The organism is Larkinella arboricola (assembly GCF_003259745.1).
GTDB classification, from domain to species: Bacteria; Bacteroidota; Bacteroidia; order Cytophagales; family Spirosomataceae; genus Larkinella; species Larkinella arboricola.
Map to the genome: position 1 here is coordinate 863,697 of NZ_QLMC01000003.1, position 57,671 is coordinate 921,367.

Genomic DNA, 57,671 nt, shown 5'->3' on the forward strand with positions numbered 1-57,671 from the left:
GTCAGTTCCGCCGATTTTTCGTAAGCCAGTCCCACAATCTCGACGCCCCGGTTTTTGTTCTTTTTGTACCACGGACCCAGAAAATTGGTTTCGTCCATGCAGTTCGGGCACCAGGAACCCAGAATCTGAATCACCACCACTTTATTCTGAAACCGCGCATCCTTGAGCGAAACCGGTTTTCCATTTATGTCCGGAAACGAAAAATCAATGGTTTTGTACCCCGGTTTCAGATACGTCAGGCTGGCCGGGTCCGGCAGTTTAGCATTCGGATCAAACCGGGCCGTCCAGCTTTCGTAGCCGCTTTCGCCCGACCAGAAACCGCCCACCAGCGTATTATCCGGTTCACGTTTCGCCTTGAACAGATACAGGTGCGTCCCGTCAAAGGTGGAAAGCATCAGGCTATCGCCCACCACATTACCTTCCAGATACCGGTAATCGCCCGTCGTGGTCAGGAACGTTCCGGTCAGACTGGCCCCTTTTTGCTCGAAAACACCAACCGCAAACGTCGAATCAGTTTCGCTCCGGAAGGTGGTGGCCCATTTGCCAGTAACGTTAATGTTGGGGGTTTGGGATGTCGGTGTGAAACGGTATTGAACCCCGTGCTGCGCCTGAAAAGGCAGTGAGGTATAGTCCTGCCCGGTCCGGTGCCGACGCCAGAATCCGCGCAGGGTATTATCGTCTACTTTGGCCCGGATTTCGGCTTCAAAGATATCAATTGTCAGCCGAACCGAATCGCCCGTAACCGTCACTTTATCAAACGGTAACCGCTCGGCTCCGTTCAGGGCGTAGGCCGTGTAGGCAGACCCGTTGGCACTAATCTCCAGCCCGAACGGCAATTCGCCCCCTTTGCTCTGCACAACCGCCCGCCAGATGCCGGTTTTGAGTTTCGAACCTGATTCAGCACCACCGGTGCAGGAAATCCCGGACAGGGCTACTAACAGTACTGCAACAATTTTTTTCATACAATAAAAAATAGCAGATCCAGTTCTCTTCCCGGTAGAAATAGGGTCGGTTTTGTTAAGTTTGTAACGGACGAAGATTTTGTTTTAGTTCCGAAAAGGATTTTGAAACCGACGACAAATCGGAATTCTACCAGAAAAGCCCGAAAAAATTCTGTTACTGCTGCGGGTGTGCTGATTAAAAGGTGTTTATAGTTTCATGACAGGGAGCAACTACCACGAACCGGTTTTATTACAGGCTTGCATTGAAGGATTGAACCTCAAACCCGGCGGTACGTACGTCGATGTGACGTTCGGGGGCGGGGGCCATTCCCGCGAGATTTTGCGGCAATTGCAGCCGGGACCGGATTCGGAGGGCCGGCTTATCGTCTTTGATCAGGACCCCGACGCCCGGGCCAACGCCGACGCCATCGACGACCCGCGCCTGACGTTCGTTGCGGCTAACTTCCGGCATTTAAAGCGGTATTTACGGCTTTACAAAATTGATTATGTAGACGGTATTCTGGCCGACCTGGGCATTTCGTCGCACCAGATTGACACGCCCGAACGCGGCTTTTCGACGCGCTTTGATGCCGATCTGGACATGCGCATGAGCCAGTCGGGGGAATTGACGGCCCGCAAAGTCATCAATGACTACCCGGAGGACCAATTGCACAAAATTTTCGGGATGTACGGCGAAGTGATCAACGCCCGAACGCTGGCGAGTGTCATTGTGTCGAGCCGCGTCAACCGGTCCATCGAAACCGTCAATGACCTGAAGGCCGTCCTGCAACGGTATGCGCCCCGCGGCAAAGAATATAAATATTTTGCGCAGGTTTTTCAGGCCCTGCGCATCGAGGTCAACCAGGAACTGGCGACGTTGGAAGAATTTCTGACGCAGGTTCCGGAGGTACTGGCACCGGGCGGACGGCTGGTGGTGATGTCGTACCATTCGCTGGAAGACCGGCTGGTGAAGAACTTTATCCGGTCCGGGAATTTCCGGGGCGATGTTGAGAAAGACCTGTACGGCAACGAACTGAAACCGCTCCAGTCGATCACGCGCAAACCGATTGAAGCCTCGGCGGAGGAAGTTGACCGGAACCCCCGGGCCCGGAGCGCCAAATTGCGGATTGCAGAAAAATGGTAGCTAAACGATTCAACGATATGGCACAAAATACGTACAAAACACCGCTCAAAGCGCCCGTCGTGAAGAAAAAACGCGAAAACCGCCTTCTAAATTACCTGAACCAGACCATCGGTTTTGAACGGCTTTTTGGCGAAGACAATCCCTGGCCCATCAAGCATCTCGGACGCATCTTGTGGGTTTCGTTTCTGCTGATTCTATACATTGGCTTCAACCACAACGCCGAGCGCCTGATCCGGAACATCCAGCGGGTGAAGGCCATAGTGGATGAGAAGCGGGCGGAATACACGACGCTTCAGGCCGATTTTAAGAAAAGTGGAAAACAATCTGAAATCAGCAAGCACGTGATCGCTACGGGTCTGGAGGAACCCGTAACCCCGCCCTTGAAGATCGTTGTCAAATCCGAGGAAGCAACGCAGCCATGAACGTCAAAAAGGACATTTTGCGCCGGGCAACGCTGGCGTCTGTGGCTATTTTCCTGTTTGCGCTGGCAATCATCGCCCGGCTGACGTATGTTCAGTTCTTTCAGAAGCAGAACGGCCGTTTGTGGAAGGACCGGATTACGCAGTATCACATTAAACGAGACACCCTCCGAGCCACACGCGGTAATATTTTCTCGCGCAACGAAGACCCGCTGGCGACCTCCCTCCCCTATTATTACGTCGGTATCGACCCCTGCGTAGCCAAAACGGATTCATTCAACAAGAAAATCGACTCGCTCGGTATCCTGCTGGCGCAGAAATTCGGTGAACGTTCGCGGGATGAATACACCTATATGATCCGGAAAGCGCGCGACAGTGGCCGCAAGTACGTGCTGCTGAGCCGGAAAAAAATTTCGTTTCAGGAACGAATGGAGATGCAGAAATGGCCCTTTTTCCGGCGCGACCGGCGGCAGGGTCTGGGCGGTGGAAAATTCGATGCGGTTTACCAGCGCTATCATCCCTACGGACGCATGGCCCTGCGGACGGTTGGGTACCTGAACCCCGAAACGTCGCGCGGATTTGTCGGGCTGGAAGCCAGCTTTCAGAAGGAACTGGCCGGAAAAGACGGTGTCGGACTGGTTGAAGAACTGTCGGGCGGGGTGCGGATGCCACTGGAAGACGGCTCGGACATCAAGCCGGAGCCGGGGCTGGATATTTACACCACCATCGACGTTAATTTTCAGGACATGGCCGAAACGGCTTTGCTGCACGGGCTCGAAAAATACCAGGCCGAGCGGGGTTGCCTGATCGTGATGGAAGTTGAAACCGGCGAGATCCGGGCTATGGCGAATCTGACCCTGAAAAATGGCAAATACGTCGAAAACTTCAACCATGCGCTGGCGGGCGGCACCGACCCCGGTTCGACCTTCAAGCTGCCGACGCTGATTGCGTTGCTGGAAGAAAAAGCCATTCGGCCCGACCAGATGGTTCACACGGGCGGGGGCGCGGTGATGTACCGGGGGCGCCGGATTTCGGATACCAAACGGGGAGGTCACGGCAGCATTACCGCCCAGCAGGTTTTCGAAAAATCGTCGAACGTGGGCGTCCACATGCTGATGAGCAACTTTTATAACCGTCCGGAAACCTACTGCCGGTACATGCGCCAGTTCCGGCTCGACAAGCCGATCGGGTTACAGCTTCGGGGCGAAACCAAACCCGTGGTGCCCAATCCGCAGTCGCCGGGCTGGAGTCGCCTGTCCCTCAGCTCAATGGCTATTGGATACGAATTAAAACTGACGCCGTTGCAGATGCTGGCCTTCTATAATGCGGTTGCGAACGACGGTAAATGGGTACAACCCATGCTGGTGAAGCAGATACGCCGGGCGAACGAAGTCGTCAAGGAGTTTGAACCGTATGTGGCACCGGACCCGATTTGCAGCCAGTCTACCGTCCGGCTGGCGAAAAAAATGCTGGAGGGGGTGGTTGAGCGGGGTACGGCACGGAAAAGCCAAAGTCCTTATTACCGGTTTGCCGGAAAAACCGGTACGGCCCAAAGGCTTATTAACGGACGGTATCAGGTGGGCAAATATTATACGTCTTTCATCGGCTATTTTCCCGCCGAAAAACCTAAATACAGCATCGCTGTCGTTATTGATACGCCCCACGGTGCCAGTATTGATCTGCTGTACGGCGGTAGCGTGTCCGCCCCCGTATTCCGGGAAATTGCCGATCGGATTTACGCGTACGACGTTCCCATGCACCGGCCCTTTGCCAGTACCGCCAAACCGGTGCGTCCGTCGAGTCGGGGCATCAAAGCCGGTTTTGCCGACGACATTCGAACCATTAGTACGGAGTTGAACATCAACACACCGCCGAGTCCGGACGGCTGGGTGAAAGCGGAAGCGCAGGGTTCGAAAACGCAGTGGGTGAGCCAGCCTACGCAAAGCAAAGTGCCCGACCTGCGCGGCATGACGTTGCGTGATGCCCTGCACCTGCTCGAAAACCGGGGTTTCCGGGTGCGTTTTGAAGGCTACGGCAAAGTGGTTGACCAATCGGTTCCGCCGGGTGATCCGTTGCCACATCCGCGCAAAATTACCCTAACTTTGCGACAAACTGCCCGACCCGATACGCTGGCGGTTGTTCTGGACAAAAAAAATCAATCCGGGAAATAAGGACACCAGTACCTTATTTCCCCGTTTATTTATGCTGTTAACCCACATTTTGTATAAAGTACCGCTTCTGTCGACCTCCGGCAACATGAATGTCGAAGTCGAACAGTTGACGATGGATTCGCGAAAGGCGGGTCCGGGCCGTTTGTTTGCCGCCGTTCGCGGGACGCAAACCGACGGCCACCGGTTTATTGAGAAAGCCGTTGAACTGGGAACATCCGTTATTCTGTGTGAGGAACTGCCCGAAAACCGGGCCGACGATGTTACCTATGTTCAGGTTCAGGACAGCAGTTATGCCCTGGGGCTGATCGCGGCCAATTTCTACGACCATCCATCCAAAAAGCTGAAACTGGTTGGCGTAACGGGCACCAACGGCAAAACCTCAACGGCCACCCTGCTATTCCGGCTGTTCCGGCTACGGGGCTACCGGGTTGGTCTGCTCTCGACGGTGCAAAACCAGATTGACGAAACCGTCATTCCGGCCACGCATACCACACCCGATACCATTGCCCTGAATGAGTTGCTTTCGCGGATGGTCCAGCACGGGTGCAGCCACTGTTTTATGGAAGTAAGTTCGCACTCGGTGGTGCAACACCGGATTGTCGGGCTGCACTTCGCCGGGGGTATTTTCACGAATATTACCCACGACCACCTCGATTTTCACGAGACATTCGATAATTACATCAAAGCCAAAAAAGGCTTTTTCGACCAATTACCGGCATCGGCCTTTGCCCTGACGAACCTCGACGACAAGCGCGGGCTGGTGATGCTGCAAAATACCGTGGCCCAAAAAGAAAGCTATTCGCTGCAAACGCTCGGTTCGTTCAAAGGCCGGATTATGTCGGAGAGCCTCTACGGGATGCAGATGGAAGTCGATGGCCGGGAGGTGTGGTTCAAGCTGACGGGCCGGTTTAATGCCTACAATCTGCTGGCGGTTTACGGAGCGGCCATTTTATTGGGTGAAGACCGGGAAGAAGTCCTGACCCAGCTTTCGGTTCTGCCGAGTCCGCCGGGCCGGTTCGAGATGGTCATTGTCAGCAACAAACCCGTGGGAATTGTCGATTATGCGCACACGCCGGATGCCCTCCAGAACGTGCTGGAAACGATCGCGGGTCTGCGTCAGGGCAATGAACAAATCATTACGGTTGTGGGATGCGGAGGGAACCGGGATGCAGCCAAACGCCCCATTATGGCCGAGATTGCCTGCAAATACAGCGACCGGGTGATTCTGACCTCCGACAATCCGCGCCACGAAGACCCGATGGCTATTCTGGAACAGATGCAGGCCGGAGTACCGCCCGTTGCGTTCAAGAAAACCCAAACCCTGGCTGACCGGCGCGACGCCATATTCCGGGCCGTTGAGATTGCTCAGCCGAATGATGTAATTCTGATTGCCGGTAAAGGCCACGAAACGTATCAGGAAATCAAAGGGGTCAAACATGATTTTGACGACCGTAAGGTTCTGCGCGAGGCTTTTCAACAATCAATTGCCAAAAAATGACCAGATTGCTGGAGGCTGAAGATGGAAGCCTGAACGGTTTTCGTAAAAAACTTCCCTGCCCGACTGTCTGAACAGCGATATTCAACTAGTTAAACTTTATGCTCTATTACCTTTTCACCTACCTCGATCAGCAGTTCGACTTTCCCGGCGCCGGGGTTTTCCAGTATTTATCATTCCGGGCGGGCGCGGCCATTACGCTGTCGCTGCTGATTGCGGCTGTTTACGGGCGTCAGATTATCGACATGCTGCGCAACTTGCAGATTGGCGAAGACATTCGGGATCTGGGACTGGAAGGCCAAATGCAGAAACGCGGAACCCCTACGATGGGCGGGTTCATTATTCTGGCATCGCTGGTTTTCCCGACCCTGCTGTTTGCCAAGCTGACCAATGTGTACATTGTGCTGTTGCTGGTATCGACAATCTGGACCGGAATGATCGGGTTTCTGGATGATTACATTAAAGTATTCAAAAAGAATAAGGAAGGCTTACAGGGCAAGTTTAAGGTAGTTGGTCAGGTTGGTCTGGGTCTGATTGTGGGGTTGACGCTTTATTTTAACGATCATGTAAAAATTCGGGTATATAAACCGGGCGTAATTGATACATCCATCGGTCAGATTGAAAACGGAGCGTTTCAGGATATTAAGTCCATGTCGACCACGGTTCCATTTTTGAAAAACAACGACTTCAATTACAGCTCGTTACTGCCCGATTTCATCCCGGACGAATACACCTGGATTCTTTACGTAGCCATTGTTATTTTTATCATTACGGCGGTTTCCAACGGGGCCAATATTACCGATGGAATCGACGGTTTGGCGGCTGGCACCTCCGTCATCATCGGTCTGACGCTGGGCGTATTTGCGTACTTATCGAATAACAAACCACTGTCGCAGTATTTGAGCATCATGTACATCCCGAACTCGGGCGAAATGGTGATTTTCTGTGCGGCTTTTGTGGGGGCCTGCGTCGGTTTTCTGTGGTATAATTCCTACCCGGCCCAGGTGTTTATGGGCGATACCGGCAGTTTGATGCTGGGCAGCATTATTGCGGTGCTGGCACTGGCAACCCGGAAAGAATTACTGATACCGGTAATGTGCGGTATTTTTCTGGTTGAACTTGTATCCGTCATCATGCAGGTCAGTTACTTCCGATATACCAAGCAAAAGTTTGGGGAAGGCAGGCGGATTTTCCTGATGTCGCCGTTGCACCACCATTTTCAGAAAAAAGGGTACCACGAAGCCAAAATTGTCACCCGTTTCTGGATTGTCGGAATCATTCTGGCTGTTATTACGCTGGTAACCTTAAAGCTCCGCTAACCTCAACGTTTTTGCTGGCCGAAATTCCTCAGCCTCTATTGCAGGTCAGACCGAATTCGGTGACTGATTGGCTGACCAACGCTGATTAGTAACGGTGAAAACTTAATCTACGGCCCAATGAGCAGGTAGTAAGGAAAGGAGACGGAAGCGGCTCGAAGTGGGGTAAAACGAGCTTGAAGCACCCCGGTTAAACTGCCGCAAACGGAGGAACTCATCTGAAATGCTGCTGAAAGACCATTTCAAGTGATTGAAATTTTCAAACTCCCTTGTATTTCAGAAATATACGCTCTATATTTGCACTCCCGTTTTTGGACGGGAGTCTTTGTGTATAGCGCAAGTAATTGTCTATCAATATATAATCTCCCATAAACAAGTGGATACGTTAAGCTACAAGACCATTTCGGCCAATAAAGCGACGGCGCAGAAAGACTGGGTGGTCATTGACGCGGAAAATCAGGTGTTAGGTCGGTTGGCGAGCCAGGCGGCAAAAATCATCCGCGGCAAGAACAAGGCCAACTTTACGCCGAACGTTGACTGTGGTGACAATGTCATCATTATCAATGCCGATAAAATTAAACTTACCGGTAAGAAAATGACCGATAAGGTATACGTTCGTCACACCGGTTACCCGGGTGGTCAGCGTTTCCGGACACCCCGCGAAATGATGGCAAAAAATCCTGCTTTCATTCTGGAGCACGCCATCAAAGGTATGTTGCCGAAAAACCGTTTGGGCAGCCGGTTGTTTACCAACCTGTATGTTTACGCCGGTACTCAGCATCCGCACGCGTCGCAGCAACCGAAAGAAATTAAACTGGATTACTAATAAATAGAGGTCAGACGTAAGACAAGAGGCTAAGAATCGGATCGTCTCTTCTCTCTCGTCTTTCGTCTCATATCTTAAACAATGGAACGAATCAATGCATTAGGTCGCCGGAAAACAGCCGTGTCGCGCGTGTATCTGTCGATCGGTACCGGCAACATCGTTATTAACGGCCGAGATTACAAACAGTATTTTCCTACGGAAGTTCTGCAAATCGTTCTGAAGCAGCCGCTGGCTACGATCAATTCTACGGAAGGCTACGACGTGAAAGTAAACGTTCGCGGTGGTGGTATTTCCGGTCAGGCCGAGGCAACCCGGATGGGTATTGCCCGCGCGCTGTGTGAATTGAATCCCGAGTTTCGTCCGGCCCTGAAAAAAGAAGGGTTCCTGACCCGCGATTCCCGCATGGTTGAACGGAAGAAATACGGTCGTGCGAAAGCTCGTCGCCGGTTCCAGTTCTCGAAACGTTAATTTTTTATCGTTTCACGATTTGTCCAGGCCGCACTTGTCTGATGCCGATGTGCGGTGCTGCGTATTTTCAATATTCATTTTTCATTCTACATTCAAATGGCACAAGTAGAGTATAAAGACCTTCTGGATGCAGGTGTGCACTTTGGCCACCTTACCCGGAAATGGGATCCCCGTATGGCACCGTATATCTTCATGGAGAAAAACGGTATCCATATCATTGACCTGAACAAAACGCTGGCGTCAATCGACGAAGCAGCCGCAGCGATCAAAGGTATCGTTCGTTCAGGCCGTAAGGTGATGTTCGTCGCCACCAAAAAACAGGCACAGGAAATTGTTACGGAAGAAGCGCGTCGTCTGAAGATGCCCTACGTAACGGATCGCTGGCTGGGTGGTATGCTGACCAACTTTGCTACTATCCGGAAATCATTGAAAAAGATGCAGGGCATCGAAAAAATGATGAAGGATGAAACAACCTACAAAAGTCTGGCAAAACGGGAACGTTTGACGGTAACCCGCGAAAAAGATAAACTGGAGCGTGTATTGGGTGGAGTTGCTGACCTGACGCGTTTACCAGCGGCTCTGTTCATCGTTGATGTAAAACGTGAACACATTGCCGTTGCCGAAGCAAAACGGCTGGGTATTCCGGTATTCGCGATGTGTGATACCAACTCGAACCCGGATGAGGTAGATTTCCCGATTCCGGCCAACGACGATGCGTACAAATCAATCCGCCTGATTACGCTGGCGATTGGTAAGGCGATCGAAGAAGGTCTGCTGGAGCGCAAGCAGGATAAAGACGATCAGCGTTTGCAGGAAGAAGAGGAAGCGAAACGTGCTGAAGATGTGCGGGCAGCTCAGGTTGAAGGCCAATTGGTAGAAGCCGACGGTGAGGCAACTGGCCCCGTTGCTGCTGACCAAGCAGACGAGCAGGAGGATTAAGACTATCGAAGAGCAACCATGTTTGTTGCCAAGCCTATATGTTCGGATAGCCCGTAGCCTCGCTATGGGCTATTCCGTTTCAGGTAACCTGATTACCGAATAGTTTACACAATTAAGAACTTGCTAACAGAAAATTACTACACAAACAATGGCTATTACCGCACAAGACGTTAACAGACTCCGGCAGGAAACTGGCGCCGGTATGATGGATTGTAAAAAAGCTCTTACTGAAGCCGACGGCGATTTCGAAAAAGCAAAAGATATCCTGCGCAAGCAGGGCCAGAAAATTGCCAGCAAACGTGCCGAAAATACCACTTCTGAAGGAAAAGTTCTGACGCACGTTAGCCCGGATGGCAAAACAGGCCGCATCATTGGATTTGCCTGCGAAACAGAACCGGTATCAAACGTTGCCGATTTCCAGAATCTGGCGATGGCCTTGATGGACAACGCCGTTGCTGCCCAACCGGCTACGAAAGAAGAATTGCTGGCCTTACCGCAAGGTGATGGCCGGAGCCTCCAGGATCACATCACGGACCTGATGGGTAAAATCGGTGAAAAACTGGATGTAATTGCTTACGAAGTCGTAACGGCAGAGCAGGTAGTTGCTTATAATCACTCTAATGGTAAACTGGGAGTTCTGGTTGGTTTGAATAACACCAACGGAGCCGAAGTGGTCGAAGTTGGTAAGGATATCGCCATGCAGATTGCGGCAATGAAACCGGTGGCCATCGACAAAGACGGCGTTGATTCCAGCATCGTTGAGCGCGAAATTGAAATTGGTAAAGATCAGGCTCGTGCGGAAGGAAAGCCGGAAGCCATGCTCGAAAAAATTGCAATGGGCAAGCTGCAAAAATTCTATAAGGAAAACACGCTGCTGAACCAGGAATTCGTAAAAGACTCCTCGCTCACAATTGCCCAATTACTGGATAAAACCAGCAAAGGGTTGACGGTTTCGGCCTTCAAACGCATAGCTATCGGCTAAGCGACTCCCCATTTTATTTGTTGAAAAGGCCCGGTTTAAATAGACCGGGCCTTTTTTATGATATACAAGCTATTTTTATTTTATTTGCATATACAATAAAAACCAAGTCTCTTCCGTATCCGGGCTTTAACTTGACTAGGAAAGTTACTTTGTTGCCGTTTAAGCGTCTTATATAATGATTGCATCGCTAGAATTAAAACGGATGACGGATGAAGAGCTTGTTCGTCTGTACGTAGCCAGTCAAAGTAACCGATACTTTGAACACTTATACAGCCGATACAGTGACAAAGTATACCGTAAATGTCTGATGTTCACCAAAGACCCTGTAAAAGCGGAAGACTTTACGCACGATATATTTATGCGGCTGATTGTGCGGCTGAGCAGTTTTAAGGAACAATCTAAATTTTCGACCTGGCTATTTTCGATCACCTATAACTATTGCACGGATCAACTCCGGTCAAACCGAAAGAAAACCGAAGTCCCACTTAATGAAGAAATGGACTGGTTAGACGATGGCGATGATAAAGAAGTGATGGAAATGGAAGCTCAACGACTGCAAAAAGCACTTGGGCAATTGACACTGGAGGAGCAAAGTCTGCTTCTTATGAAGTACCAGGACGAAGTGAGTATCCGAGAAATTGCGGCTATCCATAACCTAAGTGAGAGCGCCGTAAAGATGCGTTTGAAACGGGCAAAAGAGAAACTGAAAAAACGCTATCTGGAAACGATGCTTTTCATTGGTTTGTTGCTCGCCAAGTTTTTCGCCTGGATAAAAATTGATCGCTGATCCTACTGAAGTTAATAAGCTGATAAAATGGATTCAAACTATAATGTCTTTAAAGAGATCGAGTTGCCCGACACCTGCCCTCCTAATCTAAAGGAGGAGCTGGTTTCGGAGATCGATCTGATTCGTAATTCGCTGACCCTGGTTGAAGTCTTCGTTGATGACCTGCTCAAGGTGGCATCGTCGCTGGTTTCAAGTACTCAACTACCTGGCAATTCTCAAAACCTTAATTAGGTCTCTTATGGATCGGGTTCCTGCTTTCGTCGATATTTTGATCAATACGTTTACGACCCTCATCAATCAGTTTATTGATTTTGTTCCCCGTATCATCGGTGCTGCCTTTATTATGGCTATCGGGTTTGGTGTGGCAAAAGCACTTGCCCTGCTCGTGTCGAAGCTGTTGGAGCGCGTTGGTATCAACCGAATTGGTGACCGGCTGACGGAAATTGACTTCATCAAACGACTTAAGACAGAGATCAGGTTAAGCGACCTCGTTTCCAAGGTACTGTATTACTTTGTGCTGCTCATTTTTTTAATGGCGGCAACAGAAACGCTTGGCGTTTCGGCCATTACGGAAATGGTTAAGTCGCTGGTCGATTTTATTCCCCGGCTGATTGCTGCTGCCATTATGCTACAGGTGGGAGTCCTTGTAGCTGATGCGCTGAAAGGAGCGGTTATAACGCTTTGTCAGTCGTTTAATATTGCTTCGGGGAGACTCTTGGGTATGATTGTCTTTTTCTTCTTTCTAATCATTACACTCATCAGTGCGCTGGGGCAGGCCGGTATCAATACGGAACTTTTAGAATCAAGCTTCAACTTGCTGATCGGGGGAATCATTTTCGCTTTTGCGGTCGGCTATGGGATGGCATCACGGGATGTCATGGCGAATATCCTGTCTTCTTTTTACAGCAAAAACCGTTTTTATGAAGGACAGGTGATCCGGGTTGGGGACACAAAAGGAACCATTATTCGAATGGATAACACCTCGCTGACCCTCCAGACAGGTGATACCACCACCATCATTCCCCTACAAAGCCTTCAGGCAAGTAATGTGGAAGTTTTCAACTAAATTTCTATTCTACCAGCGGTTTTTCAACGAAAATGAAAAAAGAACTCTGCACATTCTTTCTGTTCTGCCTGAGTACCTTGTCAATGGCCCAAACACCAACGCGGCTTGATTCGATCAAGATTATACCCATAGATACGGTTTACTGGAAACGGTCAGCCCAGGTTGGTATCAACCTGAATCAGGGCTCTTTCAGCAGCAACTGGAAGGGCGGTGGAGTTAACTCCGTTGCTTTGGGCGCTTTTTTCAACGCCAAATCAGACTATATGCAGCGACGCTTCAACTGGACCAGTGAAGTGCAATTGCAATACGGAATTGTAAAGAATGAAGGGCAGGGCTCGCGTAAAAACGTAGATCGAATTTTTCTGGATACAAAAGTCGGTTACCGATTGAGCCCGGTCTGGCTGGCTTTTGGTAACATTAACTTTCTATCGCAGTTTGCACCGGGATATCGATACGAAACATTGACGGGCGGTGGAGAACGTAGTCTATTAATCTCTAATTTTTTTGCACCGGCTTTCCTTACTGAATCCATGGGTCTGGAATACAAACCGGCGCCCTATTTCAACCTGCAATTCGGTCTGGGTACAATCCGGCAGACCTTTGTACTGGATGATTCAATCGAGTTTGGTGAACCAACCCGCTATGGAGTTCCTCCTGGCAAAACCGTACGCAATGAATTTGCCTTCCAGCTTATTGCTAATTATGACCGTAACATTGCTGAAAACTTAAATCTGAAAGCCCGTTACCTGCTTTTTGCCAACTATGCCACGTTAAATGCCATCGATCACCGGCTTGATGTTTCCTTGACAGCCAAGGTTAATCGCTTCGTGAACGTTAATTTAACCGGCATTTTCCTGTATGATAAAGACCAGGACGATGCGATTCAGTACAGCCAGGGATTAGCAATCGGTTTTTTGTATGCATTTTAGAACCGACAGACAACCCGTGTTTTTAGGCAGCCTTCCTACCAGATGGATAAGGACGAATACCGTTCGACAACAACATCGTTAATCGTTGTCTTCCTAATGGCTACCAAACCTGAAATTGTTGGATAAAAGCCTGCTTATATTGCCTTCCCAGTGGTACTGTATGTTTTCCAATGGTTATCTCACGATCCGAGAACCCTTCCACTTTTTTAATATGAACAGCAAAGGAACGATGGACACGAGTCAGATGCGGCTCATTCAAGCGTTCTAGCAATGTACTAATAGTTAATCGAATTGCGTATTTCCGGTCATTCGTAACGATTGTTGTATAAGCACCATCCGCTTCCAGCAGCATAATATCTTCCAGTAGAATTTTAACAAACTGGTAATTATGCTTAATGAAAATGAGGTTGTCGATCCGCAGAATCGTTTCGCGGGACGGAGCGTCTTTTTCTAAAATACCGTTTAATTCAACACCGTCATCCTGAGCAGAGACTTCCCGCTTGTTAATGAAGTTGAAGAGCGCTAACTCGATAGCAATGCGGAGGTTACTGATGAGGATCGGTTTTGTTAAGTAAGCGGAAGGAAAGGTATGTTTGGCCCGTTCCAGCGTATTTTTATCAGACAATGCCGTGGTATAGATAACCGGCACAGACCGCAAAGCCTGTATCCGGCTAATTGTATCAATACCGTCCCAGTCGCCTTTTAACTGAATATCGCAAATAACAAGATCAACCCGCTGGGTTTTAAATAATTCCAACGCTTTACGGCCGTTGTTTGCGATCCCAATTACATAATATCCTTCCTCTTCGAGCGTATCTGACAAGTCCATTGCAAGAATGGCTTCGTCTTCAATCACCAGAATTTGGATTTTCTCTTCCATGTGCTCCCTATCCTATACGATAGCTTACTAATTTCTTGTTAACATAAAGTTAACCAGCGTTCAGCATCCCATCTGTTCCATTTCAATGCCAAAAATTAACCGTTCAGCTACCAATATATGTCGTTAATTGCTTTTTGCCAGTCTAGTATTTAGTGAATGTATAATTTAAACAAATATTTGGTAACCTATTGTTGTTTAGATTCTTTAGCCAAAAAAATATAGTATGTTAATTCCTGTCTCTCCCTCCACCGTTTCTATCAATAATGACCCCCTACTGCAACTGTACTCACGGGGTTCACGGCAGCATTTTTTTCAAACGTCCGAACTTATGTATTTGCAGGGAGACGGTAATTATACCTGGTTACATTGGGTAAACCGTCCTTCAATCATTATGCCCAAGACGTTAAAGCAACTCGCTGGCTTGCTGCCCGCAGGAAAATTTATTCGAGTACACCGAAACAGCATTGTAAATTGCCAGTATGTCGAGCGTCTCGAACGTTTAAAAGCCGGTTTGGGCACTATTCACCTCGTTAACGGAAGTGCATTGCCCGTATCCCGGCGCCGATGGGAAGCCATTTCTGAACTACTGGATCATGCTGAAACGTCAACTAAATAAGCTTCCGGTTTCGTAGCTGTCCAGTTCTTTTCATAGCTCTGCTCTCCACTAAAACCGTCAATAATGTTATCTACTCTACCTACTAAAGACGCTACTCAGAAAAAGGACATTATCTTGTCGGATATACTCTTTATTTCTACCGAGGGAGAAAAGAGTTGGATCGTTTATCTGAACAATAGCAAACAACAATACGTATCAACTTCCGGCTCTCTTACGTACTGGGAGAAAAAGCTACCAGCTTTCTGGCGCATTAACGAGTCGTATTTGATTAATCCAGCTCTGATTTACCGCTTCCATCCTGTCGAAATGCCCCATTTTCCATTGCCTTTAGTTGAATTAATTACAGGACGGGTTTTGGCTATTAGCCGCCAGAAAAGGAACTTGATTCAGAAAAAATGGAATCAGTTGCGCCATTCGCTTATTTCATAAACAAGATAAAATAAACAAGGTTCTACCAAATGAAAATTTACTAAAAAAGCGCGGCATCGTTGGATACCGCGCTTTTTTAATAAGATACTGTCATCCGATTACTTGATCGCAAATGACCCTTCGCCAATTCGGAAACCTTCCGCGTAAAACTCAATGGTATATTTACCCGGCTTGTAAGGAACGGTACCCCGGTTGTAGGTCAGTTCCACATTCTGATTGTTATTAGTAAACGGCACTGTTTGTTTTACCGTATAAATCTGCTCTTCGCCGTTAACCTGGAATGTGCCAGAACCATTCGCCATGTCGGAAACAACCGCACCGGTTGGATCCAGTACCCGAACATATACTTCTTTATTTTCCTGTCTGGTCAGCGGATTTTCGGGCAGCGTATAAACCACTTTCAGTTTGTCAACCCGTTTTGCTTTCACTTCATCTTCCGTTGCATCCCGTTGCTTGCCTTTTGAGTTTAGTGCATAAACCCGGACATTCTGCGCTTTAAGAGCAGCAGCACGGGTTACTTTATCCGTCAGATCCCGATTAACAGCCGTATAACTGCTCACCGAATCCTGTAACGACTGCTTCTCGGTCTGAAGGGTGGTATTAGCGTCAGTCAGTGTTTGATTGTTAGTTAGTAGCAATTGATTCTCAGATCGCAGTTGTGCAATCAGCGTATCTTTTTCAACCAGGTAAGCTTCATACTGCTTAATCTTAGCTTCGTATTTAGAAATTGAAATACGTTGGCCTTTCCGAAGAGCTGCCTTATCACGTTCCAGGTTTTCTTTAACACGTTGCAGATCCGTAATATCACCACCTAACTTTTTAACTTCGGCGATTTTCGCATCCAAAGCCGTTGAAATAGAGTCTAATCTTGTCCGGGTCGTGGCTAATTCTTCTACACGGGTGGCAATGGTTGCCTCCTGATTTTTACCAACTTCTTTTTGTTCATAAAGCAGATAACTAGACACCCCTGCAAGAATGGTCATGATTACTAAGGCGGCTACCAGCGCGCCATTTGCTTTTGGCTTATTGTTCTCCATAACTACTTTGTGCGGTTTGATTTAATTAGACAGAAGTAAACAAAAAAACAGGTAAATAATTGTCATTCAATCGTGTTAGAGTTACAACAAATGGCGTATGCGCACAGTTTAAATTGGGCACATTGTATCCATAACGGGTACTTTTGTAAAGTTAGTGTATCCCATAAACAATTTTTATCCAAACACCCGTTTTCCCAAAAACCGCTTTTATTGCCGAAAGAGCTATCAGTTATAACCGGTTTTATTTCCAAAATGTTATATATAACCTAAAAATAGCTCTAAATAGTTCCTTCATTCCAATGTATGCCTGAATTACCCGAAGTCGAAATTTATCGTCTCTATCTTGAATCCTCATCGCTTCATCAGCCCATTGAAAACATTGAGGTTGACGACCCCAACTTACTGACGGTCCCGTTCACCACCCTATACGAAACACTCGTTGGGCGCTGGTTTACCGGCACCCGGCGGATTGGCAAAAACCTGTTTGTTCTGACCGATGGCCCCGACCCACTTGATCAGCCGGTAATTGTGCACATGCACTTCGGTATGACAGGCGATCTGGCCTATTATCACTCCTCACTCGACCGTCCCAAATACGCCCGGATCGTCTTTCACTTCCGGAATGGATTCAATTTAGGCTTTATCTGCCCGCGTAAATTCGAACGAATTGGCCTGATCGATGACATCCCGGCTTATCTGAAGCGAAAAAAGATCGGTAAAGACGGTCTGGCAATAAGCCTTTCCGAACTGACGGAACAAATTCGGCGAAAAAAGGCCCTGATCAAACCGGTTTTGATGGACCAATCCACGGTGGCCGGTTTGGGCAACTGGATTGTCGACGAAGTGCTGTTTCAGGCCCGGGTTCATCCCGAAAAACGCACCGAGAATCTGACCGACAACGAAATCCGGCAGCTGCACGACGCCATCCAGCTAGTACTGACAACCGCCATTCGACACGAAGCGCAATACCGTGATTTTACGATCAACTTCCTGATTCACGTCCGCGAATGGGATGATTCGCCGTACGACGATGTAGAAGCCCACAAATTCTGCCCGCGTTGCGGAACCCGGATCGCCAAATCGGAAGTCGGTGGCCGAACTACTTATTTCTGCCCCAACGATCAACAACTATAGAATCACGGACTATTCTGGCCCAAACAAGCTTTTAAATGATTTTTTCGGAATTATACCCGCTTTAGTCCGTAGGTGCGTTGGGAAAAATTGCCTTTCTTGCAAATTCCTAACCCGAATACCACTTTGGCTACTGTACTTCCTGAATTTCGCGCGGGTCGACTGATGTCGATGGACGCGTACCGCGGTTTCGTCATGTTTCTAATGACCGCCGAAATCCTCCGCTATGGGCGGATTTCTGAAGCCCTGCCCGATAGTTCCTTCTGGCGTTTTATGGCGCATCATCAGGACCACGTTGAGTGGTTTGGCTGCACCTTACACGACCTGATTCAACCGTCCTTTTCCTTTCTGGTGGGTGTAGCCCTTCCTTATTCCCTTGCCAGCCGTCAGGCCAAAGAAGCCTCGTTTGGCGCAATGTTTCTCCAAACGCTCCGCCGTTCGCTGATTCTGATTCTGCTCGGTATATTTCTGCGTTCGGTGGGGCGCGAACAAACCTATTTCACGTTCGAGGATACCTTAACCCAGATTGGTCTGGGCTATCCGTTTCTGTTTTTGCTCGGTTTTCGGCCCACGCGGACGGTTTGGATTGCTCTGGCGGTAATTTTGGTCGGCTATTGGCTGGCTTTTGTTCTTTACCCGCTCCCCGGCGCCGGTTTTTCGTACGAAGCCGTAGGTGTGCCCGCCGACTGGCCTTACCACCGAACCGGCATCGCGGCTCATTTCAACAAAAACAGCAACCTGGCCTGGGCCTTTGATACCTGGTTTCTGAATCTGTTTCCGCGCGCCAAACCGTTTCTGTACAACGGTGGAGGCTACGCAACCCTGAGTTTTATCCCCACGCTGGGCACAATGATACTGGGTTTGCTGGCCGGTCGCTGGCTACGAGCCGAATTACCGTCTTCCGAATTGCTCAAACGGTTTCTGATAGCCGGAGCAATTGGTTTAGCAACCGGCTGGCTCCTCACCGTGACGGGCATCGCTCCTTCCATCAAGCGCATCTGGACACCCGGCTGGGTGCTGTTCAGTGGTGGCTGGTGTTTTTTGCTGCTGGCGGTCTTCTACTATATAATTGATGTCCGGCAATGGCGGAGTTGGGCGTTTCCGCTGGTGGTCATCGGAATGAATTCCATCGCTATTTACTGCCTGGTCCACCTCATCGACCATTTTATCATCGGCACGTTCAAGACGCACCTGGGTCAGACGGTATTTGAGCAATTCGGACCGTATGAACCACTGGCGAGTGGCGGAGCGGCCCTGCTGGTGTTCTGGCTGCTTCTGTACTGGATGTATAAGAAGAAATTGTTTATTCGGGTTTAGCTTTTAGTAAAAGTTGTTTTTTGTTATCCATTATGGTCAAAAACTGTTTTCACCTTCTGCTTTTCGTCGCTGTTCCGGTACTTCTGGGAATGACGTTCAAGGAAACGCCCAAACCGATTGTGCTGGCCTACGTGGGCGGCTTTCGTGGGCTGGTCGATACGGATCAGATTATGGCCGAAAAACTGACGCACATCAATTACGCGTTTGTGGATGTGAAAAATAACCGGGCCTGGCTGCACAGCCTGGCAACCGACACCACCAACTTCCGGAGGCTGAACAGCTTGAAAAAGCGCAACCCGGACTTGAAAATCCTGATTTCAATCGGCGGCTGGGCGTGGAGCGAAAACTTTTCCGACGCCGTCCTGAGCGACACTTCGCGGCTGTCTTTCGCCCAATCGGCAGTTGATATAGTGCGGCAATACGACCTCGACGGTATTGATATTGACTGGGAATATCCCGGCATGAAAGGCGAAGACAACGTGTTCCGGCCCGAAGACAAGCAGAATTTTACGCTGATGTTCAAGGCGCTACGCGAACAACTCGATGCGCTTAAACAGCAAACCGGAAAACGGTATTTCGTTACAACGGCTTTGCCCGGTTTCAAAGAGATTTTTGTGCACACGGAAATGGGAAAACTGCACCCGTACCTCGATTTCCTCAATGTGATGTCATATGACTTCTACGTTAACGGCCCAAAGGTCGGCCATCATACGAATTTGTATCCGGGAGGTGGTGTCGAGAATGAGCAGTCGGGCGAGCGGGCGGTCCAGCTTTACCGGGAAGCGGGCGTGCCGATGGAAAAACTGGTGCTGGGGCTGGCTTTCTACGGACGCGGCTGGGAACTCGCCAACGACAACCACAAGGATGCGCCCCGTCAGGCGGTAAAAACCAATCGCGTCGGTGGCTATACCTTTATCAAAGACAGTTTGCTGACGAACCCGGCTTTTGTACGGTATTGGGACCGTAAAGCCAAGGCACCGTACCTGTACCAGCCGGAACAGAAGTTTTTTATCTCCTACGACGACGAGGAATCGGTCCGGTACAAATGCCGGTATGCGAAGAAAAAAGGGATGGCGGGCGTGATGTTCTGGGAGTATTTCAACGACCCCAAAGGCTATCTGCTCACCGAGATAAACCGCCAGTTTCAATAACCTTACAAAGGTTCGTAAAAGCTGCGACTGGCGGTCTCAACCAGTGAAGCGTAGGATGCATCGTGCAGTTTTTGCATCATAAAACCGTGTTCTTTGAGGTAATCCAGCTTGAACTTCCGGACGAGCCGGTGATGCGGTACGGTCGGGCTTTCAACGTGCTGGATTCGGTAATTCGGAAAATAACCGTTTACTTCTTCGGGGCTAATACTGAACGGGGCCGTGTTCATTTCCGGCGAATATTCCAGCGTAGTCAGGAAGTATTGGGTGCCCGGCGCGGTCAGTTCTTCCATCTTTTGCAGGTATCCCACCCGCAAGGGAAGCGGTAATGTCACCAACGAAGCCCGGTCGTAAACGAGGTCAATCTCTCCGACTTCATTGGGCGTCAGTGCGAACAAATCCTTGCAAAAGATGGTCAGATTGTTCGAAATATACCGCTCCCCGACTTTTTCATAGGCAAGCTGGTTTTCCGCAAAAAATTGCAGGATAAGGGTTTCGTTCTGCTCCACCCCCACGACGCGATCCGCAAACTGACTGAAATACACCAGGTCGAGCGATCGGCCGCACAAAGGCACGAAAATCGACTTTTCCATTAACGCAAACGGCGTCAGGTGTTTCAGTACATACGGATGAACGTCCTGGCGGTGAAAGTGCGTATTCGAACGATCCCACGAATCTGCCCAGACTTGCTTTTCCATTCGTACTTGTTGTTGTTCTTTGTTGTTCAGTAGTAGTGTTGTTGTATTGTCTTTCGACGCTACAAAGTTGGCTGATCAAACCGCGTTTTGGTAGAGTGAATGTACGGTTTCTGCAAAACACGTACTTCTACGTACTGGGTAAGTACCCTGTACGCCCTGGGTGGTATAAAGCAAAATGAGGAAAAAAGGGCTATTGTCCGGATGCGGATTTTTCCGTTTCAGGCACCACCAGCGGGGTAGCTCTTAACGTCCTCGCTACCAGAAAAACAGTAACCAGCGTCAGGATGGCGCTCGTCAGAAAGGGCGCTCCCGGAAAATACACCGGCGCTTCGGGCTTGGTGAAATACGCAAACAGGTGCGTCATCAGCAACGGCCCTACAATGGAGGTCATGCTCGCCAGACTGGTTAAAGCGCCCTGCAACTCGCCCTGTTCGTTGGCCGGAACCTGCGTCGAGATCAGGCTTTGCACGGCTGGCCCCGCCAACCCACCCAGCGAATACGGGATCATAAACGCGAACATCATCCAGCCCTGACTGGCGAAGGCAAATAGGACAAAACCAATAGTCGAACAAGCCAGACCGGTAAAAACCGCCTTTTTCTGCCCCAGCTTGGGAATCGCCACCCGGATGACGCCACCCTGCACAATCGCAACCGTCAAACCGATAAAACCGAGCGAATAGCCCACCCAGGCTTCGTTCCAGTGGAATTTTTCGATGGTGTAATACGTCCAGATAGACTGGGGCGCCTGAGCCGCGATGTACAGCAAAACCATCGACCCGACCAGACCGACAATAGCGGGGTAACGTTTCAGACGAGCCAGCGAGCCGATTGGATTCGCCCGCTTCCAGTCGAACGGTCGGCGGTGTTCCAGTGCAAGCGATTCCGGCAGAATGAAGTATCCGTAGATAAAGTTCAGTAAAGACAAACCGGCGGCAATCATAAACGGCACCCGGCTGCCATACTGACTAAAAATACCGCCAATGACGGGCCCCACGATGAAACCCAGACCAAAAGCCGCCCCTACCAGACCGAAATTCTGCGCTCGTTTTTCCGGGGGGCTGACGTCGGCAATGTAAGCCGATGCGGTAGTAAAGCTGGCTCCGCAAATACCGGCAATAAACCGTGCCACAAACAGCCAGGCAATGGTTGGAGCAAACGAACAGAAGATGTAATCCATGCCCAGACCAAACAGCGAAATCAGCAGGATGGGCCGACGGCCAAAGCGGTCGCTTAAACCACCCAGAATAGGCGAAAAAAGAAACTGCATGATGGCGTAGGAAAACGTAAGCCAGCCCCCGTACTGCGACGCTTCACTGATGTCTCCGCCGGTCAGTTCCTCGATGAGCCGGGGGACGATTGGGGCAATGACCCCGATTCCGGTACAGTCAATCAGAATAGTAATGAAAATGAACGTCAGTGCCTGATTGCGTTGCGGAGCCATGCGGTAAAATTTTGCCCAAAGTTACGGCTTTCTGCCCATTTTTGTCTTCATTACTCTAGATTCCACCAACAACACAACCTTATCCAGCCCGATGTTATCAGGGTATCTGAACTTGGGAATTAAACCATTATGACAACACTCGAAAATGACTTTTTGAAAGTAAGCGTCCGACCGAAAGGCGCTGAACTAACGTCCATTTATAACAAACAAACCGGCACGGAACACCTCTGGCAGGCCGATCCAGCGGTTTGGCCCTGGCACGCGCCAAACCTGTTTCCGGTAGTGGGCGGTACGCTCGACAACCAGATTACCGTCGATGGTAAAACGTATCCGATGGAACGGCACGGTTTTGCCCGGCAATCCGAATTCACCGTTGTGGAAGCAACCCCCGCCAAAGCCGTATTTTCGCTTCAGGCCAACGAAAAAACGCTGGCGGCTTACCCCTATCAATTTGAGTTCCAGATTGAATACCAGATCGACAACCAGGTTCTGACGGTTATTTACCGCGTGATTAACCAGGAATCAAAGCCGCTTTACTTTTCGGTCGGCGCACACCCGGCTTTTGCCGTACCGTTTTCGCCAGACGAAAAATACGAAGACTATTACCTGGAATTCCAGAAGGAAGAAATGCTGGAACGGCATTTATTATCACCGAAAGGGTATTTCACGGGCGAAACGGAGCCGGTTCTGACCGTTGAAAAACAGTTGCCGCTCACCAACGATTTATTCAATCGGGATGCGCTGGTGTTCAAAAATCTGGATTCGCGGAGCGTGACGATCCGGAGCCGCCACCACGACCGGGCCGTAACAGTCAGTTTTCCGGCGTTTCCGTACGTGGGTATCTGGGCAAAACCGGGCGCGAAATTCGTCTGCATTGAACCCTGGCTGGGATATGCCGACCACGAGGGAACGCCCGCACCCTTTGAGCAGAAAGAAGCCATCCAGCACGTGGAGCCAAACGGCCTTTTTGAAACGGGCTTTACAATTGGGGTCTAAAAAAAGTGGCCGGTGATGGAATCCATCACCGGCCACTTGCCTTGCATTAAAACCGTTTGACTTAGCGTTGCTCGGTCAACAGGTTGAAGAATTCGTCCAGTTTCGGCAGCAGAACGATTTCGGTCCGGCGGTTAGCCTGACGACCTACATCGCTCGTATTGTCTTCTTTCGGGATGTATTCACCACGACCGCCAGCCGTCAAACGCGCCGGAGCTACGCCGAATTCTGATTGCAGCACCCGAACCACCGAAGTAGCGCGCATTACGCTCAGGTCCCAGTTGTCTTTCAGGAATTGCGTTGAGATCGGGTAAATATCCGTGTGGCCTTCTACCAGAACATCCAGGTTGCGGTGGTCGTTGATCACTTGCGCCACTTTGCCCAATACCGTGCTGGCTTGTTTGTTCAGGTTGTAGCTAGCTGAAGGGAACAGCAGTTTGTCCGAAATAGAAACGTACACAACGCCTTTTTTCACTTCTACCTGCACATCGCTGTCGTTGATGTCAGACAGCGAACGTTTCAGGTTTTTCACCAGCAACAGGTTGATGGAATCTCTTCTCTGCGCCGACGAAGATACGTTAGACAGCGTTTCCAGCGATTTACGGATGCTTTCAGCCCCAGCCTTGCTCACAATCGACAGATCGGCCATCCGATCCAGCAGGTTCGTGTTGGTTTTTTTCATGTAATCCAATTGACCCTGCAGATCAGCAATCTGGCTCGATTTGCTTTGGAGCTCGGTGTCTTTCGAATTCAATGAAGTTTGTAGCTCTGCTGATTTTCTGCTACAGTCGGCCAAATCCAATTTTACTTTATCGTGAACGGTCTGCAATTCGGCTAAGCGCTTCTTGCTCGAACACGATGAGATCACAGTTACGAGGGCAATAGCAAACAGGATATTTTTCATGTGACTAGTTAGGAGTAATACAAATATTTTGGGTAAAAGCTTAAGCTCTGCAAGTTACGAAGCAATATGGTAAGGTAGCAAATATAATATTGTATTATTTTAATTTTTAAGTCTTTTCTAATTAATCTGTTGACATTCTAATACTTTTCTAATTTTTGAATTTTCAGAACCGGCTAAGGGCTTTTTCCGACACCGTCAAACCAATTGATAACGAAGAGGTTGCCGCCGGAGAGGGTGCATTACAAACATTGATCGCCCGCTCGGTTTCCAGAATGGCAAAGTCGTCGAGCAAACCGCCCGTACGGTCGCAGGCCTGAGCACGCACCCCCGAACCGCCTTCCACTAGATCATCCTCCTGAATGGCCGGAATCAACTCCTGCAAGGCTTTTGTGAACGCTGACTTGGAGAAGGAACGGTACATTTCGCCCAAACCCGTCTGCCAGTATTTAGCGGCTACCTTCTGGAAACCCGGCCAGCTCAGCGTTTCGTACATCTCCTTCAGATTAACATCCGATTTCCGGTACCCCTCGCGCCCGAACGCCAGCACGGCATTGGGTCCGGCTTCGATGCCCCCGCGCATCATGCGGGTAAAGTGGACCCCGAGGAACGGAAAATTCGGATCGGGAACCGGATAAATCAGGTTACGAACCAGGTACTGCTTTTCGGGCCGGAGTTTGTAATATTCTCCCCGAAACGGAATAATCCGCAAATCAAGCTCCTGACGCTGCGTGAGTTGCGCCATCTTATCAGAATGAAGCCCGGCGCAGTTAATAACCAGTTTGGTTTCGTAGGTGCTCCGGTCGGTTACCACCACCGACAGCGTATTGCCGGGCGTAATCTGGGTTACTTTCTCACCCAACCGGATCTCACCGCCCAACTCGCGGAATTTTTCGGCGTATTTCTCGCAGACCTGCACGTAATCGATAATCCCCGTCTGCGGTACCCACATGCCTTCTACGCCCCGCACGTGCGGTTCAATCTCGTTCATCTGGGGTTGGGTCAGCCTTTTCAGCCCTTCCAGCCCGTTTTGCTGCCCGCGTTCGTACAGGTTGTTCAGCAGCGGCACTTCTTCCGGCTTCGTAGCCACCACAATTTTGCCGCAAAGTTCGTACGGTACGTTTTCCTGCTCGCAGAACTCAATCAGCATCCAGTAGCCGCGAATACAGTTGGTGGCTTTCAAACTGCCGGGTTTGTAGTACAGCCCGGAGTGAATCACTCCGCTGTTATGACCGGTCTGGTGGGCCGCCACCCGATGTTCTTTTTCGAGTACGGTTACGGAAAGATGGGGTCGTTGCCGTTTGATTTGCAAAGCCGTTGCCAGCCCGACAATCCCACCCCCGATTATAACAATATCATTCATAACTTAGTAGGGTTAAACCTATTCGTATATAATAACGCTCAGAACGCTGGATTTAATCTGGAAAAGAAATTTTCCCCATCGTTACGGTTGGCACCCCCTGCCGATTACCGAAGGAGGTGTGGCCGCCCGCAACGGCTTCGTTTGCCAACACCGCAAACAGAACGGCTTCCTTGGCGTCACCCGAAATACCCAGCTCATCGGTATTGGCAAAGCGGAGTCCAGGCAGCAACTCCCGAATGGCGCCGATCAGCACGGGATTGTGCACCCCGCCCCCACTTCCGTAAACCGTGTAGGCTTCGCCCGGCCGGATTACGTTCTGAATGGCTTCGGCAATGGTTTCGGCGCTGAAACGGGTCAGGGTCGCAATCAAATCTTCGGGCAACAAATTTTCCGTTGTCGGGCTGCGCTGCCGGGCCTGCTCCACGTATGCGGTGCTGAACAACTCCGGCCCGGTGGTTTTCGGGAACGGTGCCCGGAAAAACGGGTCCTGTTTCAAGTGAAACAGCAGTTCCTGATTGACTATACCCCGGGTGGCAATGCGCCCATCGGCATCGTAAGGCTGGTCAAAAAATTGACGGGTAAAGGTGTCGATAAGGGTGTTGCCCGGCCCCGTATCGGTCGTAAAAACTTCTTCGGCATTCAGGTTGCCGGGTAGATACGTAAAATTGGCAATGCCGCCCATGTTGAGCATCAGCCGGTTTTCGCCGGGTTGCGAGAAAATAAAATAATCGCCGTATACGGCCAGCGGAGCGCCCTCGCCCCCTTTGGCAATGTGTTTCTGGCGGAAATCGCTCAACGTGGTGATGCCCGTCGTGACGGCTACATGGTCGCCATCGCCGATCTGAAGCGTTGCGTTCGGAAACGTATCGAGCCGATGCTGACTTTTAGGTGCGTGAAAAACCGTCTGTCCGTGGCTGGCAACAAGGTCAACATCGCTGGTTTTCAGGTTCCAGCGGTTCAGGCAATCTGTGATCATCTGGCCGTGAATTCGTCCAAGCCAGGCGTTGAGTAAACACAGATGTTGAAAATCAATTTCTTTTTTGGCAAAAACTTTCCTTATTTCCGCCTTCAGGCCGTCGGTGTAAGCGACGGTTTCAAAATGGGTTAGCGATACATGTGTTTGTGGCCCGCTACCCTGAATACGGCACAGGGCTACGTCCAGACCGTCCATTGAGGTGCCCGACATCAGTCCGATGATCCGGCGTTCCGGGCGTTGAGCGAGCTCATAAAGATGTTGTATTTGGGCGTTCATAGCGGATTGAGTTGGCAAAAGTACCAACTGTAAACTGTAATCGAAACAGGCAACCACGACAACAGAAAACCGTAAACAGCGATGTGGCTGGGAGAAGAACAGTTTGATTTTTTTGAAGGGCTATTTTTTCAGACGCTCGGCCGGTCGGTCGAGGTGCTGGAGGCTCGGTTTCTGGCGGGTGGCAATATCAATACGGCCGCGCAGGTCTTTTCGTCGGAGGGCCTGTATTTCGTCAAATGGAATCCGGAAGACCGTACGGATATGTTTGCCTGCGAAGCCCGGGGGCTGGACCTGCTGCGTGCGACCGACTCAACCTACATTCCGGAAGTAATCGGGTATGGTAAATACCGCGACAAGGCCTATCTGGTTCTGGAATACATCGACCCGGTTGTACCAAAAACCGACTACTGGGAATCATTCGGCCAGTCGCTGGCGTTGTTACATTCACACACCCAATCAAAATTCGGACTCAACTTTGATAATTACATCGGATCACTGCCGCAGCACAACCAATTAACAGACAACGGCATTGCTTTTTACATCGAGCAGCGTCTCCAGCCTCTGGCCGGAATGGCGCTTTATAAGGGACTTCTTTCGAAAGAATTATACGATAAGTTTCAAAAATTATATCATCGTCTGCCGGATTTGTTACCGTCGGAACGACCGGCTCTGCTGCACGGCGATTTGTGGTCCGGCAATGTAATGGTGAACGAAAACGGCGACGTAGCCCTGATCGATCCGGCGGTTTATTACGGTTTGCGCGAAGCCGAACTGGCTTTTACACGGCTTTTTGGCGGTTTCGACGAACGGTTTTATGATGCCTACAACGAAGCGTTTCCGCTGGAAGACGGCTTTCAGGAGCGCATTCCGATTTACAATCTGTATCCGTTGCTGGTTCATCTTAATTTGTTTGGAACAGGTTATCTTAGTGGTATTGAGCGGGTGTTAAACCGGTTCTGAATCCGGATTACACGGGTTCAAGACGATACGATACAGCATGGAAATTAAATCATTTGAAGACTTCAAGCTCAACCGGCAACTTCTGAATGCCATTGAAGAAGCTGGGTATGAGCAGCCTACACCCATCCAGCAGCAGGCCATTCCACTGGCGATGGCGGGACATGACGTGCTGGGAATTGCGCAGACCGGTACGGGCAAAACGGCGGCTTACCTCCTGCCGCTGCTCATGAAAACCAAGTATGCCCAGGGACAACATCCGCGGGTGCTGATTCTGGCCCCAACGCGCGAACTGGTCATGCAAATCGATAAAGCCATTACGGAACTGGGTAAATACACCGACATCCGGCACCTGGCCCTTTACGGCGGTATTGGCCCCAAAGCGCAGATTGAAGCCGTTCAGCAGGGTGTAGATATTCTGGTGGCAACACCCGGACGGTTTTCTGACATATACCACCGGGGTGAAATCGTCGTGAAGCACCTGAACACGATGGTGATGGACGAAGCCGACAAAATGATGGACATGGGCTTTATGCCGCAAATCCGGAAAATTCTGGAGGTGATTCCGGTCAAACGGCAGAATATGCTGTTTTCGGCTACATTTCCGCCAAAGGTAGAAGAACTGTCGTACGAGTTTCTGGAGTTTCCGATGCGGATTGAGGTAACGCCCCAGGCATCGACCGCTGATATGGTGGCGCAAAAACTCTACGCCGTTCCTAACTTCCGCACCAAGATCAACCTGCTGGCGCATCTGCTGAGCGACGAAGCCGTCAACCGGCTCATTGTGTTTACACGGTCTAAAGAAAACGCCGACAACATTTATAAATTTCTGGCCCGCAAGGTGGTTGCCGACAACCGTATTCGCGTTTTACACGCAAACAAAGGCCAGAACACCCGCATTAACGCGATGGAAGCCTTCAAGGAAGGCAATATCCGTGTGCTGGTTACAACCGACGTTACCGCACGGGGAATTGACGTAAACGAGGTCAGTCACGTCATTAACTTCGACGTTCCGCTTATTTATGAGGATTATGTCCACCGCATTGGCCGCACGGGCCGCGCCAACCGCAGCGGAGAAGCCATCACGTTCATGACAATTGCGGAAGAATATCACATCCAGAAAATTGAGAAGATTATTCGGATGGAGATTCCGCGCGAAACCATTCCAGCCGAGGTTCCGATTGCGGAAACACCGTTCGATGAGCAGCAGGGTTACTTGCGGGAAATTGATAATCAGCGGAAGAAAGAAGACCCCACGTTTAAAGGTGCCTTTCACGAGAAAAAAAATATTCCCACCAGAGGACGAAGTGGCCCCGGGGGTGGGCGCCCCACCAAAAGCCCGGCAGCCCGTAGCAGCAAACCCAAATCCGGGCCGGGTCGTCGTCGGAGAACGTAACCGTTTTTTGGTTTTTTGTACTAAATTGAATGCACCAGCGTTCTATAGGGGTTAGTACGTTGAAACGTCACATGAATAATCGGACAAAAGCAATACAGTTTTTCGGTCTTCTGCTTTGCCTCCCGCTGGGCGTTTTCGCTCAGCCCGGACAATTGGTTAGCTCGGCCCGAAAAGTTGAAGCGGACAAGAGTGATACGGTGGTGGAACTTTCCAAGGAAGTCAACTCTGCTAGTGTTAACCCAATGACGGCGCCTTTGTTTGGAGAACAAGGAAAAACAACTGAACATATCGCCTGGGAAGTTCGCTTTTTGAGCGAATGCGACCAGAACTTTACCAATCGGGCAGAAGCCAGCCAGTTCTTTTCAAGCCGTGCCTGGGAGTATCTGACCGAAGGCCAGCTCGATACGGCTGCTTACCGCTTCAATCTGGCCTGGCTCCTGAATACTAAAAATGCCGACCCGTACTGGGGGCTGGGCGTGATCTGTTACCAGCAGAACAAAACCGCCGAGTCGATCCGGCTGTTGAAAAAAGGACTGGAAGTGGCCGATACGAACGCCGTTCTGATGACCGATCTGGCAACGGTGGAGCTGAAGCATTACAAAGAAACCAAAGACAACGAACTGCTCGAAGACGCCATCGAGGTGTTGAACAAGGCACTCAAATACGATTTGACAAACGCCAACACCTTTATGCGGTTGTCGTGGGCCAACTTCGCCAAGGGTGATTATACCGCATCGTGGGAAAACCTGCACAAAGCCCGTTCGCTGGATTTGTCGGCGGTAGACCTGGTTTTTATTCAGGAACTCCGCGAAAAAATGCCCGATCCCAAAGGCTTTTTCAAATGACAGGTCCGCGGACTTTCATCCGCGGACCTGTTCAGGCCATGACCGTTTTCGGGGTTTCGGCCTTTCCACCAGCTTTCTCCTTATAATACCGGATGGTGCGGCCAATCAGCATGCCCCCGATGATGCCGGGCAGGGTCCAGGCGGCTATATCAATCAGATAATGATGGTTGGGCAGGAACCGGGTGTTTACCGTGGCAAAAGCCGTTGCCGTTGCAATGTATGACCCCGCCATTCGGGAGATATGCCCGTAAAACCACTCCATTTTGCCATCTCTGGCTTTTTCCGGATGCCGAATGAGCCGGACATCGTAACGGGCGTTGCTGAACAAAATACCGGCGAAGAAAAAATACAATAGCCCGAAAATGGATAGGTTCCCCGTAGTAAGCCAGCCAATCACGGCCTGCACACCCAGACCGGCCATCGCCACCGACGCTCCCAATGCCAGATAAGCCGCAATCCGATCGGTTACCGTAAACCGGTTCTGCGTTTTTTTCAGCCGTAGAATCCGCCGGCCCGTGAAGCAGAAATAAAAGCTCAGGATGGCAATGAACAGCAGAAACACGGTGCTCGGTTTGAAGAAAACCAGGTAAACAGCCGTCAGGCAGACCAGGGCCATGCACCAGTAGAATAGAAGGCCGGTTAATTTATGCAGTCGGGTTCCTTTTTTCGCGATCATCGGAACAAGCCCAGCCAGTAAAGCCAGAAAGCCGGCGGCAATGTGGACGATCAGCATGGTTTTTAACAGCAGAGTCATGACGGAAAAGCGTTTGGTTATGATCAATTCGTTAAGGCAAACCTACGCGGTGACCGAAAAGCCGTCAAATTAAAGGGATGTGTAACAGCGGTTTGGGACGTTTGGCAAACCGTGGGACCGTTGACAAAGCGGTTGGGATGTTTGGCAAAGAGTTACTGTAACGTTTTCAACTGGGCTACCAGTGTCTCATTGTATTTGCGGGCTACCGGAATCTGAAACATTCCGTCGTATACGTGGAGTTTGTACCCCTGCGCGTTGCCCGTTACCTTCTCCACCCGCTCCAGATTAACAATATACGACCGATGACACCGGACCATTGGGTTACGGCCTGTGGTCGGGTCTCTATCCAGATTAAGCTGGCTCTCCAGCCGGCTAAGGCTGCTGCGAAGCAGGACTTTTACCGGCTGCCCATCTTTCAGATACACCACGGTGGAGTAATTATCGCTGGATTCGATGTACAACAGGTCGGTGGCTGGCAGCGAAAGACGGTCTTTTTCATTTTCGGCGGTTATTGTAATCAAATGCCGTTGTTCAACCGCTGCGGAAATGCTCGGTTCCGGATGGTCACGAACCGGAATCTCGCGGGCCGATTCACGGTATTTTCGAAGCTGAACAATGTAATTAACCACTACCGAAGCCGCCGACGGAAAAATACCGATCAGGAACGTTACGATGAGGGTTCCGGCTAAATCCGGACCGTGAATGGCACTGCCAGTCAGCCACTGAAGGTAGAAGTAGTTGGCCAGCCCGATCAGGGTGATGAGGGTGGTAATCCAGAAAATCTCCCGCCCTACCGTCCAATTCTCGTTATTGAAGTGTTTCGGCAGCAGGCCCGGTATCACCAGGTAGATGAAAGCCGTTATCAGAAAGGTAATACCTCCAAAACCCAGTATTTTGACGATTTTGTAAGGTGTCTGCCAGTTATTTAAGCCAAATGGTTGAAAAATCAGCAGAAATACACCCACAAAAAGGCCAATCCAGAACGCCTTAGCCCACCGCCGACGCGCCGGGTCTTCGCACGGATAAGGCTGATGGAGGAGTTGCCACATAGAATCAGATAAAGGATATAAGACAAGAGAGTAAATGCGTTCTGTCTCCTGCCTCTTCTCTTTATGCTACCCTTAAAACAATTTCCAGCCTGAAATCTGCTGCACAAAGCTCGGAAAGACGGGTGGGTAGAGCAGCACAACGACCAGCACACCGAAAATAGCACCGAATAAGTGGGCATCGTGGTTGATGTTACCCCGTCCGCGCCGGGATTCGTAGAACGAGTAACCCATGTAAAGGGCTCCGAAAATAAAACCGGGGATGGGAATGATGCCCATGATCAGGATTTTTTCGGTTGGGAAAAACATAATGGCTCCAAACAGCAGTGCCGACACGCCCCCCGACGCTCCCAGGGAATTATAATTCGAGCGGCTGCGATGCCGAATCAACGTTGGGACGTCCGAGACAATGATCGAAACCAGATAGAACACCAGCAGATAAATCGCCCCGCTTGGGCCAAACAGAACCCCGAAAACCTGTTCGATTAACGTTCCGAAAAAATAGAGCGTGAACATGTTAAAAATCAGGTGCCCCAGATCGGCATGCACAAAGCCGGAGGTCAGCAACCGGTACCATTGCCCCTTCCGGATTACTTTTTGCGGATTCAGCACCAGGCTGTCCAGAAAGGTTTCATTTTGCCAGCCATAAATGGTAACAAGCGCAGTAATGACGATAATGGCAAGCGTAATAGTCATAGATAGTTTGAATGAGAGTAGGTGGGAATTGAAAAATAGCCTTTTACAGAAAGCCTTAACTTTCCCGACCAATGAGCTGTTCCGTAAAATCCGTCAGCACCGCTTTGCGGTCCGGATTAACCGATACCTGCCCGAAATTAGTAAATCCCTGCGTAAAGTAACTGTTAATTCGTTCTTCGGTCAGTTGGCGGATACCCAATTGGTCGTAGATCGCCGTTACGGCCCGGACTTTCTCCTGTTTGTCAAACTCCGTCGCCCGCAGCCAGCCGGTCAGTTCGGTTTTTAACTCACCTTGAGCCAGTTGCAGGGCTTTGATCAGCAGGAACGTTTTTTTGTTGGCAATGATATCGCCCCCAACCTGCTTTCCGAATTTAACCGGATCACCGTAAACATCCAGCAGATCGTCTTTCAACTGAAAACCCAGGCCGATATTTATTCCGCCTTCGCGCAGCAGCGTACTGGCTTCGTCGTCGGCACCGGCAATAATTGCCCCCAATTCAAGCGCAAAACCCAGCAGAACCGATGTTTTCAGCTTGATCATCTCCATATACTCGTCTTCCGAAACGTCCCAGCGGGTTTCAAAATTCATATCGAGTTGCTGACCTTCACAGACCTCGGCGGCCGTCCGGCTGAAGTGATTCAGGACTTTTTTCAGATACGGCGTTTCGACATCCAGCAGCAGTTGATACGCATTTACCAGCATGACATCGCCCGACAGAATCGCAATGTTGTGGTTCCATTTTTCATGCACCGTCGGCTGGCCCCGGCGCAGCGGAGCCTGATCCATAATATCGTCGTGCATGAGCGTAAAATTGTGGAACACTTCAACGGCCACGGCGGGTTTGAGCGCCTTCCGCCAGTCGTCACCGAACAGGTAAGCGGCCATGACGGTCAGCAGCGGTCGCATACGCTTGCCGCCCAGGTTCATGATGTAGCCAATCGGGTCGTATAATTCGGCGGGTTGCTGGCCGTATTCCGTTTGCTGGATTTCCTGATGAATTGCTTCTAAAAAAACAAGCGGGCTGGTTGTTGAGGTCATGGTTCAAAAATAAAGAAAACTGGCGGGATTAGGAGGGATGAGTGACGAGTTATGAATTAGGAGTGGCAAATTACGGACATAACTCCTTCAGGATAAACCCTGTAAGAACTTCAACGGGTTGCTGGCCGTCGAGCCAGCGGATGGCAATACCGTCGCGTTCCATTTTCCGAAAAAAGGTCATCTGACGTTTGGCAAACTGGTGGATGGCCGTTTCCAGCCGGGTTACCATCGTCGGATAATCCAGCTCACCGCGCAGGTACTGCGTAATGAATTTATATTCCAAACCATAAAAAATCAGTTTTTCCGCTGGAATACCGCGTTCCAGCAAGCGTTCCACCTCCTCGACCATCCCGTTTTGCAGGCGTTCCCGCAAGCGGTTCGAAATCCGTTGCCGACGTACTTCAACCGGCAAGTCGATCCCGAACACCGCGGCATCGGGCAGCGAAACCGTTCCCGAAAAGTCCGGATTCGGATGGCTAGTCAGGTACGTTGCCACTTCAATGGCCCGAATCCGGCGCTTGCGGGTGGACGTATCGGCCCAGGCCGTGTACTCCGGAGGGAACTTTTGAAAGGCTTCAAGCAGTTCCTCGTCGGTCTGGGTTTGCAACATCCGGCGCAGTTCGTCATTTACCGGAACGGCGGTGTAGCGGTGGCCTTTCAGCACGGCTTCGAGGTACAAACCCGTTCCTCCGCAAAGCACCGGCATCCGGCCGCGTTCCAGAATCTGGGAAATCACCCGGCTGCAATCCTGCTGATACTGGTAGAGATTATAGTCACTGCCCGCATCGATGATGTCAATCAGATGATACGGTATTAACTGATTATCAATTTGATACTCTCCTAAATCCTTCCCCGTACCAATGTCCATCCCGCGGTATACCTGCCGGGAATCCACGCTGACAACCTCCCCGTTCAGCCGCTGGGCCACCTGTACCGCCAGCCACGTTTTGCCGCTGGCCGTCGGGCCGAGAATGACACTGATTTTCTGCATAGTCGAACATGGAAATATGGATAGAACGGATTCGCCTAGCCCTTTATTCGTGGGTGTCGGGCGGATCGGCTTTGTCCGTGTTTCGATAAATCTTCACAAACTTACGGCTCCCCGCGTTATAAACCGGAATGTAGCCCTTCGCTGTCATGTCATTTTCTGTCAAACCGTCGGGCAGCCGGTTCGGATAATGGCGAACCCACTCGCCCGGACGAAGCCAGAACGATTTCGGCTCCGTCAGCTCCAGCCGTTGAAACTCCAGTTTTTCGTAGCTCCGGCCATCCGACCAGTCGCGGTCGGCGTACGTCATGATGTCGTCGGGCCGAAAGTCGGTCACGAACGCTTTCAGCAGTTTATCCAGCCCGCCCACCACCGTGCAATCGCGCAAATTGGCAAACCGTACCAGTTCCACCGAGCGGTGCGGAATACCGTCGCGGATGATCTGACGCGGATGGCTGAAGGTAGCAACGGCCACCAGCAGCTCGGCCCCATCGCCCAGTTGCGCCCGAAACTCCGCCGACAAGACCCGAAAATATCGCGCGGGCAGGAATAAGCCGTATTTATATTTGACGTTGGTTACTACCTGCAAGTGATTGGACTCCAGAAACCGGTCGGTGGTTGGCCGGTCAATGCGCCGAACCTGCGTCAGCCGGGCCGGAATTCGCTCGGAGTAGCCCGCCAGCGCCCGAAGCCGGGATACAACAATCGCCGTTTTCTGCCGCCAGACATCCTCCCAGAGATGGATCAGCCGCCAGTTGTCCGCAGAAAACCGTTCGGAAAGTTGCTGAAAAAAATACCGCGAATCCGCTTGCTGATGCCCGTGGGCGTACGTCTTCAGGTCGATGCAGTGAAGAATAACGGACGTATCTGCAACACGAAATAGCCGAAACGGCGTCTCCAGGATTGTAGCGAACGGCTGTAGCGGAACCTGAGCGGAAATGAGATTCTGAACATCATCCGGAAATATTGAGTGGGTGGTTTCCAACGGATTGGCGTAAAAAATTGTCTATAAGGCAGAAGCGACCAGAAAATAAACGAAAAATCAGAAAATACCCTAAATTGCCAGGCTTTGCCTATTTTTAGAAATCCCTAAACGCCCAGACTGGTTCCCTTGCCGATGAAGTATAAAACGCTGCGGATTATTCTGTTCCTTCTGTTGCCGGCATCCACCGTTTTCGGACAACATGCTTCACGGGATAGTCTGTTCCGGGAACAGGCCGTTCGCTACGCCCACAACCGGTATGTCGGCTCCACAATGGATCAGGCCCGGATTTACAACGGAGCCGAGTATGTTGGCCACTCCCCGCGCATCAAAGGTCACCCGTATCTGGATTCGCTCTGGCAGGTTGGGTCAATTACCTACGATGGGGTTGTGTATGACAGCATTCGCATTCTCCATGACCTGGTGAATGATGTGGTTGTAGTGCCGCACCTCGACAGCGTATACCGTGTTCAGTTGCAAAGCATTAAAGTAAGCCGGTTTTCCATTCCCAACCATACCGTCGTTCGAATCGTGCGCGATACGGCCGTAAACAACGGACTTCGGACGGGTTTTTACGACCAGCTCTACAACGGCCGTCTGAAAGTGCTGGCCAGACGGACCAAAACCATCCAGACCAATTTTGTTCAGAATACGGCGAAGGAAGAATACCTGAGCCAAAACAATTATTACATCGGCAAAAACGGTGTTTATTACCCCGTCAAAAGCAAGCGGTCGGTCTTCAACGTGCTGGCCGATCAGAAGAGATCACTCCGCAAATACCTCCGCGAGAATCGCATCAAATTTTCGAAAAACCGCGAAACCGCCATCGTAAAACTAACGCAACAGTACGACGCATCTTCCCGCTAGTTATGACGAAACTCTACCGCACCATTTTTCTGATAACCTGTTTTACGCTTTCATTCGCCGTTGCTTTGGGGCAACAGACCGGCGACAAACCCGTTCGCGGGCCGTTTTCAGGATCGTTCGTGCAATTTGTGCAGGAAGTAGAAAACCAGACCCCTTACCGGTTTTATTACGATCTCAAAAACGTGGACAGCGTGCGGGTTAGTTACCCGGACAACAGCGCGAAGCCGTTAGAGACGGTATTAAAACAGGTCCTCAAAGGAACCAGTCTGTTTTATGCCATCGACGCCCAGAAACGGGTTTTCATCACACCCGAACGCGCTATCCGAACCGAACTGCCCATCGGCTTTTTTGAACGCGGAACGTCTACCGAAGGCGATACCGGCGTGGTAGACTATCTGGCGGAAAAAGAAAAACGGCGGCTGACGCTCGAAACCAGCCTGTTCAACATTGGTCGGCGCCCCCTCCGCCCCGGCAACGCCAACCTGGCGGGCCACATTCGGAATGCCGCTTCCGGCGAACCCGTGATCGGGGCGGCTGTTTACATCGACAAACCCCGGATTGGCGTCATTACCGATCAGTTCGGCTACTACTCGATTACGCTGCCGCGCGGGCGGCACGAACTCCTGCTGCGCAGCATCGGCATGAAGGATACGAAGCGCCAAATCATGCTTTATTCCGACGGAAAACTGGAAATCGAGATGGAGGACGACGTGATCGCGCTGAAGGAAGTGGTGATTGAAGCCGAAAAGGACGTAAACGTGTCGGGCCTGCAAATGGGCCTCGAACGGCTGGACATTCGAACGCTCCGGCAGGTTCCGACGGCCTTTGGCGAAGCGGATCTGCTGAAAGTGGTGCTCACCCTGCCCGGCGTCAAGTCGGTAGGCGAAAGCAACGTGGGCCTGAACGTGCGGGGCGGCTCCACCGACCAGAACCTGATTCTGTACAACGACGCCACCATTTACAATCCTTCGCACCTGTTCGGCTTTTTCTCGGCCTTCAACCCCGACATGATTAAAAGCGTGGAGTTGTACAAAAGCGGCATTCCGTCGCGGTATGGCGGGCGGCTGTCGTCGGTGCTGGAAGTAACCACGCGCGACGGCAACAAGAAAAAGCTGTCGGGTTCGGGCGGCATCGGCGTTCTGACGGGGCGGCTGACGCTGGAAGGGCCCATTATCAAGGAAAAATCGTCGTTTCTGATTGGTGCCCGCTCGACGTATTCCGACTGGCTGCTCAACAGCCTGAAAAACCAGTCCTTCCGCAATAGTCGCGCGGCCTTCCACGACCTGAACGCGCACATTACCCACGAATTCAACGAGAAAAATACGCTTTATATCACCGGTTATTATAGCCAGGACGAATTCCGACTCAACAGCGACACGTTGTACCGCTACAACAACCAGAATGCGTCGGTGAAGTGGAAGCACATTTTCAACACCAAACTCTACAGCGTTTTTACGGCCACAACCAGCCGCTACAAGTATTCGGTAGCCAGCGAGCAGAACCCGACCAACAGCTACCAACTGGGCTTCCAGGTGGACCAGTCGACGTTTAAAACGGATTTCAACTACTATCCGACCACCCGGCATACGATGGACTTCGGCATCAGTTCAAACTACTACAAACTCCGCCCGGGCAGTTTTCAGCCCCTGGGCGGGGAGTCGCTGGTGAAGCCGGATGTGGTGCCCACGGAACAGGCGCTCGAAAGTGCCATCTACGTCGGCGACCGGTTTGATATTTCGCCCCGCCTGTCGATTCACTTCGGATTGCGGTATTCATTGTTTAATTACCTCGGCCCCAAAGACGTGTATGTGTACCCCAACGGTTCGCCCAAAACGGCTACTGGCATTCAGGATACGCTTTCGTACGGAGCCGGGAAAAACATCAAAACCTACCACGGACCCGAATACCGGATTTCGGCGCGTTATGCCTTCACGCCCGACGCGTCGATCAAAGTCAGCTTCAACCGGATGCGGCAGTACCTGCACATGCTGTCGAACACCACGGCCATTTCGCCTACCGACATCTGGAAACTGAGCGATCCGAATATTCTGCCGCAGGTGGGCGACCAATTCTCGCTGGGCCTTTACAAGAACCTGAAAAACAACACCATCGAAACCTCGGTTGAGGGGTACTACAAAACCATGCAAAACGTGCTGGACTTCCGGAGCGGAGCCACACTGCTCATGAACCATCACCCCGAAACGGAGGTTGTCCGGGCGGAAGGGCTGGCCTACGGGGTTGAATTTCTGATCAAAAAGCTCACCGGACGGTTTAACGGCTGGCTGAGTTATACGTATTCCCGCACGTTTCTGCGCGTTGACCGGAGCATTCCGCAGGAACGCATCAACAAGGGCGAGTATTACCCCAGCAATTTCGACAAGCCCCACGATGCCACCTGGGTCGGCAATTACCGCATCAACCGCCGGTTCAGCGTTTCGCTCAACTTTACCTACAGCACGGGCCGCCCCATTACGCTGCCCCTGGCGAAGTACGAGCTGGGTGGTTCGCAGCGGGTTTTCTATTCCGAACGCAACCAATACCGGATTCCGGACTATTACCGCGCCGACCTGTCGCTCAACATCGAAGGCAACCACAAGGTCAAGAAACTGGCGCACAGCTCGTGGACGGTGGCGGTGTACAACCTGACAGGCCGTCGGAACGCCTATTCGGTCTATTTTAACTCGACGGGCGGCTTTGTCCGGGGTTATAAGCTGTCCATTTTCGGGCAACCCATCCCGACCATCACCTACAACTTTAAGTTTTAAGTGCGCATGAGGAAATACTTATCCATCCTGATTTCTTTTCTGATCGGAAGCTGCGTCGATCCCTATAACCCTCCGGCGGTGACGGCCCCCAATACGTTTCTGGTGGTCGACGGTTTTCTGAACGGGGCCGGTGCGAGCACAATCCGGTTATCGCGGACGCAGAACCTGAAAGAAATAAGCAAACCACCGGTAGAAACCCGCGCAACCGTTCTGGTAGAAGGCGAAAACGGCAGCAGCCAGCCTTTTACCGAGCAGGAAAATGGAACCTATACACTGGCTGACGGCGGCTTGCAATTCGGCCAGAAATACCGTCTGCGCATCCGGACTGCCGCCGGGCGCGATTACCAGTCGGATTACGTCATCATCAAGCAAACGCCCAAAATCGACAGCGTGTCCTGGCGCCCCCAGGATCAGGGTTTACAATTTTACGTGACCACCCACGACCCCAGCAACCAGACCAAGTATTACCGTTGGGAATATGCGGAAACCTGGGAATTTTATTCCGCCTTTTTCTCCCGCATCGAATACCTGAACAAAGCATTTGCGTACCGGTCCGAAAATGTGAATCATTGCTGGCAGTCAACCAAATCAACCGGGATTTTTGTCGGCTCATCGACCCAATTGACGCAGGATGTCATCAGTAATTTTCCGCTCGTTTTCATTTCCAATTCAGCGTCAAACCGCCTGAAAGTTCGCTATAGCCTGCTGGTGAAGCAGTATGCGCTGACGGATGAAGCCTACGAGTTCTGGCAGAATCTGAAGAAGAATACAGAAAGTCTGGGGTCGCTGTTCGATCCGCAGCCGTTCCAGGCGCTGGGCAACATCCACGGCGTGACAGACCCCGAAGAAACGGTTGTGGGGTATCTAAGCGGTTATTCCGTGGAAGAAAAACGAATCTTTGTTCATGCCTGGGAATTACCTAACTGGCGGGTTCCTACGATGTATGAATCCTGTACGGAAGATACGTTACCGCTGATAGCAACCCGCGAAAAGCCATCGGCTTTTGAAATGGCCGATGCCGGGTTCGTTCCGATTGATGAAGTTTTATCCATGTCGGGCCGGATAATCGGCTACCGGATGAGTACATCGTACTGCGTTGACTGCCGAGCCTCGGGAACCAATATCAAACCGAGTTTTTGGTAAGTAAAGAACCTAGCCGATTCAACCCGCTATGAATTCGATAAAAAGACCGTTGCAGGCCATCGCCCCGCTTCTGCTGTTGACGCTCGGGATGACGATAACCGCGCTGGCCCAAAACGAACCGCAAAACCCGATTCAACAACAACTCGAAGCATACCGCAGCCGGATGTTGCAGGAAAAGCTTTTTATCCATACCGACCGATCGTTTTACGTCGCCGGCGAGTTGCTCTGGTTCAAGATCAATTACGTGGACGGCACGTTTCACCGACCGCTTTCGCTGAGCAGAGTAGCGTATCTGGAAGTGCTCGACAAAGACAGCCGCCCGGTGCTGCAAACGAAAGTGGCGCTGGCTGAGGGGGCGGGCAACGGCTCCCTGTTTCTGCCCACCACCCTGCCGTCGGGCCATTATTTGCTCCGGGGGTATACCAACTGGATGAAAAATTTCAGCCCGGATTACTTCTTCGAAAAACCGGTGACCATCGTCAACTCCTTTCGGAAGCTGGAGTTGCCCGTCCTGAAAGATACACTGGCCTACGACGTTCAGTTTTTTCCGGAAGGCGGCAATCTGGTGCAGAACCTGAGCAGTACGGTAGCCTTCAAAGCCGTGGGCGGAGACGGGAAAGGCGTTGACCTGCCAGGCGTTATTCTTGACCAGCGGAATGATACCGTCGTTCGCTTCCGACCGTTCCGGTTTGGTATGGGCCGGTTTACCTTTACGCCAGCGGAGGGCAAACAATACCGGGCCGTTTTGACCGACGCCCGGGGCCGTACGTTCACGCGACCGTTCCCGCCCGTTCAGGCGCAGGGCTACACCATGCGGGTGGAAGAAGCCGGAAATGAACAACTTCGGGTTACGGTCCATTCTGCCACGGCAGCATCCGCGCCGGTTTTTCTGCTGGTTCATACGCGGCTGGCGGCTATTCAGGCCGACCAGCAGCCTCTGCGCGACAATACGGCCACGTTCACCATCAGCAAGAAATCGTTGGGCGAAGGCATTTCGCACCTGACGGTATTCGACGCCAGCAGGAAGCCGGTATGCGAGCGGCTGTATTTCAAACGACCGGAACGGCGGCTAACTATCGACGCCCGAATCACGAGCGGGGCCTTATCGACCCGTGAAAAAGCCGTTTTTGAGATTACTACGCAGGACGAAACCGGCAAACCTGCCCAGACCGATCTTTCCGTCGCCGTTTATCAGCTTGACTCTCTGGCTTCGACGGAATCAGGCAACATCATGACCCACCTGCTTCTGACGTCCGATCTGCGGGGTACCATCGAATCGCCGGATTATTATTTTACCGCTACCAGCCCCGACGTACCCGAAGCAACCGACAACCTGATGCTAACGCAGGGCTGGCGCCGGTTTGGGTGGGAAACCGTGCTGCAACCCAATCCGTTGACGGAAGACTATGTGGCGGAAGTAAACGGCCATTTCATTCGCGGGAAGGTGGTCGATGGAGCAACGGGACGCCCCGTGAAGGGAACCAATGCTTATTTATCCGTTCCGGGCAAGCACATTCTTCTGTACGCTTCCCGCTCGGATGCCAACGGCCGGATTCAGTTTGAGATGAAGGAGTTCTTTGGCCCGAAAGACCTCGTGGCATACCTGAATCCGCGCGACAGTCTGTACCGGCTTGCGTTGCAAAATCCGTTTTTTGAACGGTATTCCGCTTCCCGGTTGCCGGTTTTCGATTTCCCCGCGTCGCTGAAAGAGCCGCTGCTGGCTCGCAGTATCCCGATGCAGGTTCAGAATGCGTATTACCGCGAAAACCTGGTTCGTTACCACTATCCGCGGGTAGACAGCATCCCCTTTTACGGAAGCGCCGACGAGAAATACCGGCTCGATGATTATACCCGTTTCCCGGTGATGGAAGAGGTTTTTCGCGAATATGTTCCGGGTGTCATGGCCCGCAAACGCCGGAACGGTTATACGATCAGCGTCCTCAACACGCCCCAGAAAGAGTTTATGAGCGGGCAACCGCTGGTTTTGCTCGACGGCGTACCGGTTTTTGACATGGACAACGTGATGGCCATTGATCCCCGGAAAGTACAGAAACTGGAGGTAATGACCCGGCACTACATTGTTGGTCCGATGGTTTTCGACGGTATCATCAGCTTCACGACGTACAAGGGTGATCTGGCGAGCTACCGACCCGATGCTAAAGCCCTATTGGCCGATTATGAAGGGTTGCAGATTCCGCGGGACTTTTACGCGCCCCGCTACGACACGCCCCAGCAGTCCAACAGCCGTTTGCCAGATCTGCGGACGTTGCTATACTGGACTCCTTCGCTGAAAACCAATGCACAGGGCAAAGCGCAACTGGATTTTTACACGTCCGATCAGGCCGGGAGGTTCCGGATTGTCCTCAACGGTATTGCGGCCGATGGCCGGGCCGGAAGCCAGCAGGGTGCGTTTGAGGTATCGAGCGTGATTAAATAACCAAACCGCACTTCCAATTAATAACCTTTTAATAACATACTACTTTTCAAGGCGTCGAACAACCATACAGCCTCAGTAATATTGTGCGCTATAAAAAGTGTTCAACTTAAAACTCATGAAGCGTTTTACCCTCCGTTCGTTGCCATTTTTTCTACTAGGTTTACTGCTGATCTTTTTTCTGATTTCCTGTTCAAAAAACGAGACGCAACCGACCATTGATGTTACCAACCTTTGGGAGACAGCTCCGCTTGGGCAACCCATGAACATACCCACTGATAAGCAATGGGAAAGCAAAACATTTTCAGCCGCCGAAATGAACTTGTTTGCCAGTCTGGATACCGTAAACCTTTCAGGTACTGTTATGCCCCTTAAAGTAACCGGACCCGGAATAAAAGACCCAAGTACGCCTAGCATGGTTTACCCAAATCCATTTAGTAAATTTTTTAATATTACGTTTGCCTTCGACAGCTCGTTTGCGGGTAATGTCATTATCAAACTGGTTATCGTTGATCAGTCTCTCCATCCGGTTCTTAAACAAGCCGTCAGATTGTCTACCAACTCCGGCAGGACACAATTCCGGTTTTGGCCTGATCTCCCGGCCGGTAACTTCCGGCTGTATTACACCTTAAGCGCCCAATCGAACCCGCATTTTCACAAAAGCTGGGGGAATATTAAAAATGTACTGTAACTGCTGGTTCGTAGTGAGCCATGTGGTATCAATTATAAATCACAGGAGGCTTTCATATTACCTAGGGCACGCTGCCGCTCTAAGCCGTAAAAAGACTGGTAAATGATCAAAAGCCGTTGAGAAAGAAGCGTATTTACCGAAAATTATTGAGCTTTAGGGACACGTAAAAGGTTTCACCACATTGCAGGCAATGGGCATCTTACCGGTATTGTGCCGAAGTCGTGGGCGCTGGCAACTTCTCCTGACGGTTCTGGCCGTTTTGTCCGGCTTCAATTGGGCCGGAGCCCAAACGATTCGGTCCGGCCAACTGGAGGTTCTAGTCACAGCAGCGGGCTCCACCCAACCGACGCCCGTGCGGGTTCGGCTCACGCGGGCGGGCCGGGTAGTACCGCAGTTGCCGCAGCAGGCCATTGGTGTCATGTACGGCTTGTGGGACCATGCCGACGGTTTTGGGTTTCAGCCAGACAGTTCATTTTACGTCAACGGGCGGTTTCGGCTGGCACTTCCGCCCGGAACCTATCAGCTATCGCTTTCCAAAGGGCCGGAATTTCTCGATCAGCAGCATCAAATTGTTATACAGACCGGAAAAACGCAGAAAAAAGCCTATCGCCTGACCCGCTGGATCAACATGGCCGCCCGGGGCTGGTATTCGACCGATGGACACATCCACATCCGGCGCTCCCCGCGCGAAGATCCGCTGCTGATGAGCTGGCTACAGGCCGAAGACGTTCGGGTAGGAGTGCTGCTGCGCATGGGCGACTTCTGGGAGACGTATTATCCACAATACGCCTTTGGGGAGCAGGGTGTTTATCGCCGGGATAATTACCTGCTCGTATCGGGTCAGGAAGACCCCCGAACGCCCGAACTGGGCCACGCGCTGGGCTACGGGGCCGCCGACAAGGTGCGGTATTCAAACGAATATTACTATTACGACAACGTATTTGACAAACTTCACGAGCTGGGCGGACTGACGGGGTATGCGCACCATGCCGAAACCTTCCACGGCTACCGGGGCCTGACGCTCGACGGATTGCGTGGAAAAGTGGATATGCTGGAAATTTTACAGTACTGCGTAGACGAAACGCCCCTGCGCACCGATCATTACTACCACCTGCTGGATTTGGGCTTTCCGGTAACGGCTACAGCGGGCTCTGATTTTCCGTGGTGCGGGCAGGATCACGGCCACGGACCGGCGGAACGTTCGGCCCGGATTGGCAACGCCCGGTTTTACGTTTATACCGACGGCCCGCTCACCAATCAGTCATGGAAAGCCGGGCTAAAAGCCGGGCATACGGTAGCCACCAGTGGCCCCATGCTGGATTTTCGCGTCAACAACGCCCGACCCGGTGATCGGTTGAATCTGAAAAAAGGTGATAAGCTGACGGTTTCTGTTCAGGCATTTGGACACGCCAAACAAGTGCCGCTGGACAAGCTCGAACTCATCGGCCACGGGAAAGTGCTGGCCAGCGTTTCGAAAACCGATGCGGGGCAGTCGGCCAGTCAGTTGACCTTGAACCTGGAACTGGATACGCTGACGCGGGGCGTCTGGCTGGCTGCGCGGTGTTTTGCCGGTCCCCAGCAAGCAGCCCATACCACGCCCGTTTACGTAACCGTTGATGGTGGTGGTTTTCACAATCCCGAAACCGCCGAACGGTATCTGAAACTCAGCGAAAGCTATCTTCAGGAAATTGAGCAGGAACTGGAAAAAGAAAGCCACAACCCCGAAATGCGGCTATGGCATTATAAAAAAGGTTTGAAAACCCGCATTGCGGAAACGCGGGAGGTGGTCGAGGGGTTGAAAAAAGAGGTTAGAGAAAAGATAAAGGACAAGAGACAAGAGAAGTGAGCCGGGGTATCGCAACCAAAACCGTCTCTTTTGTCTTTTATCTTTTGTCTTCTCTCTCTTGTCTTATATCTCCTTCCCCCGAATCACCAGCATTCCCTTCGTCCAGCGCACCAGCTCGGTCAGCATCAGTTGGGCCGCCCGCTGGGTGGATTCGTTGGGAACAAACTCAGCTTCATCGTTAATAAACTGATCGAAAAACGGAATATTGACGGCTTCGAATAAAGGCACCACTTTCAAGGCTATCAGGTCGGTTTTCAACGAAGTCGCGGCCCGGGTTCCGGCAGAAACCCCACCGTAGCTGACGATGCCCGCAGCCTTATATCCCCACTCCTGCACCAGGTATTCCAGCGCGTTTTTCAGCGGGGCCGGATAGCTGTGGTCGTATTCAGCCGTAATAAAAATAAACGCATCGGCCTCCTCAATTTTGGCGCTCCACTGCTTGGTGTGTTCGTGCTCATACTGCTTCAGACGCGGGTGGGCCGGTTCGTTCATCATCGGCAGGTTGATCTGCGCCAGATCCAGCACTTCTACGTTGAACTCGCTGTGCTGATGAGCCACTTCTGCAATCCATTCGGTAATGATCGGTCCTTTCCGGCTGGGCCGGACCGTCGAATTAATAATCTTCAGGTTGTACATTGTGCATTCAATTAATTGACTCGGTGGAGAGCCTAGAACTCTCCAATATCTTCATTCCAGACCTCCGGTTTCTGCGCGATGAACTGATTCATCATGTCCACGCATTCGGGCAGGTCCAGATCGATTACTTCCACGCCATGTTGTTCCATAAACTCCCGCGCTCCGGCAAACGTCCGCGACTCGCCGACGATCACTTTCGGGATTTTGAACTGCACGATGGTTCCGGCACACATATAACACGGCATGAGTGTGGAATAAATAACGGTATTGCGGAAGGAACCGACGCGCCCGGCATTGTTGAGACAGTCCATCTCACCGTGCAGAATCGGGTTGTCTTCCTGCACCCGTTTATTGTGACCCGACGCCACCAGCTGGCCGTCTTTCACCAGCGCCGAGCCAATGGGAATGCCACCTTCCGACAAGCTCTTACGAGCCTGCCGAATGGCTTCCTGCATGAATTCGTCTATCATGTAGAGCAGATTTTAGATTGTATTGTGATCGTCCACCGATTGAAGCGGGGCTGGACTAAAACCGTTTAGAAAGGCTCATTTATCAGGCGGGTTAACGCCGACGGCGTTCTTTGGCGGGTTTGGCGTCCTTTTCCCGTTTGCTACCCGCCGATGAGCCCGACCGTTTCCGGGAGCGGCCTTCCCCTTCGGCAGCGCCCCGGCGAGTCAGGCGGGTTTTCATCGAACCATTTGGTGTACTTTTACCATCAACCAGCCATAAATCCAGACTCCGGCGGGCCAGGTTGGCTTCTTTAACGCGGACCTTTACGGTATCACCAAAGGCAAAAATCCGTTTGTTGCGCTTGCCGATCAGCCGGTAGTTATCCTTATCGAATTCGTAGAAATCATCTTCGAGATCCGTCATCCGGACTAATCCCTCGGCGCTGGTTTCGGCGATTTCGACAAACATACCGAAGTCGGTTACGCCCGTAATCACACCGGTAAACTCCTGATCGCGGTCCATCCGGCTCATGAACTCCACCTGCTTGTATTTGATGGACGCCCGTTCGGCTTCGACGGCCACGCGCTCACGGTCGGACGACTGTTTGCAGCGGGCTTCGTACTCTTCCCGATCCACCGATTTGCCGCCGTTCAGGTAATGCTGCAACAGCCGGTGGGCCATCATATCCGGGTAACGACGAATGGGGGAGGTAAAATGCGAATACCGCCGGAACGCCAGCCCGAAGTGCCCAATGTCCTCGGTGCTGTAGCGGGCTTTGGCCATCGTTCGGATGGCGAGTTGTTGCAGCGCATTCTGCTCCGGCTGCCCTTCCAGGTCCTCCATCATCGTATTGAACGATTTGGACAGCTCTTTCTCGTTATCGACTTTGAGCTTGTAGCCAAACCGTCCGGCAAAGGTGGCAAACGTCCGCAGTTTCTCGAAATCCGGCGAATCGTGTACCCGGTAGACCATCACGTTCGGGTGTTCTCCGCGCGACAAGTTGTGCACAAATTCGGCCACCCGCTTGTTGGCCAGCAACATAAACTCCTCAATCAGCTTGTGCGCATCTTTCCGGACTTTCGGATAGACCGATAGCGGCACCCCGTTCTCGTCGAGCTTGAATTTCACTTCAACGGTTTCGAAATTAATTGCGCCGTGCCGGAATCGTTCGTCGCGCAGTTTAAACGCCAGTTCGTTAAGCAGCCGCAGTTCTTCCAGGTAATCGCCCTGGCCGCTATCCACCACTTCCTGCGCTTCTTCGTAGGCAAACCGCCGGTCGGAATGAATCACCGTACGGCCAAACCATTCTTTCTTGATTTTGGCGTCGGGCGTCATTTCAAAAACGGCCGAAAAGGTCAGTTTATCCTCATTCGGGCGCAGCGAACACAGGTTGTTCGACAGTTTTTCGGGCAACATCGGAACCACACGGTCCACCAGATAAACAGACGTGCCGCGTTTGTAGGCTTCGTCCTCCAGGGCCGTTCCCATCCGAATGTAATGGGTTACGTCGGCGATGTGCACCCCGATTTCGTAATTGCCATTGTCCAGCATCTGAACCGACAGCGCATCGTCGAAATCTTTGGCATCTTCGGGGTCAATCGTAAACGTCGTCACCTCGCGCATATCCCGCCGTTTGGCAATTTCCTCTTCCGGAATCTGCTCCGAAATTCCTTCGGATTCCTTTTCAACGGCATCCGGGAAATGAATCGGCAATCCAAATTCGGCCAGGATGGCGTGCATTTCGGTATTGTGTTCACCGGCTTTTCCCAGAACAGAAATTACTTCGCCCTCGGGCCGGTGCCGACCATCGGGAAAGCGCGTCATCCGGACAATGACTTTATCGCCGTCTTTGGCTTCCCCCAGTTTATCTTTCGGGATGTAAATTTCCTCGTAAAGCTTTTTGCTGTCAGGAATCACCTGTCCGTAATTCGGCCAGGTTTCAATCCGGCCAACCAGCTCCGCACGGCCCCGTTCCACAATTTCTGTCACCCGGCCTTCAATCCGGCGGCTACGGCCCTGCGAACGGCTTCCGGAGGAGGAGCCACTCAATCGCTTCACTTTGACGGTATCACCATCGACGGCGCCGTTCAGGTCTTCGGTACTGACGTAAATATCGTCGTCACGGTCGCCCGAACCGGTGCTGACAAAGGCAAACCGGGGGTTGACGTGATCGACAACGCCCTCACTGGTCTGGTCGCTTTCGTTAAACTGGTACGTTCCGTCGGCGTGGCGGGTTAATACTCCGTCATCGGTCAGTTCGCCAATCAAACCATTGGTCAGGAGCTTCATTTTCCGGTCGTGCACATCGAAGTTATCCAGTACATCGGCCTGCGAAAAGGATGCTCCACTATTTATCTCAAAAAAAGCCGCAATGTCATTTTTCATTTCATCCAGAAATGAATTAGCCGACGGAACCGAACGGTTCTGCGCGCTTCGGCGGTTTTCTCGTGGTTTATTTCTATTATTTCTCATGTTTTTTGGAAAAGGGTGTTACTCAGAGCCTCAGAGCGACTCTTTGATTAACTATAATTCTCTCTGATTAGCTTTGTGTAACAACAAAAAATTACTCCAGTCGCGTAATGCGCTGTTCTTCTACCAGAGGAGCGCCCAGCAAACGGAGGTATACCTGCACCAGCGTCACAATGGATGCCCGGGCGTATTCCCGTACGCTGGTTAGCCCTTTCTTCTGGTAGTATACTAAACTAGTTTGGTCGCCGGTCAGTTCGAGCGGTTGAGTGGGCAGATTCAGGACGGCGGCCAGCAAATCGAGCGGAACAAAGTGACGGCTATCTCCAAAACGCCACATTTCCAGTACATCCTGATGGGGAATATCCCAGGGCTTACGGCCCGACAGTCGCAGGGTGGTTGGCAGTTGGTGACCGTGAACCAGCATCCGGCGGCACAGATACGGGTAGTCAAACTCTTTCCCGTTGTGGGCGCAGAGAATGAGTTCGTTAGCGGGGTATTTTTCAATCAGATTAATAAACTCACCCAGCAGCGCTTCTTCGTTATCGTTGGCAATTGTTTTTACTTTCAGGAATATATTGTCGTCATCGTCCCAGTACAGCCCCCCGATCCCGATGCAGACAATTTTACCATATTCGGCGTAGTAGGAAGCCCGCATATCGTACCACTTAGCCACCGACCAGTTTTCTTCGTTCTGGAAAAAACTGGTTTTCTGCCCCCACTGCTGTTGTATTCGCTCATCCAGATCGTTGTACGAAGGCGCTCCGGCAACGGTTTTGATATCAATAAATAAGAGGTTTTTGAGTCGTTTTTTCCAGGATACAGGCATAATGATGACAAAAAGATCAGGCGTGTAGGATTCCTTCCAGCCCCAACTCCTGAATTTGAATCAGGTTCTGTTCGGTAATGCTGTCAGGCACGAAGATAAACTTTTTGTCAAAAATCTGATCGCCGATGTAATAGCTAACCCAATATTGGTTATTTAAATGAAAAACATCGGGCATAATGGTCTCTACCACGACGTGTTCGCCAGGTTGCAACCCCTCAAAATAATGCCGCAGGGTCGAGGTTGTCTGTGATTGCTGCTGCGTCTGATCGGAAAACCCGTAGCCCTTGGAGGTCACGAAGACGTTCCGGATGGCAACGTCGTTCTGATTAATCAAAAAAACCTGCCAATCGTACTGATTAAGCTCCGTCAGTTTTCGCGCAATTACGACCTGAACGCCTTCTACCGGCAGAAACGAAATATCTCTCTTCATCTATTTTATACGCGCGGACCGCTGGGCGCTCCCAGTTCGTCCGTATTTCATGCATAAATACGTTAAGTAATTAATCAGACCAGCAACCGGCTTACACCCGCTGGTACGGATGTCAACTCCATTTCAAACAGATCGGCCAGATGGTGTGCCACGCGTTCGGCTACTTCCGTCACCGAAACGTCACGGCCCAGTTCAGCCTGCATGGAGGTAACGGCTTTGTCGGAAATACCGCACGGCACAATATGGTTAAAGTAACTCAAATCCGTGTTCACATTCAGCGCAAAACCGTGCATCGTTACCCAACGGCTTGCTTTTACGCCCATTGCACAGATTTTCCGAGGGCCGTTGGATTGTTTTTTATCCGTTCGATAATCCAGCCACACGCCCGTCAGCCCATCAATCCGGCCCGCATCCAGGCCATAATCCGCCAGGGTTCGGATGATGGTTTCTTCCAGTAAACGCATATACCGGTGGATATCTGTAAAAAAATTATCCAGATCCAGAATCGGGTAACCGACCAACTGCCCCGGCCCGTGGTACGTAATATCACCACCGCGGTTGATTTTGTAATACGTCGCCCCCAGGGTCTGCAAAAACGCATCGTTCGCCAGCAAGTGATCTTCCTTACCGCTTTTCCCCAGCGTATAAACGTGGGGGTGCTGACAAAATAAAACGTAGTTGGGTGTCAACGTTTGTGCGTCAACTGGCAGATTCCGATTGGCAATCTTGGCCGCAACAATTTCCGCCAGCAACCGTTCCTGATAGTCCCAACTCAACTGATAATCAATAAGTCCCAGATCCTGAACCTGGACTTGTTTATTGCAAATGGTGTTCATGTCGGCCTAGTCCTTAGAGAAAAAACACCAAAACCGGGCCTTTTCGTTCGTATCTATTCCGATCGTTTTGCGTCTAAGCGTAAAACAAGTTTATGGCACAGCATAATGACACCGGCAAAAAGGGCGAAGACGAAGCCGTCCGCTACCTCGAACAGAAAGGCTACGAGGTACTGGAACGCAACTACCGCCATCAGCACGCGGAAATCGATCTGGTCGCCCAAAAGGACAAACTGGTGGTTTTCGTAGAAGTTAAAACGCGCAGCAACACCCGTTTTGGCAATCCCGAAGCGTTTGTTACTTACACCAAAGCCAGGCTGATCATGAAAGCGGCCGAGCATTATATTTTTACGAAGGACTGGCAACACGATGTGCGTTTTGACGTTATCGCCGTAACGGTATTATCCGACGAAGTGACCATCAGGCACCTGGAAGATGCCTTTTACTGATTTTGTTTCCCTAAAAAAAAACGGTAGATTCGGGAATAGAACGAATCGATTCATTTAGTAAAACAGTATGCGGTTCCTCGTGTTGCTGATGGCGCTGACCGTCGGCACGGCTTATTGTTTTCCGGCTCCTCCGAAAAAAACGGCCTACCGCCCCCGGGTGTATACCGTTGAACAGCTTCGGAGCGATTTTGCGATTCTTCGGAAGACGCTGGAAGAGCGACATCCGAGCCTGTACCGGTATATCCCGTCCGAAAAAATGAATCAGCGGTTTGATTCGGTGTTCCGGCAGCTTTACCGCCCGATGACCGAAGTAGAGTTCCGCGAACTGCTCCGCCCCCTCATTGTGCAGATCCGTTGTGGGCATACCGATGTGCAGGAATCCCTCTCCACCAGTCGCTCAAGCCGAAAACCGCAGCCCGAATGGTTGCCGTTCGATATTATTCTGCAAAATAACCGGATGTTTATCGGACGTAACCGCAGCACGGACTCATCGCTTATCTGCGGTACCGAAGTGCTTAAGCTAGGCAACCATTCCGTTAGAGAAATTATTCAGGCCGCCCGCGACCGCTGGCCGTCAGACGGTTACAACCAGACCTTCAAAAATTATTTTCTGGAATTATACCACCTCGAAGAAACGTACTGGCGACATTTTGGCGGGCGCTCTCCCTGGACACTGACCGTTCGGGACACCACCGGCACGGAACGCATGACGACCGTTCGACGCCGACCGGTTGCTTCGGGCGACATCCCAGCGGCCCCAACTCCCACGACTGTCAGGCGCAGTAAAAAAAGCCGTCATCGGACCGAAGCGTCGTATAACGAGGATGATGCCAAGCTGCAACTGATGCGTTCCCTGCATTTTATTAACAGCGATTCAACTGCCGCCATGCTGATTATCAACAGCTTTGGCTACGACCGTTACCAGTCATTTCACCGAGAAGTATTCGAAACGCTGGAAAAACAAAAAGTGCAGGACCTGGTCATTGACTTGCGGCAAAATACCGGGGGCAACGCCGAAATCGGGTCAGATTTGATGTCATACCTCATGAAATCGGATTTCCGGCAGGTCGACCGGGCGGAGTGCCGGGTGCGCCGACCTAATTCCTGTTCGTATTTTGACCGGAAAGAAAAACGGGTTTTGCGCCAGAACTTCCGGTTTATGAAGTCAGAAGGTGGCCGTTATCAGTTTGGCAAATCCAACGTTGGCTGGAACAAACCCGCTTCCGAACACCGCTTTACCGGTCGGGTTTACATTCTGACCAGTGGCCGCACATTCTCAGCGGCTTCCATCTTTACGGCCAGCCTGAAAGCCCAGCGGGCGGTAACGATCATCGGTCAGGAAACCGGCGGGGGCGAAGCAGGCTGCAACGGCGGCATCATCCAGACACTGACCCTGCCCGAAACCCGGCTGCGCGTTCGGTTTCCGGTATTCTGGATTGCAACGGCCAGCCGAAATCCAGATCAAGGCCGGGGTGTAATGCCCGATTATCCGATTGAATACACCGTTCGGGACCGCATCAAACAGCGCGACCGGGATCTGGAAAAAGCCCTGGAACTCATTCAGGCCGGAAAGCAGAAAATGACGTTCCGCTAATCCCCAGCAGCTAACAAAAAGCCGCTCCTGATCGTCAGGAGCGGCTTTTTTAAAACCGTATTAAACGAAAGTATCAGTTTTGATCAGCCGTTGCTGTCTCTACGGTTTCTCCGGCATATTCCTCTGTGGGCAAACACGCACAAACCAGATTGCGGTCTCCGTAGGCGTTGTCGATCCGGCTAACACTCGGCCAGAACTTGCGGGCTTTCACATAGGGCAGCGGAAAAGCGGCTTTCTCGCGGCTGTACGGGCGATCCCACTGATCGGCAATAAACACGCCAACGGTATGGGGGGCGTGTTTCAGCACGTTACTGGCTTTGTCGGCCTTGCCTTCTTCCACCTCCCGAATCTCGGCCCGGATGCTAATCAGCGCATCGCAGAAGCGGTCGAGTTCGTCTTTGGATTCCGATTCCGTTGGCTCGATCATCATCGTTCCCGGCACCGGGAAGGAAACCGTCGGCGCGTGGAAACCGTAGTCCATCAAACGCTTCGCAATGTCTTCCACTTCGACCCCGACGGCTTTGAACGGACGGCAATCGACAATCATTTCGTGTGCGCAACGACCGTTTTTACCCGTATACAGAATCGGGTAATGCTCTTCCAGCCGCGTTTTCAGGTAGTTAGCGTTCAGAATGGCCGTCTTGGTCGCATTCGTCAACCCTTCCCCACCCATCATCGAAATATAGGCGTACGAAATTGTCAGGATGCTGGCCGAACCGTAGGGCGCTGCCGAAACCGCGTGAATAGCCTTATTACCACCCGTTTCGACCAGCGGATTACCCGGAAGGAACGGTGCCAGATGCTCGACCACACCGATTGGGCCCATACCCGGACCACCACCACCGTGCGGAATGCAGAAGGTTTTGTGCAAATTCAGGTGGCAAACGTCGGCGCCAATGGTTGCCGGACTGGTCAGGCCCACCTGAGCGTTCATGTTGGCACCGTCCATGTATACCTGTCCGCCGTGTTCGTGGATAATCTCGCAGATTTCCTTAATGGTTTCCTCAAAAACCCCGTGCGTCGACGGATAGGTCACCATCAGACACGACAGGCCGTTGCTGTATTGTTCGGCTTTGGCCCGTAGGTCGGCTACGTCGATATTACCGCGCTCGTCGCACTTCACAATGACGACTTTCATACCGGCCATCACGGCACTGGCGGGATTGGTTCCGTGTGCCGACGACGGAATCAGCGACACGTTCCGGTGTCCTTCATTCCGGCTTTCGTGGTACGCCCGGATCACCATCAGACCCGCGTATTCGCCCTGCGCACCGGAGTTGGGTTGCAACGACATGGCCGCAAAACCGGTAATCTCACACAGCCAGCGGCTCAGGTCATCCACGAGTTTCTGGTAACCCGCTACCTGATCTTTTGGGGCAAACGGGTGAATATTTCCGAACTCCGGCCAGGTGACCGGAATCATTTCGGCGGTTGCGTTTAGTTTCATGGTGCAACTGCCGAGCGAAATCATCGAATGCACCAGCGAAAGGTCCTTTTCTTCCAGCGACTTCAGATACCGAAGCATCTGGTGTTCGGTATGGTGCGTATTAAAGACCGGATGCGTCAGATAGTCCGACTGGCGAACCAGCCGTTCGGGCCAGTTGATCGACAGCGTTTGGGTAGCCGCATCCAGATCGCCGGAAACGCCGAAAACGTCCAGCAATTGAACCACATCATCAATGGTTTTGGCTTCGTCGAAAGAAACGCTCACCCGTTCGTCGTCCAGATACCGCAGGTTAACCCCCGCCGTCCGGGCTGACTTCCGCAGGGATTCCACGTCATCAACCACGATGGTAATGGTGTCGAAGTAATTCTGCGTCTGAATTTTATAGTCGTTCCAGCGCAATACCGTTGCGAACAATTTGGTCAGACCGTGTACGCGCTCGGCAATGGCCCGGAGCCGCTGCGGACCGTGATAAACGGCATAGCTGCCCGCCATAACCGCCAGCAGTACCTGCGCCGTACAGATGTTGGACGTTGCTTTTTCCCGACGAATGTGTTGTTCGCGGGTTTGCAGGGCCATCCGCAGGGCTGGGTTCCCCTGAGCGTCGACCGAAACCCCGATGATCCGGCCCGGAATCTGCCGCTTGAACGCTTCGCGTGTGGCAAAAAAGGCCGCGTGCGGACCACCGTAGCCCACCGGCACACCAAACCGCTGCGACGAACCAACAACGATATCGGCCCCCATTTCGCCCGGAGGAGTCAGCAGTGTCAGGCTCAGCAGATCGGCGGCTACGGCCACAAAAACGTTGTGTTCGTGGGCAGCCGCAATCAGATCGGTATAGTCAAACACCTCACCGTCGGAAGCCGGATACTGCACCAACATCCCGAACAAATCCTCCTGAGTGACGTTTACCTGCTGGTGATCGCCCACCTGCACCTTGATGCCCAGGGGTGTGGCGCGGGTTTTGATGACATCAATGGTCTGCGGATGGCAGCGTTCCGACACAAAAAAGGTCGTGGCCGATTTTTTGGCGGCCGGGCGCTGGGCGTACAAAACGTGCATAGCTTCGGCAGCGGCCGTGCCTTCATCCAGCAGCGAAGCGTTGGCGATCTCCATCCCGGTCAGGTCAATGACTACGGTTTGGAAATTCAGCAGGGCTTCCAGCCGTCCCTGAGCAATTTCTGCCTGATAAGGGGTGTAGGCTGTGTACCAGGCCGGATTTTCCAGTATATTGCGCAGAATCACATTCGGCGTGATGGTGTCATAATACCCCGTGCCGATGTACGATTTATAAATCTTGTTTTGCTGAGCGAGCTTTTTAAAATCGGCCAGAAACTGATGCTCTGATTTTGCCGCGGGCAGATCGAGCGGCTTTTCGAGCCGGATGAGCGCCGGAACGGTCTGATCGATGAGTTCGTCCACCGAAGCAACACCGATGGTTTTCAGGATAGCATTCGTTTGAGAAACATCCGAACCGTTGTGACGGTCTTCGAAACGTTCCTGATAGTGTAGGTTGATCTTCATTACCCGTGAAGAGTGATTTAGCGTCGAAAGAAGTGACTTTCTTTATATAGTAGGTACTCGAATTTTTAGATTATACTTACAAAAATACAAATAATAAATGAACCTGTTTGGTTCCGTTTCATGAATCCGGTTACGTTTTGCTTTTATCCTGTTATTATTAAATTATAGCCTGTTTTTTGCGCAATCCTATAATGTCTGTACATCCAACCGTATCGGTTATACTGCCCGTCTATAACGGCGACCGCTTTCTGTCCGAAGCGATTGAAAGCATTTTGGGGCAGACCTCTACGGATTTTGAGCTACTTATTATCAACGATGGCTCAACGGATCAATCCGGTCAGATTTGCGAAAAATACCTCAGCACCGACCACCGCATCCGGCTCCTGACTAATTCAAAGCCGCTGGGCAAAGCGGGTGATCAGGCCAAGGAAATGGGTATGCAACACGCCAGAGGCCGGTTTATTGCCATCATGGACGCCGACGATGTGGCCAAACCGCAACGGCTGGAACGGCAGACGGCTTTTCTGGAAGCGCACCCGGATGTTTTCCTCTGCGGATCGTGGGCCGAATACATCGACCAGAACGGTACAGTGTTCCGGGACTGGAAACCCGACACGGAACACGGCCGGATTGTCCGGAATCTGTACTGGAAAAATTCCATCATGCACCCGACGTTTTTCTTCCGGAACGACCCGTCGGTTTTTCCATTTTACGAAACGAAGTATACCTGGTACAACGATTATTACACCCAATTGAAACTGATCAAACAAGGTCGGAAGCTGGCTAATGTGCCCGAAATCCTGCTGTCGTACCGGGTTTCGGGTCAGAGTTCAACCCAGTCGGGCATCAAAAAAAAGGTGCTGGAATATTTTCAGATCCGCGATGAAATTGCCCGCTATCCGGCCACCCGGCCCGACCTCCGCAGCCGGATGATCGTGCAGGCGCAGCAGTTGGCTGTAGCCGGCCTGCCCGAAAAATGGCTGCTGCGGTTTCATCCGGTTTTCCGAAAAACAATCTGATCCGTTGTTAAACCCTTTTCTATGTCCGACTACAACCAAGCCTACCACAATGAAATTGAAGCCAACGCCCGCCGGTCGGCCGAAACCGTAATTGGTTTTTTGATGCGGCTTTTCCATCCGCAATCGGTGATCGATGTGGGCTGCGGGCGCGGAACCTGGCTGGCCGAGTGGCAGCGGCAGGGCATCACCGATTTTCTGGGTATCGACGGCGGGGGGCAAGACCCGACGCGGCTGCTGATTCCGCCCGACCGGTTTCTGGAATACAACCTGAATCAGCCCTTCCCGGCTTCGAAGCGCTATGATCTGGTTACCTGCCTGGAGGTGGTCGAACACCTGAAACCGTCCTCCGCAGATACGATTGTGCAAACGCTCACGGGTTTGTCGGACGTCATTGTTTTCAGTGCGGCCGTTCCCCGACAGGGCGGTTTTCAGCACATCAACGAGCAGTGGCCCGCCTACTGGGCCGAAAAGTTCGAAGCCGCCGGGTATGTGTTTACGGACGGTATCCGCTGGCAACTGATGCCGCACGAGGAAGTGGCTTGGTGGTACCGGCAAAACCTGTTTTTAGTCATCAAAAAAGAGCTTTACGAAGCCCAATACGGCTTTTTGCCGCGCTTTTCGCCGGACTACTACGTGATGCACAAACTGGTTTACAAGACCTACACCAGTTGGTCATACCGGCTTTATTTCACCATCGAGCAGTTTATTTACAACCACTTCCACTCGTTGTACCACGCCATTTATCCAACGATCAAGAAAATTTTAGCGAAATCATGAATCCCATCGTCCGGCTGGTCTTTTTTAATCCGGTTATGAATTACGCCGTGTGGTCGATTCGCCGGTACGTTCGGCGAATCGC

Annotated in this window: 52 protein-coding genes and 1 pseudogene (2 of these 53 cut by a window edge); 32 read left to right on the forward strand and 21 right to left on the reverse strand. The window is 51.4% G+C overall.

Annotated elements, in window-relative coordinates:
* A protein-coding gene (locus LX87_RS15035; protein WP_111629040.1) for a TlpA disulfide reductase family protein crosses the window boundary here: on the reverse strand, nucleotides 1-962 show its 5' portion. It extends 268 nt beyond the left edge of the window; 962 of the gene's 1,230 nt are visible here — the first part of the coding sequence; it begins with the start codon at nucleotides 960-962; its stop codon lies beyond the left edge, outside the window.
* 196 nt (nucleotides 963-1,158) lie between these two features.
* Between LX87_RS15035 and rsmH the strand changes: the two genes are divergently transcribed.
* The 13 genes from rsmH (at nucleotide 1,159) to LX87_RS15100 (ending at nucleotide 13,483) form a co-directional block, all read left to right on the forward strand.
* Nucleotides 1,159-2,085 carry a 16S rRNA (cytosine(1402)-N(4))-methyltransferase RsmH gene (gene rsmH, locus LX87_RS15040; RefSeq protein ID WP_111629041.1) on the forward strand — a complete coding sequence of 309 codons (927 nt, stop codon included), beginning with the start codon at nucleotides 1,159-1,161 and terminating at the stop codon, nucleotides 2,083-2,085.
* 17 nt (nucleotides 2,086-2,102) lie between these two features.
* Entirely contained in the window at nucleotides 2,103-2,507 is a 405-nt protein-coding gene (locus LX87_RS15045) for an FtsL-like putative cell division protein (RefSeq protein WP_111629221.1), read from the forward strand.
* Nucleotides 2,504-4,675: a PASTA domain-containing penicillin-binding protein gene (locus tag LX87_RS15050; protein ID WP_111629042.1), complete on the forward strand. Its 2,172-nt coding sequence runs from the start codon at nucleotides 2,504-2,506 to the stop codon at nucleotides 4,673-4,675. The genes LX87_RS15045 and LX87_RS15050 overlap by 4 nt, the downstream gene beginning before the upstream one ends.
* Before the next feature lie 31 nt (nucleotides 4,676-4,706).
* A complete protein-coding gene (locus LX87_RS15055; RefSeq protein ID WP_111629222.1) occupies nucleotides 4,707-6,173 on the forward strand; it encodes a UDP-N-acetylmuramoyl-L-alanyl-D-glutamate--2,6-diaminopimelate ligase in 1,467 nt (488 codons plus the stop codon).
* Between the two features lie 98 nt (nucleotides 6,174-6,271).
* Nucleotides 6,272-7,489 carry a phospho-N-acetylmuramoyl-pentapeptide-transferase gene (mraY, locus tag LX87_RS15060; protein WP_111629043.1) on the forward strand — a complete coding sequence of 406 codons (1,218 nt, stop codon included), beginning with the start codon at nucleotides 6,272-6,274 and terminating at the stop codon, nucleotides 7,487-7,489.
* A gap of 373 nt (nucleotides 7,490-7,862) precedes the next feature.
* Entirely contained in the window at nucleotides 7,863-8,312 is a 450-nt protein-coding gene (gene rplM / locus LX87_RS15065) for a 50S ribosomal protein L13 (protein WP_111629044.1), read from the forward strand.
* An 81-nt stretch (nucleotides 8,313-8,393) separates the two neighbouring features.
* Entirely contained in the window at nucleotides 8,394-8,780 is a 387-nt protein-coding gene (gene rpsI, locus LX87_RS15070) for a 30S ribosomal protein S9 (protein ID WP_111629045.1), read from the forward strand.
* Nucleotides 8,781-8,876: 96 nt separating this feature from the next.
* The gene (gene rpsB / locus LX87_RS15075) at nucleotides 8,877-9,719 is read left to right on the forward strand and encodes a 30S ribosomal protein S2 (protein ID WP_111629046.1); all 843 of its coding nucleotides are present in this window, start codon (nucleotides 8,877-8,879) and stop codon (nucleotides 9,717-9,719) included.
* Between the two features lie 148 nt (nucleotides 9,720-9,867).
* Nucleotides 9,868-10,701 carry a translation elongation factor Ts gene (tsf, locus tag LX87_RS15080; RefSeq protein WP_111629047.1) on the forward strand — a complete coding sequence of 278 codons (834 nt, stop codon included), beginning with the start codon at nucleotides 9,868-9,870 and terminating at the stop codon, nucleotides 10,699-10,701.
* Between the two features lie 175 nt (nucleotides 10,702-10,876).
* Nucleotides 10,877-11,488 carry an RNA polymerase sigma factor gene (locus LX87_RS15085; RefSeq protein WP_111629048.1) on the forward strand — a complete coding sequence of 204 codons (612 nt, stop codon included), beginning with the start codon at nucleotides 10,877-10,879 and terminating at the stop codon, nucleotides 11,486-11,488.
* 27 nt (nucleotides 11,489-11,515) lie between these two features.
* Entirely contained in the window at nucleotides 11,516-11,719 is a 204-nt protein-coding gene (locus LX87_RS15090; protein WP_111629049.1) for a hypothetical protein, read from the forward strand.
* Between the two features lie 7 nt (nucleotides 11,720-11,726).
* Nucleotides 11,727-12,554 carry a mechanosensitive ion channel family protein gene (locus tag LX87_RS15095; RefSeq protein WP_111629050.1) on the forward strand — a complete coding sequence of 276 codons (828 nt, stop codon included), beginning with the start codon at nucleotides 11,727-11,729 and terminating at the stop codon, nucleotides 12,552-12,554.
* 32 nt (nucleotides 12,555-12,586) lie between these two features.
* Nucleotides 12,587-13,483, forward strand: coding sequence for a DUF3078 domain-containing protein (locus tag LX87_RS15100; RefSeq protein ID WP_111629051.1), 897 nt, complete (start codon nucleotides 12,587-12,589; stop codon nucleotides 13,481-13,483).
* A 100-nt stretch (nucleotides 13,484-13,583) separates the two neighbouring features.
* On the opposite strand, the gene LX87_RS15105 is transcribed toward LX87_RS15100, so the two are convergent.
* Nucleotides 13,584-14,363, reverse strand: coding sequence for a response regulator (locus tag LX87_RS15105; protein WP_111629052.1), 780 nt, complete (start codon nucleotides 14,361-14,363; stop codon nucleotides 13,584-13,586).
* A 223-nt stretch (nucleotides 14,364-14,586) separates the two neighbouring features.
* Here LX87_RS15105 and LX87_RS15110 point away from each other — a divergent pair, with 223 nt between their 5' ends.
* Complete coding sequence (locus LX87_RS15110; protein ID WP_111629053.1) at nucleotides 14,587-14,979, forward strand: LytR/AlgR family response regulator transcription factor; 393 nt, start codon at nucleotides 14,587-14,589, stop codon at nucleotides 14,977-14,979.
* Between the two features lie 63 nt (nucleotides 14,980-15,042).
* Nucleotides 15,043-15,408 carry a LytTR family DNA-binding domain-containing protein gene (locus LX87_RS15115; protein WP_111629054.1) on the forward strand — a complete coding sequence of 122 codons (366 nt, stop codon included), beginning with the start codon at nucleotides 15,043-15,045 and terminating at the stop codon, nucleotides 15,406-15,408.
* Between the two features lie 98 nt (nucleotides 15,409-15,506).
* Here the strand turns inward: LX87_RS15115 and LX87_RS15120 are convergent, their stop codons facing one another.
* Entirely contained in the window at nucleotides 15,507-16,445 is a 939-nt protein-coding gene (locus LX87_RS15120) for a DUF8428 domain-containing protein (protein ID WP_111629055.1), read from the reverse strand.
* A 303-nt stretch (nucleotides 16,446-16,748) separates the two neighbouring features.
* Between LX87_RS15120 and LX87_RS15125 the strand changes: the two genes are divergently transcribed.
* The 3 genes from LX87_RS15125 to LX87_RS15135 all read left to right on the forward strand — a co-directional run bounded on the left by LX87_RS15125 (nucleotide 16,749) and on the right by LX87_RS15135 (nucleotide 20,044).
* A complete protein-coding gene (locus LX87_RS15125; protein ID WP_111629056.1) occupies nucleotides 16,749-17,579 on the forward strand; it encodes an Fpg/Nei family DNA glycosylase in 831 nt (276 codons plus the stop codon).
* 168 nt (nucleotides 17,580-17,747) lie between these two features.
* A complete protein-coding gene (locus LX87_RS15130) occupies nucleotides 17,748-18,893 on the forward strand; it encodes an acyltransferase family protein (protein WP_111629223.1) in 1,146 nt (381 codons plus the stop codon).
* 89 nt (nucleotides 18,894-18,982) lie between these two features.
* Nucleotides 18,983-20,044, forward strand: coding sequence for a glycoside hydrolase family 18 protein (locus LX87_RS15135; RefSeq protein ID WP_229310670.1), 1,062 nt, complete (start codon nucleotides 18,983-18,985; stop codon nucleotides 20,042-20,044).
* Between the two features lie 2 nt (nucleotides 20,045-20,046).
* On the opposite strand, the gene LX87_RS15140 is transcribed toward LX87_RS15135, so the two are convergent.
* Both LX87_RS15140 and LX87_RS15145 read right to left on the reverse strand, forming a co-directional pair.
* Entirely contained in the window at nucleotides 20,047-20,739 is a 693-nt protein-coding gene (locus tag LX87_RS15140; protein WP_111629058.1) for a class I SAM-dependent methyltransferase, read from the reverse strand.
* A gap of 190 nt (nucleotides 20,740-20,929) precedes the next feature.
* Nucleotides 20,930-22,186 (reverse strand): annotated as a pseudogene (locus LX87_RS15145) (TCR/Tet family MFS transporter); the annotation flags it as partial.
* Nucleotides 22,187-22,309: 123 nt separating this feature from the next.
* On the opposite strand from LX87_RS15145, the gene LX87_RS15150 reads away from it, so the two are divergent.
* Nucleotides 22,310-23,176, forward strand: coding sequence for an aldose 1-epimerase family protein (locus tag LX87_RS15150; RefSeq protein WP_111629060.1), 867 nt, complete (start codon nucleotides 22,310-22,312; stop codon nucleotides 23,174-23,176).
* A 61-nt stretch (nucleotides 23,177-23,237) separates the two neighbouring features.
* On the opposite strand, the gene LX87_RS15155 is transcribed toward LX87_RS15150, so the two are convergent.
* The 3 genes from LX87_RS15155 to LX87_RS15165 all read right to left on the reverse strand — a co-directional run bounded on the left by LX87_RS15155 (nucleotide 23,238) and on the right by LX87_RS15165 (nucleotide 26,689).
* A complete protein-coding gene (locus LX87_RS15155) occupies nucleotides 23,238-23,855 on the reverse strand; it encodes an OmpA/MotB family protein (protein ID WP_229310671.1) in 618 nt (205 codons plus the stop codon).
* A gap of 385 nt (nucleotides 23,856-24,240) precedes the next feature.
* On the reverse strand, nucleotides 24,241-25,437 hold the full coding sequence (lhgD, locus tag LX87_RS15160; protein ID WP_111629062.1) for an L-2-hydroxyglutarate dehydrogenase: 1,197 nt from the start codon (nucleotides 25,435-25,437) through the stop codon (nucleotides 24,241-24,243).
* A gap of 52 nt (nucleotides 25,438-25,489) precedes the next feature.
* Nucleotides 25,490-26,689 carry an anhydro-N-acetylmuramic acid kinase gene (locus LX87_RS15165; RefSeq protein WP_111629063.1) on the reverse strand — a complete coding sequence of 400 codons (1,200 nt, stop codon included), beginning with the start codon at nucleotides 26,687-26,689 and terminating at the stop codon, nucleotides 25,490-25,492.
* 81 nt (nucleotides 26,690-26,770) lie between these two features.
* Between LX87_RS15165 and LX87_RS15170 the strand changes: the two genes are divergently transcribed.
* The 3 genes from LX87_RS15170 (at nucleotide 26,771) to LX87_RS15180 (ending at nucleotide 29,887) form a co-directional block, all read left to right on the forward strand.
* Nucleotides 26,771-27,649, forward strand: a complete 879-nt coding sequence (locus LX87_RS15170; protein WP_111629064.1) for a fructosamine kinase family protein — start codon at nucleotides 26,771-26,773, stop codon at nucleotides 27,647-27,649.
* Nucleotides 27,650-27,686: 37 nt separating this feature from the next.
* Nucleotides 27,687-29,042, forward strand: a complete 1,356-nt coding sequence (locus tag LX87_RS15175; protein WP_111629065.1) for a DEAD/DEAH box helicase — start codon at nucleotides 27,687-27,689, stop codon at nucleotides 29,040-29,042.
* A 242-nt stretch (nucleotides 29,043-29,284) separates the two neighbouring features.
* Nucleotides 29,285-29,887, forward strand: a complete 603-nt coding sequence (locus tag LX87_RS15180; RefSeq protein ID WP_229310672.1) for a tetratricopeptide repeat protein — start codon at nucleotides 29,285-29,287, stop codon at nucleotides 29,885-29,887.
* A 31-nt stretch (nucleotides 29,888-29,918) separates the two neighbouring features.
* On the opposite strand, the gene LX87_RS15185 is transcribed toward LX87_RS15180, so the two are convergent.
* The 6 genes from LX87_RS15185 to LX87_RS15210 all read right to left on the reverse strand — a co-directional run bounded on the left by LX87_RS15185 (nucleotide 29,919) and on the right by LX87_RS15210 (nucleotide 35,395).
* Nucleotides 29,919-30,641, reverse strand: coding sequence for a DUF2306 domain-containing protein (locus tag LX87_RS15185; protein ID WP_111629067.1), 723 nt, complete (start codon nucleotides 30,639-30,641; stop codon nucleotides 29,919-29,921).
* 152 nt (nucleotides 30,642-30,793) lie between these two features.
* Complete coding sequence (locus tag LX87_RS15190; RefSeq protein WP_111629068.1) at nucleotides 30,794-31,690, reverse strand: LytR/AlgR family response regulator transcription factor; 897 nt, start codon at nucleotides 31,688-31,690, stop codon at nucleotides 30,794-30,796.
* Nucleotides 31,691-31,762: 72 nt separating this feature from the next.
* On the reverse strand, nucleotides 31,763-32,383 hold the full coding sequence (locus tag LX87_RS15195; protein WP_111629069.1) for a rhomboid family intramembrane serine protease: 621 nt from the start codon (nucleotides 32,381-32,383) through the stop codon (nucleotides 31,763-31,765).
* Nucleotides 32,384-32,438: 55 nt separating this feature from the next.
* Nucleotides 32,439-33,422 (reverse strand): polyprenyl synthetase family protein, encoded by a 984-nt coding sequence (locus LX87_RS15200; protein WP_111629070.1) that lies wholly within the window; start codon nucleotides 33,420-33,422, stop codon nucleotides 32,439-32,441.
* 70 nt (nucleotides 33,423-33,492) lie between these two features.
* The gene (gene miaA, locus LX87_RS15205; RefSeq protein ID WP_111629071.1) at nucleotides 33,493-34,413 is read right to left on the reverse strand and encodes a tRNA (adenosine(37)-N6)-dimethylallyltransferase MiaA; all 921 of its coding nucleotides are present in this window, start codon (nucleotides 34,411-34,413) and stop codon (nucleotides 33,493-33,495) included.
* Between the two features lie 43 nt (nucleotides 34,414-34,456).
* The gene (locus LX87_RS15210) at nucleotides 34,457-35,395 is read right to left on the reverse strand and encodes a hypothetical protein (RefSeq protein WP_111629072.1); all 939 of its coding nucleotides are present in this window, start codon (nucleotides 35,393-35,395) and stop codon (nucleotides 34,457-34,459) included.
* Nucleotides 35,396-35,527: 132 nt separating this feature from the next.
* On the opposite strand from LX87_RS15210, the gene LX87_RS15215 reads away from it, so the two are divergent.
* The 5 genes from LX87_RS15215 (at nucleotide 35,528) to LX87_RS15240 (ending at nucleotide 45,138) form a co-directional block, all read left to right on the forward strand.
* Nucleotides 35,528-36,259 (forward strand): hypothetical protein, encoded by a 732-nt coding sequence (locus LX87_RS15215; RefSeq protein ID WP_111629073.1) that lies wholly within the window; start codon nucleotides 35,528-35,530, stop codon nucleotides 36,257-36,259.
* A gap of 2 nt (nucleotides 36,260-36,261) precedes the next feature.
* Nucleotides 36,262-39,024, forward strand: a complete 2,763-nt coding sequence (locus LX87_RS15220) for a TonB-dependent receptor (protein ID WP_111629074.1) — start codon at nucleotides 36,262-36,264, stop codon at nucleotides 39,022-39,024.
* A gap of 6 nt (nucleotides 39,025-39,030) precedes the next feature.
* Nucleotides 39,031-40,167 carry a DUF4249 domain-containing protein gene (locus LX87_RS15225; protein ID WP_146624487.1) on the forward strand — a complete coding sequence of 379 codons (1,137 nt, stop codon included), beginning with the start codon at nucleotides 39,031-39,033 and terminating at the stop codon, nucleotides 40,165-40,167.
* A 28-nt stretch (nucleotides 40,168-40,195) separates the two neighbouring features.
* Nucleotides 40,196-42,604, forward strand: coding sequence for a hypothetical protein (locus LX87_RS15230; RefSeq protein ID WP_111629076.1), 2,409 nt, complete (start codon nucleotides 40,196-40,198; stop codon nucleotides 42,602-42,604).
* A gap of 878 nt (nucleotides 42,605-43,482) precedes the next feature.
* On the forward strand, nucleotides 43,483-45,138 hold the full coding sequence (locus LX87_RS15240) for a CehA/McbA family metallohydrolase (protein ID WP_111629078.1): 1,656 nt from the start codon (nucleotides 43,483-43,485) through the stop codon (nucleotides 45,136-45,138).
* Nucleotides 45,139-45,201: 63 nt separating this feature from the next.
* Here LX87_RS15240 and LX87_RS15245 read toward each other — a convergent pair whose 3' ends face one another.
* The 6 genes from LX87_RS15245 to lipB all read right to left on the reverse strand — a co-directional run bounded on the left by LX87_RS15245 (nucleotide 45,202) and on the right by lipB (nucleotide 50,785).
* A complete protein-coding gene (locus LX87_RS15245) occupies nucleotides 45,202-45,774 on the reverse strand; it encodes an NADPH-dependent FMN reductase (protein WP_111629079.1) in 573 nt (190 codons plus the stop codon).
* A 32-nt stretch (nucleotides 45,775-45,806) separates the two neighbouring features.
* Nucleotides 45,807-46,241 (reverse strand): nucleoside deaminase, encoded by a 435-nt coding sequence (locus LX87_RS15250; protein WP_111629224.1) that lies wholly within the window; start codon nucleotides 46,239-46,241, stop codon nucleotides 45,807-45,809.
* A gap of 94 nt (nucleotides 46,242-46,335) precedes the next feature.
* Nucleotides 46,336-48,696: a ribonuclease R gene (gene rnr, locus LX87_RS15255; RefSeq protein ID WP_111629080.1), complete on the reverse strand. Its 2,361-nt coding sequence runs from the start codon at nucleotides 48,694-48,696 to the stop codon at nucleotides 46,336-46,338.
* Nucleotides 48,697-48,787: 91 nt separating this feature from the next.
* Nucleotides 48,788-49,519, reverse strand: coding sequence for a 3'-5' exonuclease (locus LX87_RS15260; protein ID WP_229310673.1), 732 nt, complete (start codon nucleotides 49,517-49,519; stop codon nucleotides 48,788-48,790).
* Nucleotides 49,520-49,535: 16 nt separating this feature from the next.
* Entirely contained in the window at nucleotides 49,536-49,949 is a 414-nt protein-coding gene (locus tag LX87_RS15265) for a hypothetical protein (protein ID WP_111629082.1), read from the reverse strand.
* 74 nt (nucleotides 49,950-50,023) lie between these two features.
* Nucleotides 50,024-50,785, reverse strand: coding sequence for a lipoyl(octanoyl) transferase LipB (gene lipB / locus LX87_RS15270; RefSeq protein ID WP_111629083.1), 762 nt, complete (start codon nucleotides 50,783-50,785; stop codon nucleotides 50,024-50,026).
* Nucleotides 50,786-50,877: 92 nt separating this feature from the next.
* Between lipB and LX87_RS15275 the strand changes: the two genes are divergently transcribed.
* Nucleotides 50,878-51,231 carry a YraN family protein gene (locus tag LX87_RS15275; RefSeq protein ID WP_111629084.1) on the forward strand — a complete coding sequence of 118 codons (354 nt, stop codon included), beginning with the start codon at nucleotides 50,878-50,880 and terminating at the stop codon, nucleotides 51,229-51,231.
* Between the two features lie 67 nt (nucleotides 51,232-51,298).
* Complete coding sequence (locus LX87_RS15280) at nucleotides 51,299-52,825, forward strand: S41 family peptidase (protein ID WP_111629085.1); 1,527 nt, start codon at nucleotides 51,299-51,301, stop codon at nucleotides 52,823-52,825.
* Between the two features lie 73 nt (nucleotides 52,826-52,898).
* Here LX87_RS15280 and gcvP read toward each other — a convergent pair whose 3' ends face one another.
* Nucleotides 52,899-55,793, reverse strand: coding sequence for an aminomethyl-transferring glycine dehydrogenase (gene gcvP / locus LX87_RS15285; RefSeq protein ID WP_111629086.1), 2,895 nt, complete (start codon nucleotides 55,791-55,793; stop codon nucleotides 52,899-52,901).
* Nucleotides 55,794-55,984: 191 nt separating this feature from the next.
* On the opposite strand from gcvP, the gene LX87_RS15290 reads away from it, so the two are divergent.
* The 3 genes in view from LX87_RS15290 to LX87_RS15300 are tightly spaced (at most 21 nt apart) and all read left to right on the forward strand, a layout consistent with a single transcriptional unit that may run on beyond the window.
* Nucleotides 55,985-56,812 (forward strand): glycosyltransferase family 2 protein, encoded by an 828-nt coding sequence (locus tag LX87_RS15290; protein WP_111629087.1) that lies wholly within the window; start codon nucleotides 55,985-55,987, stop codon nucleotides 56,810-56,812.
* Nucleotides 56,813-56,833: 21 nt separating this feature from the next.
* A complete protein-coding gene (locus LX87_RS15295; RefSeq protein WP_111629088.1) occupies nucleotides 56,834-57,589 on the forward strand; it encodes a methyltransferase domain-containing protein in 756 nt (251 codons plus the stop codon).
* Nucleotides 57,586-57,671: the beginning of a class I SAM-dependent methyltransferase gene (locus LX87_RS15300; protein WP_111629089.1), read on the forward strand. It continues 619 nt past the right edge of the window; 86 of the gene's 705 nt are visible here — the first part of the coding sequence; the start codon lies at nucleotides 57,586-57,588; the stop codon falls past the right edge of the window. The genes LX87_RS15295 and LX87_RS15300 overlap by 4 nt, the downstream gene beginning before the upstream one ends.

Excerpts from the sequence above, each read along its gene's own strand:
- LX87_RS15105 (WP_111629052.1), bottom strand. The coding sequence starts at position 14,363 with ATGGAAGAGAAAATCCAAATTCTGGTGATTGAAGACGAAGCCATTCTT.
- LX87_RS15215 (WP_111629073.1), top strand. The coding sequence starts at position 35,528 with ATGAAGTATAAAACGCTGCGGATTATTCTGTTCCTTCTGTTGCCGGCA.
- rpsI (WP_111629045.1), top strand. The coding sequence starts at position 8,394 with ATGGAACGAATCAATGCATTAGGTCGCCGGAAAACAGCCGTGTCGCGC.
- LX87_RS15110 (WP_111629053.1), top strand. The coding sequence starts at position 14,587 with ATGTTAATTCCTGTCTCTCCCTCCACCGTTTCTATCAATAATGACCCC.
- LX87_RS15140 (WP_111629058.1), bottom strand. The coding sequence starts at position 20,739 with ATGGAAAAGCAAGTCTGGGCAGATTCGTGGGATCGTTCGAATACGCAC.
- mraY (WP_111629043.1), top strand. The coding sequence starts at position 6,272 with ATGCTCTATTACCTTTTCACCTACCTCGATCAGCAGTTCGACTTTCCC.
- LX87_RS15240 (WP_111629078.1), top strand. The coding sequence starts at position 43,483 with ATGGGCATCTTACCGGTATTGTGCCGAAGTCGTGGGCGCTGGCAACTT.
- LX87_RS15155 (WP_229310671.1), bottom strand. The coding sequence starts at position 23,855 with ATGAAAAAAACCAACACGAACCTGCTGGATCGGATGGCCGATCTGTCG.
- LX87_RS15120 (WP_111629055.1), bottom strand. The coding sequence starts at position 16,445 with ATGGAGAACAATAAGCCAAAAGCAAATGGCGCGCTGGTAGCCGCCTTA.
- rnr (WP_111629080.1), bottom strand. The coding sequence starts at position 48,696 with ATGAGAAATAATAGAAATAAACCACGAGAAAACCGCCGAAGCGCGCAG.
- LX87_RS15135 (WP_229310670.1), top strand. The coding sequence starts at position 18,983 with ATGACGTTCAAGGAAACGCCCAAACCGATTGTGCTGGCCTACGTGGGC.
- LX87_RS15130 (WP_111629223.1), top strand. The coding sequence starts at position 17,748 with ATGGACGCGTACCGCGGTTTCGTCATGTTTCTAATGACCGCCGAAATC.
- LX87_RS15280 (WP_111629085.1), top strand. The coding sequence starts at position 51,299 with ATGCGGTTCCTCGTGTTGCTGATGGCGCTGACCGTCGGCACGGCTTAT.
- LX87_RS15275 (WP_111629084.1), top strand. The coding sequence starts at position 50,878 with ATGGCACAGCATAATGACACCGGCAAAAAGGGCGAAGACGAAGCCGTC.
- LX87_RS15225 (WP_146624487.1), top strand. The coding sequence starts at position 39,031 with ATGAGGAAATACTTATCCATCCTGATTTCTTTTCTGATCGGAAGCTGC.
- LX87_RS15265 (WP_111629082.1), bottom strand. The coding sequence starts at position 49,949 with ATGAAGAGAGATATTTCGTTTCTGCCGGTAGAAGGCGTTCAGGTCGTA.
- LX87_RS15295 (WP_111629088.1), top strand. The coding sequence starts at position 56,834 with ATGTCCGACTACAACCAAGCCTACCACAATGAAATTGAAGCCAACGCC.
- LX87_RS15100 (WP_111629051.1), top strand. The coding sequence starts at position 12,587 with ATGAAAAAAGAACTCTGCACATTCTTTCTGTTCTGCCTGAGTACCTTG.
- LX87_RS15230 (WP_111629076.1), top strand. The coding sequence starts at position 40,196 with ATGAATTCGATAAAAAGACCGTTGCAGGCCATCGCCCCGCTTCTGCTG.
- LX87_RS15200 (WP_111629070.1), bottom strand. The coding sequence starts at position 33,422 with ATGACCTCAACAACCAGCCCGCTTGTTTTTTTAGAAGCAATTCATCAG.
- LX87_RS15165 (WP_111629063.1), bottom strand. The coding sequence starts at position 26,689 with ATGAACGCCCAAATACAACATCTTTATGAGCTCGCTCAACGCCCGGAA.
- miaA (WP_111629071.1), bottom strand. The coding sequence starts at position 34,413 with ATGCAGAAAATCAGTGTCATTCTCGGCCCGACGGCCAGCGGCAAAACG.
- LX87_RS15245 (WP_111629079.1), bottom strand. The coding sequence starts at position 45,774 with ATGTACAACCTGAAGATTATTAATTCGACGGTCCGGCCCAGCCGGAAA.
- LX87_RS15150 (WP_111629060.1), top strand. The coding sequence starts at position 22,310 with ATGACAACACTCGAAAATGACTTTTTGAAAGTAAGCGTCCGACCGAAA.
- LX87_RS15190 (WP_111629068.1), bottom strand. The coding sequence starts at position 31,690 with ATGTGGCAACTCCTCCATCAGCCTTATCCGTGCGAAGACCCGGCGCGT.
- rsmH (WP_111629041.1), top strand. The coding sequence starts at position 1,159 with ATGACAGGGAGCAACTACCACGAACCGGTTTTATTACAGGCTTGCATT.
- LX87_RS15290 (WP_111629087.1), top strand. The coding sequence starts at position 55,985 with ATGTCTGTACATCCAACCGTATCGGTTATACTGCCCGTCTATAACGGC.
- LX87_RS15095 (WP_111629050.1), top strand. The coding sequence starts at position 11,727 with ATGGATCGGGTTCCTGCTTTCGTCGATATTTTGATCAATACGTTTACG.
- LX87_RS15090 (WP_111629049.1), top strand. The coding sequence starts at position 11,516 with ATGGATTCAAACTATAATGTCTTTAAAGAGATCGAGTTGCCCGACACC.
- LX87_RS15170 (WP_111629064.1), top strand. The coding sequence starts at position 26,771 with ATGTGGCTGGGAGAAGAACAGTTTGATTTTTTTGAAGGGCTATTTTTT.
- LX87_RS15050 (WP_111629042.1), top strand. The coding sequence starts at position 2,504 with ATGAACGTCAAAAAGGACATTTTGCGCCGGGCAACGCTGGCGTCTGTG.
- lhgD (WP_111629062.1), bottom strand. The coding sequence starts at position 25,437 with ATGAATGATATTGTTATAATCGGGGGTGGGATTGTCGGGCTGGCAACG.
- LX87_RS15115 (WP_111629054.1), top strand. The coding sequence starts at position 15,043 with ATGTTATCTACTCTACCTACTAAAGACGCTACTCAGAAAAAGGACATT.
- LX87_RS15195 (WP_111629069.1), bottom strand. The coding sequence starts at position 32,383 with ATGACTATTACGCTTGCCATTATCGTCATTACTGCGCTTGTTACCATT.
- LX87_RS15180 (WP_229310672.1), top strand. The coding sequence starts at position 29,285 with ATGACGGCGCCTTTGTTTGGAGAACAAGGAAAAACAACTGAACATATC.
- LX87_RS15185 (WP_111629067.1), bottom strand. The coding sequence starts at position 30,641 with ATGACTCTGCTGTTAAAAACCATGCTGATCGTCCACATTGCCGCCGGC.
- LX87_RS15055 (WP_111629222.1), top strand. The coding sequence starts at position 4,707 with ATGCTGTTAACCCACATTTTGTATAAAGTACCGCTTCTGTCGACCTCC.
- rpsB (WP_111629046.1), top strand. The coding sequence starts at position 8,877 with ATGGCACAAGTAGAGTATAAAGACCTTCTGGATGCAGGTGTGCACTTT.
- LX87_RS15175 (WP_111629065.1), top strand. The coding sequence starts at position 27,687 with ATGGAAATTAAATCATTTGAAGACTTCAAGCTCAACCGGCAACTTCTG.
- LX87_RS15045 (WP_111629221.1), top strand. The coding sequence starts at position 2,103 with ATGGCACAAAATACGTACAAAACACCGCTCAAAGCGCCCGTCGTGAAG.
- LX87_RS15260 (WP_229310673.1), bottom strand. The coding sequence starts at position 49,519 with ATGCCTGTATCCTGGAAAAAACGACTCAAAAACCTCTTATTTATTGAT.
- LX87_RS15085 (WP_111629048.1), top strand. The coding sequence starts at position 10,877 with ATGATTGCATCGCTAGAATTAAAACGGATGACGGATGAAGAGCTTGTT.
- tsf (WP_111629047.1), top strand. The coding sequence starts at position 9,868 with ATGGCTATTACCGCACAAGACGTTAACAGACTCCGGCAGGAAACTGGC.
- LX87_RS15220 (WP_111629074.1), top strand. The coding sequence starts at position 36,262 with ATGACGAAACTCTACCGCACCATTTTTCTGATAACCTGTTTTACGCTT.
- LX87_RS15125 (WP_111629056.1), top strand. The coding sequence starts at position 16,749 with ATGCCTGAATTACCCGAAGTCGAAATTTATCGTCTCTATCTTGAATCC.
- lipB (WP_111629083.1), bottom strand. The coding sequence starts at position 50,785 with ATGAACACCATTTGCAATAAACAAGTCCAGGTTCAGGATCTGGGACTT.
- gcvP (WP_111629086.1), bottom strand. The coding sequence starts at position 55,793 with ATGAAGATCAACCTACACTATCAGGAACGTTTCGAAGACCGTCACAAC.